55 protein-coding genes, 1 tRNA gene, 1 pseudogene and 2 riboswitches (1 of these 59 only partly in view) are annotated in these 56,310 nt (G+C 56.6%); of the genes and pseudogenes, 24 read left to right on the forward strand and 33 right to left on the reverse strand.

Annotated elements, in window-relative coordinates; genetic code table 11:
* Positions 1-369 (forward strand): IS30 family transposase (locus ACOSDM_RS03650; RefSeq protein WP_420723131.1); only part of this gene is annotated, 369 nt, incomplete at its 5' end.
* Between the two features lie 950 nt (positions 370-1,319).
* On the opposite strand, the gene fdhF is transcribed toward ACOSDM_RS03650, so the two are convergent.
* The 9 genes and pseudogenes from fdhF to ACOSDM_RS03695 form a co-directional block, all read right to left on the reverse strand.
* Positions 1,320-4,103: a formate dehydrogenase subunit alpha gene (gene fdhF, locus ACOSDM_RS03655; protein ID WP_420723132.1), complete on the reverse strand. Its 2,784-nt coding sequence runs from the start codon at positions 4,101-4,103 to the stop codon at positions 1,320-1,322.
* A gap of 127 nt (positions 4,104-4,230) precedes the next feature.
* Positions 4,231-4,920: a phosphate regulon transcriptional regulator PhoB gene (gene phoB / locus ACOSDM_RS03660; RefSeq protein WP_420723633.1), complete on the reverse strand. Its 690-nt coding sequence runs from the start codon at positions 4,918-4,920 to the stop codon at positions 4,231-4,233.
* A gap of 37 nt (positions 4,921-4,957) precedes the next feature.
* Positions 4,958-5,731, reverse strand: a complete 774-nt coding sequence (phoU, locus tag ACOSDM_RS03665; protein WP_420723133.1) for a phosphate signaling complex protein PhoU — start codon at positions 5,729-5,731, stop codon at positions 4,958-4,960.
* Between the two features lie 72 nt (positions 5,732-5,803).
* The gene (pstB, locus tag ACOSDM_RS03670) at positions 5,804-6,550 is read right to left on the reverse strand and encodes a phosphate ABC transporter ATP-binding protein PstB (RefSeq protein ID WP_420723634.1); all 747 of its coding nucleotides are present in this window, start codon (positions 6,548-6,550) and stop codon (positions 5,804-5,806) included.
* 107 nt (positions 6,551-6,657) lie between these two features.
* Positions 6,658-7,935: a phosphate ABC transporter permease PstA gene (gene pstA, locus ACOSDM_RS03675; RefSeq protein WP_420723134.1), complete on the reverse strand. Its 1,278-nt coding sequence runs from the start codon at positions 7,933-7,935 to the stop codon at positions 6,658-6,660.
* 14 nt (positions 7,936-7,949) lie between these two features.
* Entirely contained in the window at positions 7,950-9,329 is a 1,380-nt protein-coding gene (pstC, locus tag ACOSDM_RS03680; protein WP_420723135.1) for a phosphate ABC transporter permease subunit PstC, read from the reverse strand.
* Positions 9,330-9,450: 121 nt separating this feature from the next.
* Positions 9,451-10,485 (reverse strand): substrate-binding domain-containing protein, encoded by a 1,035-nt coding sequence (locus tag ACOSDM_RS03685; RefSeq protein WP_420723136.1) that lies wholly within the window; start codon positions 10,483-10,485, stop codon positions 9,451-9,453.
* A gap of 280 nt (positions 10,486-10,765) precedes the next feature.
* Positions 10,766-11,548 (reverse strand): annotated as a pseudogene (locus tag ACOSDM_RS03690) (sensor histidine kinase); the annotation flags it as partial.
* A 575-nt stretch (positions 11,549-12,123) separates the two neighbouring features.
* The gene (locus ACOSDM_RS03695) at positions 12,124-14,385 is read right to left on the reverse strand and encodes an NADP-dependent malic enzyme (protein ID WP_420723137.1); all 2,262 of its coding nucleotides are present in this window, start codon (positions 14,383-14,385) and stop codon (positions 12,124-12,126) included.
* Between the two features lie 232 nt (positions 14,386-14,617).
* Here ACOSDM_RS03695 and ACOSDM_RS03700 point away from each other — a divergent pair, with 232 nt between their 5' ends.
* Entirely contained in the window at positions 14,618-15,877 is a 1,260-nt protein-coding gene (locus tag ACOSDM_RS03700; protein ID WP_420723138.1) for an EAL domain-containing protein, read from the forward strand.
* A 12-nt stretch (positions 15,878-15,889) separates the two neighbouring features.
* Positions 15,890-16,933 (forward strand): adenosylcobinamide-phosphate synthase CbiB, encoded by a 1,044-nt coding sequence (gene cbiB, locus ACOSDM_RS03705; RefSeq protein ID WP_420723139.1) that lies wholly within the window; start codon positions 15,890-15,892, stop codon positions 16,931-16,933.
* Here the strand turns inward: cbiB and ACOSDM_RS03710 are convergent.
* The 3 genes from ACOSDM_RS03710 to ACOSDM_RS03720 all read right to left on the reverse strand — a co-directional run bounded on the left by ACOSDM_RS03710 (position 16,917) and on the right by ACOSDM_RS03720 (position 18,916).
* A complete protein-coding gene (locus ACOSDM_RS03710; protein ID WP_420723140.1) occupies positions 16,917-17,819 on the reverse strand; it encodes a polysaccharide deacetylase family protein in 903 nt (300 codons plus the stop codon). The two genes, cbiB and ACOSDM_RS03710, sit on opposite strands and share 17 nt — an antisense overlap.
* Entirely contained in the window at positions 17,816-18,517 is a 702-nt protein-coding gene (locus ACOSDM_RS03715; protein WP_420723141.1) for a GntR family transcriptional regulator, read from the reverse strand. Before ACOSDM_RS03715 ends, ACOSDM_RS03710 begins: the two co-directional genes overlap by 4 nt.
* A 114-nt stretch (positions 18,518-18,631) precedes the next feature.
* Positions 18,632-18,916, reverse strand: a complete 285-nt coding sequence (locus ACOSDM_RS03720; RefSeq protein ID WP_420723142.1) for a hypothetical protein — start codon at positions 18,914-18,916, stop codon at positions 18,632-18,634.
* A gap of 219 nt (positions 18,917-19,135) precedes the next feature.
* On the opposite strand from ACOSDM_RS03720, the gene lpdA reads away from it, so the two are divergent.
* A complete protein-coding gene (lpdA, locus tag ACOSDM_RS03725; RefSeq protein WP_420723143.1) occupies positions 19,136-20,539 on the forward strand; it encodes a dihydrolipoyl dehydrogenase in 1,404 nt (467 codons plus the stop codon).
* 25 nt (positions 20,540-20,564) lie between these two features.
* Entirely contained in the window at positions 20,565-21,470 is a 906-nt protein-coding gene (locus ACOSDM_RS03730; protein WP_420723144.1) for a DMT family transporter, read from the forward strand.
* Positions 21,471-21,726: 256 nt separating this feature from the next.
* On the opposite strand, the gene ACOSDM_RS03735 is transcribed toward ACOSDM_RS03730, so the two are convergent.
* From ACOSDM_RS03735 to ACOSDM_RS03760, 6 genes are all read right to left on the reverse strand, one after another.
* Positions 21,727-22,497 carry a CbtA family protein gene (locus ACOSDM_RS03735; RefSeq protein ID WP_420723145.1) on the reverse strand — a complete coding sequence of 257 codons (771 nt, stop codon included), beginning with the start codon at positions 22,495-22,497 and terminating at the stop codon, positions 21,727-21,729.
* A gap of 122 nt (positions 22,498-22,619) precedes the next feature.
* Positions 22,620-22,811, reverse strand: coding sequence for a CbtB domain-containing protein (locus ACOSDM_RS03740; protein WP_420723146.1), 192 nt, complete (start codon positions 22,809-22,811; stop codon positions 22,620-22,622).
* A gap of 35 nt (positions 22,812-22,846) precedes the next feature.
* A riboswitch (cobalamin riboswitch) is annotated at positions 22,847-23,069 on the reverse strand.
* Positions 23,070-23,152: 83 nt separating this feature from the next.
* Positions 23,153-23,809, reverse strand: coding sequence for an SCO family protein (locus ACOSDM_RS03745; RefSeq protein WP_420723147.1), 657 nt, complete (start codon positions 23,807-23,809; stop codon positions 23,153-23,155).
* Between the two features lie 107 nt (positions 23,810-23,916).
* Positions 23,917-25,695: a stimulus-sensing domain-containing protein gene (locus tag ACOSDM_RS03750; RefSeq protein WP_420723148.1), complete on the reverse strand. Its 1,779-nt coding sequence runs from the start codon at positions 25,693-25,695 to the stop codon at positions 23,917-23,919.
* 28 nt (positions 25,696-25,723) lie between these two features.
* The gene (locus tag ACOSDM_RS03755; protein ID WP_420723149.1) at positions 25,724-26,434 is read right to left on the reverse strand and encodes a response regulator transcription factor; all 711 of its coding nucleotides are present in this window, start codon (positions 26,432-26,434) and stop codon (positions 25,724-25,726) included.
* Positions 26,435-26,633: 199 nt separating this feature from the next.
* Positions 26,634-27,206, reverse strand: coding sequence for an RNA methyltransferase (locus ACOSDM_RS03760; protein ID WP_420723150.1), 573 nt, complete (start codon positions 27,204-27,206; stop codon positions 26,634-26,636).
* 105 nt (positions 27,207-27,311) lie between these two features.
* Here ACOSDM_RS03760 and ACOSDM_RS03765 point away from each other — a divergent pair, with 105 nt between their 5' ends.
* Positions 27,312-28,370 carry an asparaginase gene (locus ACOSDM_RS03765; RefSeq protein ID WP_420723151.1) on the forward strand — a complete coding sequence of 353 codons (1,059 nt, stop codon included), beginning with the start codon at positions 27,312-27,314 and terminating at the stop codon, positions 28,368-28,370.
* A gap of 42 nt (positions 28,371-28,412) precedes the next feature.
* Here the strand turns inward: ACOSDM_RS03765 and ACOSDM_RS03770 are convergent, their stop codons facing one another.
* From ACOSDM_RS03770 to ACOSDM_RS03780, 3 genes are all read right to left on the reverse strand, one after another.
* Positions 28,413-28,961 carry a type II toxin-antitoxin system YhaV family toxin gene (locus ACOSDM_RS03770; RefSeq protein ID WP_420723152.1) on the reverse strand — a complete coding sequence of 183 codons (549 nt, stop codon included), beginning with the start codon at positions 28,959-28,961 and terminating at the stop codon, positions 28,413-28,415.
* A complete protein-coding gene (locus ACOSDM_RS03775; RefSeq protein ID WP_420723153.1) occupies positions 28,958-29,284 on the reverse strand; it encodes a type II toxin-antitoxin system PrlF family antitoxin in 327 nt (108 codons plus the stop codon). Before ACOSDM_RS03775 ends, ACOSDM_RS03770 begins: the two co-directional genes overlap by 4 nt.
* Positions 29,285-29,502: 218 nt before the next feature.
* Positions 29,503-29,760 carry a DUF1127 domain-containing protein gene (locus ACOSDM_RS03780; protein WP_420723154.1) on the reverse strand — a complete coding sequence of 86 codons (258 nt, stop codon included), beginning with the start codon at positions 29,758-29,760 and terminating at the stop codon, positions 29,503-29,505.
* 190 nt (positions 29,761-29,950) lie between these two features.
* Here ACOSDM_RS03780 and ACOSDM_RS03785 point away from each other — a divergent pair, with 190 nt between their 5' ends.
* Entirely contained in the window at positions 29,951-30,841 is an 891-nt protein-coding gene (locus tag ACOSDM_RS03785; RefSeq protein WP_420723155.1) for a transcriptional regulator GcvA, read from the forward strand.
* 2 nt (positions 30,842-30,843) lie between these two features.
* Here the strand turns inward: ACOSDM_RS03785 and ACOSDM_RS03790 are convergent, their stop codons facing one another.
* Together ACOSDM_RS03790 and ACOSDM_RS03795 are read right to left on the reverse strand one after the other, a co-directional pair.
* Positions 30,844-31,359 (reverse strand): helix-turn-helix domain-containing protein, encoded by a 516-nt coding sequence (locus tag ACOSDM_RS03790; protein ID WP_420723156.1) that lies wholly within the window; start codon positions 31,357-31,359, stop codon positions 30,844-30,846.
* Positions 31,271-31,591 (reverse strand): hypothetical protein, encoded by a 321-nt coding sequence (locus tag ACOSDM_RS03795; RefSeq protein WP_420723157.1) that lies wholly within the window; start codon positions 31,589-31,591, stop codon positions 31,271-31,273. Before ACOSDM_RS03795 ends, ACOSDM_RS03790 begins: the two co-directional genes overlap by 89 nt.
* Before the next feature lie 163 nt (positions 31,592-31,754).
* Between ACOSDM_RS03795 and pyrF the strand changes: the two genes are divergently transcribed.
* On the forward strand, positions 31,755-32,501 hold the full coding sequence (pyrF, locus tag ACOSDM_RS03800) for an orotidine-5'-phosphate decarboxylase (RefSeq protein WP_420723158.1): 747 nt from the start codon (positions 31,755-31,757) through the stop codon (positions 32,499-32,501).
* 49 nt (positions 32,502-32,550) lie between these two features.
* Positions 32,551-33,192, forward strand: a complete 642-nt coding sequence (locus tag ACOSDM_RS03805) for a phosphoribosylanthranilate isomerase (RefSeq protein ID WP_420723159.1) — start codon at positions 32,551-32,553, stop codon at positions 33,190-33,192.
* A 170-nt stretch (positions 33,193-33,362) separates the two neighbouring features.
* Here ACOSDM_RS03805 and ACOSDM_RS03810 read toward each other — a convergent pair whose 3' ends face one another.
* Positions 33,363-34,271, reverse strand: a complete 909-nt coding sequence (locus ACOSDM_RS03810; RefSeq protein ID WP_420723160.1) for a LysR family transcriptional regulator — start codon at positions 34,269-34,271, stop codon at positions 33,363-33,365.
* Between the two features lie 207 nt (positions 34,272-34,478).
* Here ACOSDM_RS03810 and ACOSDM_RS03815 point away from each other — a divergent pair, with 207 nt between their 5' ends.
* The gene (locus ACOSDM_RS03815) at positions 34,479-34,688 is read left to right on the forward strand and encodes a hypothetical protein (RefSeq protein ID WP_420723161.1); all 210 of its coding nucleotides are present in this window, start codon (positions 34,479-34,481) and stop codon (positions 34,686-34,688) included.
* A gap of 130 nt (positions 34,689-34,818) precedes the next feature.
* Here ACOSDM_RS03815 and ACOSDM_RS03820 read toward each other — a convergent pair whose 3' ends face one another.
* The gene (locus ACOSDM_RS03820; RefSeq protein WP_420723162.1) at positions 34,819-35,244 is read right to left on the reverse strand and encodes a DUF4864 domain-containing protein; all 426 of its coding nucleotides are present in this window, start codon (positions 35,242-35,244) and stop codon (positions 34,819-34,821) included.
* Positions 35,245-35,335: 91 nt separating this feature from the next.
* Positions 35,336-36,490 (reverse strand): hypothetical protein, encoded by a 1,155-nt coding sequence (locus ACOSDM_RS03825; protein ID WP_420723163.1) that lies wholly within the window; start codon positions 36,488-36,490, stop codon positions 35,336-35,338.
* A gap of 747 nt (positions 36,491-37,237) precedes the next feature.
* Between ACOSDM_RS03825 and ACOSDM_RS03830 the strand changes: the two genes are divergently transcribed.
* Together ACOSDM_RS03830 and ACOSDM_RS03835 are read left to right on the forward strand one after the other, a co-directional pair.
* Positions 37,238-37,314, forward strand: a tRNA-Arg gene (locus ACOSDM_RS03830).
* A gap of 391 nt (positions 37,315-37,705) precedes the next feature.
* Positions 37,706-38,041, forward strand: coding sequence for a peptidoglycan-binding protein (locus ACOSDM_RS03835; protein WP_420723164.1), 336 nt, complete (start codon positions 37,706-37,708; stop codon positions 38,039-38,041).
* A gap of 2 nt (positions 38,042-38,043) precedes the next feature.
* Here the strand turns inward: ACOSDM_RS03835 and ACOSDM_RS03840 are convergent, their stop codons facing one another.
* The gene (locus ACOSDM_RS03840) at positions 38,044-38,490 is read right to left on the reverse strand and encodes a hypothetical protein (protein ID WP_420723165.1); all 447 of its coding nucleotides are present in this window, start codon (positions 38,488-38,490) and stop codon (positions 38,044-38,046) included.
* A gap of 370 nt (positions 38,491-38,860) precedes the next feature.
* Between ACOSDM_RS03840 and ACOSDM_RS03845 the strand changes: the two genes are divergently transcribed.
* The 9 genes from ACOSDM_RS03845 (at position 38,861) to ACOSDM_RS03885 (ending at position 47,877) form a co-directional block, all read left to right on the forward strand.
* Complete coding sequence (locus ACOSDM_RS03845) at positions 38,861-40,120, forward strand: MFS transporter (protein WP_420723166.1); 1,260 nt, start codon at positions 38,861-38,863, stop codon at positions 40,118-40,120.
* A gap of 78 nt (positions 40,121-40,198) precedes the next feature.
* Entirely contained in the window at positions 40,199-41,287 is a 1,089-nt protein-coding gene (locus tag ACOSDM_RS03850) for a carbohydrate kinase family protein (protein WP_420723167.1), read from the forward strand.
* A gap of 70 nt (positions 41,288-41,357) precedes the next feature.
* The gene (locus tag ACOSDM_RS03855; RefSeq protein ID WP_420723168.1) at positions 41,358-41,993 is read left to right on the forward strand and encodes a helix-turn-helix domain-containing protein; all 636 of its coding nucleotides are present in this window, start codon (positions 41,358-41,360) and stop codon (positions 41,991-41,993) included.
* A gap of 72 nt (positions 41,994-42,065) precedes the next feature.
* Complete coding sequence (locus ACOSDM_RS03860; RefSeq protein ID WP_420723169.1) at positions 42,066-42,977, forward strand: class II glutamine amidotransferase; 912 nt, start codon at positions 42,066-42,068, stop codon at positions 42,975-42,977.
* 156 nt (positions 42,978-43,133) lie between these two features.
* Entirely contained in the window at positions 43,134-43,817 is a 684-nt protein-coding gene (locus ACOSDM_RS03865) for a protein glxC (protein ID WP_420723170.1), read from the forward strand.
* 9 nt (positions 43,818-43,826) lie between these two features.
* The gene (locus ACOSDM_RS03870) at positions 43,827-45,149 is read left to right on the forward strand and encodes an FMN-binding glutamate synthase family protein (protein ID WP_420723171.1); all 1,323 of its coding nucleotides are present in this window, start codon (positions 43,827-43,829) and stop codon (positions 45,147-45,149) included.
* 42 nt (positions 45,150-45,191) lie between these two features.
* Positions 45,192-46,496 carry a type III glutamate--ammonia ligase gene (glnT, locus tag ACOSDM_RS03875; protein WP_420723172.1) on the forward strand — a complete coding sequence of 435 codons (1,305 nt, stop codon included), beginning with the start codon at positions 45,192-45,194 and terminating at the stop codon, positions 46,494-46,496.
* Positions 46,497-46,582: 86 nt separating this feature from the next.
* Positions 46,583-46,675: riboswitch (cyclic di-GMP riboswitch) on the forward strand.
* A 38-nt stretch (positions 46,676-46,713) separates the two neighbouring features.
* Positions 46,714-47,232 carry a hypothetical protein gene (locus ACOSDM_RS03880; protein WP_420723173.1) on the forward strand — a complete coding sequence of 173 codons (519 nt, stop codon included), beginning with the start codon at positions 46,714-46,716 and terminating at the stop codon, positions 47,230-47,232.
* Positions 47,233-47,400: 168 nt separating this feature from the next.
* Positions 47,401-47,877, forward strand: coding sequence for an MmcB family DNA repair protein (locus ACOSDM_RS03885; RefSeq protein WP_420723174.1), 477 nt, complete (start codon positions 47,401-47,403; stop codon positions 47,875-47,877).
* Here the strand turns inward: ACOSDM_RS03885 and pip are convergent.
* Positions 47,874-48,827 (reverse strand): prolyl aminopeptidase, encoded by a 954-nt coding sequence (gene pip, locus ACOSDM_RS03890; RefSeq protein WP_420723175.1) that lies wholly within the window; start codon positions 48,825-48,827, stop codon positions 47,874-47,876. The genes ACOSDM_RS03885 and pip overlap by 4 nt on opposite strands.
* Before the next feature lie 39 nt (positions 48,828-48,866).
* Between pip and ACOSDM_RS03895 the strand changes: the two genes are divergently transcribed.
* Positions 48,867-49,676, forward strand: coding sequence for a thermonuclease family protein (locus tag ACOSDM_RS03895; protein ID WP_420723176.1), 810 nt, complete (start codon positions 48,867-48,869; stop codon positions 49,674-49,676).
* On the opposite strand, the gene ACOSDM_RS03900 is transcribed toward ACOSDM_RS03895, so the two are convergent.
* The 4 genes from ACOSDM_RS03900 to fdxA form a co-directional block, all read right to left on the reverse strand.
* On the reverse strand, positions 49,671-50,567 hold the full coding sequence (locus tag ACOSDM_RS03900; protein WP_420723177.1) for an RNA polymerase factor sigma-32: 897 nt from the start codon (positions 50,565-50,567) through the stop codon (positions 49,671-49,673). The genes ACOSDM_RS03895 and ACOSDM_RS03900 overlap by 6 nt on opposite strands.
* 346 nt (positions 50,568-50,913) lie before the next feature.
* Complete coding sequence (locus tag ACOSDM_RS03905) at positions 50,914-51,717, reverse strand: hypothetical protein (RefSeq protein ID WP_420723178.1); 804 nt, start codon at positions 51,715-51,717, stop codon at positions 50,914-50,916.
* Positions 51,718-51,919: 202 nt separating this feature from the next.
* Entirely contained in the window at positions 51,920-52,423 is a 504-nt protein-coding gene (locus ACOSDM_RS03910; RefSeq protein WP_420723179.1) for a CarD family transcriptional regulator, read from the reverse strand.
* Positions 52,424-52,958: 535 nt separating this feature from the next.
* Positions 52,959-53,297 carry a ferredoxin FdxA gene (gene fdxA / locus ACOSDM_RS03915; protein WP_420723180.1) on the reverse strand — a complete coding sequence of 113 codons (339 nt, stop codon included), beginning with the start codon at positions 53,295-53,297 and terminating at the stop codon, positions 52,959-52,961.
* 109 nt (positions 53,298-53,406) lie between these two features.
* On the opposite strand from fdxA, the gene ACOSDM_RS03920 reads away from it, so the two are divergent.
* Positions 53,407-54,078: a DUF938 domain-containing protein gene (locus ACOSDM_RS03920; protein WP_420723181.1), complete on the forward strand. Its 672-nt coding sequence runs from the start codon at positions 53,407-53,409 to the stop codon at positions 54,076-54,078.
* 4 nt (positions 54,079-54,082) lie between these two features.
* Positions 54,083-55,252 carry a benzoate/H(+) symporter BenE family transporter gene (locus ACOSDM_RS03925; protein ID WP_420723182.1) on the forward strand — a complete coding sequence of 390 codons (1,170 nt, stop codon included), beginning with the start codon at positions 54,083-54,085 and terminating at the stop codon, positions 55,250-55,252.
* A gap of 133 nt (positions 55,253-55,385) precedes the next feature.
* On the opposite strand, the gene ACOSDM_RS03930 is transcribed toward ACOSDM_RS03925, so the two are convergent.
* Positions 55,386-56,310 carry the 3' portion of a pentapeptide repeat-containing protein gene (locus tag ACOSDM_RS03930; RefSeq protein ID WP_420723183.1) on the reverse strand. 887 nt of this gene lie beyond the right edge of the window, so 925 of the gene's 1,812 nt are visible here — the last part of the coding sequence; its start codon lies beyond the right edge, outside the window; its stop codon occupies positions 55,386-55,388.

Here is a 56,310-nt window from a genome sequence, read left to right on the forward strand (position 1 = left end):
GGCAAGGCATCCGGCGCTGTCCTCAAGCGGATGACCGATTGGTTCCAGAGCCTCCACAGCGACATGCGCCGCTCCGTCACATTCGACAACGGCACCGAGTTCGCCCAGCACCATCGCCTGAACGAGACGCTCGGCATCGAAACCTTCTTCTGCGACACGCATTCGCCATGGCAAAAAGGCGGCGTCGAAAACGCCATCCTACGGCTCAGACGCCACCTCGCCCGAAAAACCGATATCACCAAAATTACGCAATCAGATATCGCCGATATCCAAAACGCCCAAAACCAAACGCCCCGAAAATGTCTTGGGTTCAAAACCCCCTTCGAGGTATTTAACGAAGGATCAATAACCGTTGCACTTCAAACGTGACTCCACCTACCCGCCTGCGCGGGTAAGACGTACAGAGATTGTCTTTGCGCCCTCCGCGTCTCCTCCTTTTGGAAGATTAACTGCAAAGAACGCAGAGAAGGCGCAAAGGGCGCGGAGCGGCCTGACACATAAAATTCCAAACCGCCCCATTCTCATCCTGAGGAGGCGCGATAGCGCCGTCTCGAAGGAGGGGCTGTAAGTCCGGTGCTTCCAGCGGGCTCCCCCTTCGAGACGCACCGCTCCTCAGGGTGAGGGTGCGTTCGTCACCCCGGACTTGATCCGGGGTCCAGGGCGGCAGGCAAAATAGGAACGGGCTGCCCTGGATACCGGCCTTCGCGGGTAAGACGAGACAGAGATTGTCTTTGCGCCCTCCGCGTCTCCTCCTTTGAAGAGTAATCGCAAAGAACGCAGAGAAGGCGCAAAGGACGCGGAGCGGCCTGGCACACACAATTCCACCGCCCCATTCTCATCCTGAGGAGGCGCGTAGCGCCGTCTCGAAGGAGGGGCTGTAAGCGCAGTGCTTCCCCCTTCGAGACGCTCCGCTTCTCAGGGTGAGGGTGCGTATTTATGAGAATTTCGTCACCCCGGACTTGATCCGGGGTCCAGAGCGGCAGGCAAAATAGGAACGGGCTGCCCTGGATACCCGCCTTCGCGGGTAAGACGTACAGAGATTGTCTTCGCGTCCTCAGCGTTCCCTCCTTTGAAGATTAATCGCAAAGAGCGCAGAGAAGGCGCAAAGGACGCAGAGGGGCCTGACACATAAAATTCCAAACCGCCCCACTCTCATCCTGAGGAGGCGCGATAGCGCCGTCTCGAAGGAGGGGCTGTAAGCGCGGTGCTTACAGAAGGCTCCCCCGCTCCTCAGGGTGAGGGTGCGTATTTGCGGGAATTTCGTCACCCCGGACTTGATCCGGGGTCCAGGGCGGCAGGTGAATTTGGTGCCTGTGGCCCTATTCTGCTGCCTCTGACACTTGAACCAGGGGGGCGACACGGGCGGCGCAGAATTTGAATTCTGGAATTTTACCAAACGGATCCAATTGCGGGTTTGTCAGCATATTGGCCGGCCCTTCGGCAAAACAGAACGGCATGAAGACCATGTCTTCTGTGACGTCGCGATCCGCCCGCGCCTTTACCTTGACCGCGCCGCGTCTGGTGTGAACGGCGACCATATCACCGGGTTTCACGCCATGCTTCGCCAGCCATCTGGGATGCAGATGGGCGACGGCTTCCGGCTCAAGAATATCCAGCACCGTGGCGCGTCTTGTCATCGCACCCGTATGCCAATGTTCCAGCAATCGTCCCGTAGTCAGCACCATCGGATAGTCCACATCCGGCAATTCTGATGGTGGCACCAGATCAGTTGGGGTCAATTTCACGCGACCATTCGCTGTGGGGAAGGATTCTGCGAAAATAATCTCGTGTCCGGGTGTCGTTTCATCGTCACAGGGATAGGTGACCGCCCCTTCATTTTCCAACCGGTCCCAGGTAATGCCGTTAAAGGACTGCATAATCCGCCCCATTTCCGCAAAGACCTCTTTCGGATGGCTGTAGTTCCAGTTCAGCCCCAATCCCTGGGCAATGGCCTGAATCAATTCCCAGTCCTGACGCGCGTCCCCCGGCGGGGTCAGGGCGGGCCGACCGATTTGAACCTGTCGATTGGTATTGGTGAAGGTACCCCATTTTTCAGCCAGGGCAGAGGCGGGGAAAATCACATCCGCATGATAACAGGTTTCGGTCAGGAAGATGTCCTGCACGACCAGATGGTCCAATTCCGCCAGGGCCTGACGGGCATGACGGGTATCAGGGTCCGACATGGCCGGATTTTCGCCCATGATATACATGCCGTTAATGCTGCCAGCCAGAATCGCGTCGACGATTTCAACCACGGTCAGGCCGCGATTGGGGTCCAGGCTCTGGCCCCAGAATTTTTCGTACATTTCCCGAATTTCGGGGTTTTCGACAGATTTATAGTCGGGGAATACCATGGGAATCAGGCCGGCATCGGACGCGCCTTGAACATTATTCTGACCGCGCAGCGGGTGCAGCCCGGTACCGGGCCGACCGATCTGGCCGGTAATGGCAGCCAGGGTGATCAGGCAGCGGGCATTGTCGGTACCATGCACATGCTGGGAAACACCCATCCCCCAGAAAATGATCGATTTTTCCGACCGCGCATAGACGCGCGCAACCTCCCGAATGGTTTCAGCATCAATGCCACAAATCGGCGCCATTTCTTCTGGCGAGAATGGCCGCACATTCTCTTTCACGGCCTGATAGTTTTCCACCCGCGCCTGAATGAACTGCTCGTCCACCAGATTTTCGTAGATGATGGTATGGATCATCGCATTCAACAGCGGCACATCGCGGCCTGGCGTGAATTGCAGATGCTTCCAGGCGTGGCGCGCCAAATCCTGACCCCGTGGGTCCAGTACAATCATTTTGGCACCGCGCTTTACCGCTTGCTTCAAAAATGTCGCCGCAACGGGGTGATTCTGGGCAGGACGTGCGCCAATCACGATCATGCAATCGGCATCTTTCGCGGCGGTAAAGGGTGCCGTCACAGCGCCGGAATTCACCCCTTCCATCAGGGCCGCGACAGAGGATGCATGACACAGACGGGTGCAGTGATCGACATTGTTGGTTTCAAACCCGGTCCGCACCAGCTTCTGGAACAGATAGGCCTCTTCATTCGATCCTTTTGCAGAGCCAAATCCGGCCAGGGCATCACCGCCCTTGTCATCGCGGATCTTGCGCAGGCCCGAAACCGCGACTTCGATTGCTTCTTCCCAGGTGGCTTCCCGGAAATGCGTCAGCGGATTCATTGGATCGATTTCAATGTCCCACCGCTTTTCCGCATCCTTTTTGCGGATCAAGGGCTTGGTCAGGCGTCCGGCATGGCTGGAATAATCCATCCCAAACCGCCCCTTGACGCACAGGCGCTGTTCATTGGCTGGCCCATTCTTGCCGCGTACTTCAACGATTTTATTGTCTTTAACATGGATTTCCGTCTGACAGCCGACGCCACAGAAGGGGCAGACAGAGTCTACAATCGAGTCCGCTGCACCGACATAGACCTGACTTTCATCGACCTTAGTGGCGGGCATCAACGCCCCGGTCGGGCAGGCCTGAACACATTCACCACAGGCGACACAGGTCGATTGGCCCATCGGATCATCAAAATCAAACACGATCTTGGCCCCGTGCCCGCGATAGGCCATGCCGATCACATCATTGATCTGAACTTCCCGACAGGCGCGAACACACAGATTGCAATGGATACAGGCATCAAGATTGACCCGCATTGCCGCATGACTGGCATCCGTTTCAGGCGTCGCGCGCTGAGGAAAACGGGATGTTTCGACATCCATTTTGTCCATCCATGTCCAGAACTTGCTGTCTGTTTCATGGGCGACTTCCCGCGCGGGCTGATCGGCCAATAACAGTTCGAACACCATATCCCGGGACGCCTTGGCGCGATCAGAGGCGGATTTAACGACCATGCCTTCACTGGGCGTGCGGATACAGGAGGCCGCCAGGGTCCGTTCGCCCTCAATCTCCACCATACAAGCACGACAATTGCCATCAGCACGATAGCCTGGTTCCGGCTGCCAGCACAGATGCGGAATTGTTGTGCCTTCACGTTTGGCGACCTGCCAAATGCTTTCGCCAGGAAACGCGGTCACATCGCGTCCATCAAGAGAAAAGGTGATGGTTTTCAAGGCTGTGTCGGGCATCGCAAATCCTTTTACCCTCTGTATCACAGAGGACAGGCTGGTTCCAGGGTCGGGAGGCACAATGCCTTATACCGCCCTGGAATTATAGCCAATTTGCGCCGTTCAGCGAGAAAAGAGCGTCAAGTTGTCAGCTTTGCAGTTCCAAAGCATAGCCGGCGGACCGCACGGTGCGGATCACATCGGTCTCCCCACCTTCATTCAGGGCCTTGCGCAGGCGACGGATATGCACATCAACAGTGCGCAATTCGACATAGACATCACGACCCCAAACCGCGTCCAGCAGTTGTTCACGGCTGAAGACCCGACCCGGATGCTCCATGAAATGACGCAGCAGGCGGTACTCCGTCGGGCCCAGCTTGATTTCGCGGCCATTGCGATGAACGCGGTGGGCTGCCAGATCCATCTGAACATCCGCAGCATTCAAGGCCTCATCCGACAAGGCCGGGCGAGAACGGCGCAGCAAGGCATGCACCCGGGCCGTCAATTCCGCGGGGGAGAACGGCTTGGTGACATAATCATCCGCACCAGAATCCAGGCCGCGCACGGTATCGGCTTCCTCGCCCCGCGCCGTCAACAGGATGATCGGCAGGGTCTTGGTGGCCGGACGGCGACGCAGCTGGCGGCATACTTCAATGCCGGACAATTGCGGCAGCATCCAGTCCAACAGCACGATATCGGGTGGATTTTCCTCAATCGCGACCAGGGCCTCTTCGCCATCGGAAACGGCATCGACCTCAAAGCCTTGATATTCCAGGTTATAGCGCAGCAGCGTCACCACTGCGGTTTCGTCTTCGACAATCAATACTTTGGGCTTCATACCGCCCATTGATTTCACCGAGACTTGATCGCGCACATCAGACATTGCCCGTTGGCCCGTCGTTATCGTCTTCATCGTCGTCATCTGAGTCATCCTCTGGCTGCATGACTTCATAGTTAGAGGCATCCGCCTTCGGGCGGCGATCGCCCAGGGACACACCTTCCACCTGGAAATGGATGATTTCAGCGATATTGGTCGCGTGATCGCCAATTCGCTCCAGATTCTTTGCGATAAACAGCAAGTGGGTGCAGGGCGTGATATGCCGAGGGTCTTCCATCATATAGGTCAGCAATTCACGAAACAGGCTGGTGTATAGGGCATCAACCTCTTCATCGGCCTCCCACACTTCAATGGCTTTGGCCGTGTCGCCTTGCAGATGGGCGTCCATAACGTCTTTCAACATGGCTTGAACCGGGCGACCGATGCGCAGCACGCCCCGCAACAAGGGCTCTGCCGGAAGCTGGTTCAGGGCCATGGCACGTTTGGCGATGTTCTTTGCGTAATCGCCGATCCGTTCAATGTCCGAAGACGTGCGCAGGGTGGATACAACATAGCGCAGATCATTGGCCATCGGCTGGCGCAGGGCCAACATCCGCACGACCAGACTTTCGATCTCGTGCTCCAGCGCATCGATTTCCTTATCCCCGTCCTTCACGGCCATCGCCAGCTTATTGTCGCGTTTTTCAATCGCGATCAGGGCGTTGGCCAACTGACTTTCCGCAAGTCCACCCATCCGGGCCAACAGCTTGGTCAGTTTTTTAAATTCATTGTCATATTCTGCATGAATATGACCTTCGGAGACATTCGACATGATACATCACTCTTTCTATCAGGTGCCGGGCGAGCCCCGCAGGAGACCCAGTATATCAGGATTCGGAAAAAATCAGCCAAACCGTCCGGTGATATAACCTTGCGTCCGCTCTTCCTTGGGATTGGTGAAAATCTGTTCTGTTTCACCATATTCCACAAGATTCCCCAAATGGAAGAACGCTGTCTTTTGTGACACGCGTGCCGCCTGCTGCATGGAATGGGTCACAATGGCGATGGTGTAGTTTTCGCGCAATTCGTGAATCAGATCCTCGATCTTTGCAGTCGCAATCGGATCCAGCGCCGAACAGGGTTCATCCATCAGAATGACTTCCGGGGCGACGGCGATTGCACGGGCAATACACAGACGCTGCTGCTGACCACCAGAAAGTCCGGTGCCCGGCTGGTTCAGGCGATCCTTTGCCTCACTCCAAAGGCCTGCCTTCTGCAACGAGGTTTCAACAATCTCGTCCAGTTCCGACTTGTTGCGAGTCAGGCCATGAATGCGCGGCCCATAAGCCACGTTCTCATAGATCGACTTGGGGAAAGGATTGGGCTTCTGGAACACCATGCCGACGCGGGCGCGAAGATGCACGACATCAACATCCCGATCATAGATATCCTTGCCATCCATGATGATCTCACCATGGACGCGACAAATATCGACGACATCGTTCATCCGGTTCAGGCAGCGCAGGAAAGTCGACTTACCGCAACCGGACGGGCCGATCAGGGCAGTTACTTCGTTTTCCATGATGTCGATATCAACATCAAACAGCGCCTGCTTTTCACCATAGAAAACGGTGACCTTGCGGCCCTTCATTTTCGCATTGCCCGTGCCTGTGCTGGGGGATGCCGAGACGGTCACCTTGCTTGAATCCTTGGCATGGTCGAAGGCTGTTGGTTCAATTGATTCTGAAGACATGGATCCTACCACTTACGTTGGAAGCGTTGACGAAGAACGACGGCGATTAGGTTCATAACGACCAGAAACCCGATCAGAACCAGAATGGCTGCCGATGTGCGGGCAACAAACCCCCGCTCAGGGCTGTCTGCCCAGATAAATATCTGTGTTGGAAGCGCTGTTGCCGAGTCCATTATTCCACCCGGCGCAGAGGTAATGAAGGCGTTCATGCCAATCAGCAGCAATGGCGCGGTTTCGCCCAAGGCCTGGGCCAGACCGATAATCGTCCCGGTCAGGATACCTGGCATGGCTAAAGGCAAAACATGATGCATGACCACTTGCTGGTGCGAGGCGCCAATCCCAAAACCGCCTTCACGGATCGAGGGAGGCACCGCCTTCAGCGCCGCCCGCGTGGTAATAATGATCGTAGGCAGTGTCATTAGCGACAAAACCATCCCACCGACCAGAGGCGCAGAGCGCGGCAGACCAAAGAACTGAAGGAATACCGCAAGACCCAACAAACCGAACACGACAGATGGTACGGCAGCAAGATTGTTGATGTTCACTTCAATCAGATCAGTCCAGCGGTTTTTCGGGGCAAACTCCTCCAGATAGACCGCTGCTGCAATCCCAACCGGGAAACTGATCAGGAAACAAACCAGCAGGGCATAGAAGGACCCTACAATCGCACCGGACAACCCAGCCAATTCGGGAAAGCGGCTGTCGGCAGAAAACAGCAGGGTCCAGTTGAATGGCTTGGAGACTTGCCCGTTATCTACCAGTTGATCCCACCACACGATTTGCTTGTTGGAGACCTTGCGCTGATCTTCTGGCACATCACGGGGGATAACACCCTTATAGAATTGGTCAAAGGCATCTGACACCGGGACCGTGATTGAAACAGTCTGACCGATCAAGCTGGGATCTTCGACAACCCTGTCTCGCAACGTGAATTGCGCCCCGTTTGAAGGAATATCCCCCAATTGACGCTGATCCCGGGGATTCGTTACTTCTGGAAACAGGCTGTAAAGACCCGAGCGAACGATACCCCGGAAATTACTGCCGAAGATGTCATCTTCCTTAACAAGATTAGGATCAATTTTCACATCAAATGTCAGATGCGTCTGAGTAAAAGCCGAAGCCCCCGTGTAAAGCAGTGAACTGAATAAGATTCCCAGCAAAAGAACAGCGGTTCCAATGGCTGACAGGCCATAAATTTGAAGCCGGATATTCTTCGACTTGCGCCGCTGGATATTCTTCTTTGCCTGATCCTCAGGCAATGGTTGGACGGTCGTCACGGACATAATGTCGCTCCTGATCAATCGTATTTTTCACGGTATTTTTGAACGATCCGCAGCGCCACCACATTCAGGCACAGGGTCGCGACGAACAGCACAAGGCCCAGCGCAAAGGCTGCTAGTGTCTTCGGGCTGTCAAATTCGGTATCGCCGATCAACAGAGTGACAATCTGCACCGTTACGGTCGTCACTGCCTCGAAAGGATTGACGGTCAGCGACGCAATCAGGCCTGCCGCCATCACAACGATCATCGTTTCACCAATGGCGCGACTGACCGCCAGCAAAATACCCCCGACAATCCCAGGCAACGCGGCCGGGATCAATACGGCGGTAATTGTTTCCGCCTTTGTGGCGCCCAGTCCATAGGAGCCCTCGCGCATGCTTTGAGGCACCGCACGCAAGGCATCATCAGACAAGGAGGATACGAACGGGATAATCATGACACCCATGACCGCACCGGCAGCCAAGGCGCTGTTGGGTGCGATATCCATGCCCAACATGGCCCCGAACTGACGCATTGCCGGGGCGACCGTCAGCACCGCAAAGAAGCCATAAACAACCGTCGGAATACCCGCCAGAATTTCCAGGATCGGCTTAACCACATCCCGAAATTTCGGAGAGGCATATTCCGCCATATAGATCGCACTTAAAAGACCGACCGGTACAGCCACGACCATTGCCAGGGCAGAAATCAGGATCGTTCCGACAAAAACGGGCACTGCACCAAATGCACCGGCACCGGCAACCTGGTCTTCTCGCATGGCGATCTGCGGTTCCCAGCTTAACCCGAAGAAAAAGTCATACCATGGAACCAGCTGAAAGAAGCGAAAGCTTTCAAACAACAGGGAGAAAACGATGCCGAGCGTCACCAGAATGGCAAAGACCGAACAGGCGATCATTGTCACGGACATAAAGCTTTCGACCCGTGTGCGCGCCCGGAAATCTGCCGACAACTGAGACCGCGTATAGCCCAGGCCCAGGGCGGCCAGCGCACAGCCGACCACTACCATTGACCAATTCGCCATTGACTGCCAGGCAATCAAACGATCTGCGGCGGCCAGTGTTTCGGGCGCAGGCGTGCCAAAAACGCGCCCGGATGCGATAGAGCGAACTTCGCTTATCAGCAATTGGCGCGCCCCTTCCGTCAAATCATTCAGCATTGCCGCCGGGAAACTGGACATAACCAGACTATCCAGCACAGTGTCCTGAACCGCGACCCAGACCAGGATCAGCAGAAAGGCCGGGACGCCGGTCCAAAGAGCGACGTAAACACCATAATAGGATGGAAGTGAGTTCAGCCTGACCCCTTCGACAGAAGCCTTTCGCGTCGCGAAGCTTCTGGCAAGGACATAGCCAAGAATTGCTAATACCAGGATAGCAAGTGCAGACGTCCCAAACATGGAGAAATCCTCTTAAAGCCCGGCCAGGTTGGCCGGAAAGGTCACAAAGAAATTAGGTTTAATCCAGCAAAGATCCGCCGTGCCACAAAGTATGCGACACGGCGGAGTCCTTCAGACGGTCTTAGGAACCGTAACGGGTCATCATCCCGCCTTCTTTAACAGTCTTGACGAGCTTCGCGCGCTCATCATCAGACAGGGCAACCAGGCCACGCTCGTGCAGGTAACCACCTGGGCCCATAGCGGAGTCACTGACATACTCTGCAAGGAATTCATTCAGGCCGGGGATTACACCACGGTGATCGTTCTTGACATAGAAGAACAACGGACGTGACAGCGGGTAGCTGCCATCACCGATGGTGTCAAAACCAGGGCTTACATTGTTAATCTGAACGCCTTTCAGCTTATCCAGGTTTTCATACAGGAACGAGTAACCGAAAATGCCCAATGCGTTCGGATCGGCTTCCAGACGCTGAACGATCAGGTTGTCGTTTTCACCAGCTTCGATGAACGGGCCATCCTGACGCATGCGGGCGCATTTCTGCTTGGCATCATCCTTGGACAGGGCGTCATGTTCCGGCAGAGCTTCACAGCCAACTTCCATTGCCAGTTCAACGAAGGCGTCGCGGGTGCCAGAGGTCGGTGGCGGGCCCAGAACCTGGATTTCAACAGCCGGGAAGTCCGGGTTGATTTCGTTCCACATTTTGTAAGGATTGGCGACCCATTTGCCGTCAACTGGTACTTCTGCGGCCAACGCCAGGAAGATTTCTTTCTGGCTGAAGGACAGGTCGGCACCGCTGCGAGACGTCGCAATGGACAGACCGTCATAACCGATCAGAGCTTCAGTGATGTTGGTGACGCCATTCTCGACGCACAGCTTGTATTCAGACTCTTTCATCGCACGGGATGCACCGGTGATATCCGGATGGTCAACGCCAACGCCGCCACAGAAAATCTTCATGCCGCCGCCGGTTCCGGTCGATTCTACGACAGGAGCGGTGTTACCGGTCTTTGAAGAATATTCTTCAGAAACAGCCTGGGTGTATGGGAAAACCGTGGACGACCCGACGATGCGGATCTGGTCGCGTGCCTGGGCGGCACCGGCGAAGGCCATGGACCCTACGGCTACAGCCGCAAGCGTCAGTGAAAGTCTGCTCATTATTTCGCTCCATTTTGGAAAGTCGAAGTTTTAGTGGATAAGTCCGTCTTCAGATGCATGTCTTTTGTGGATGGCCGGCCCGGAAGGAATTCCCCCAACGGGGATCAGACCCCAACCCAAAAATTTCCACCTTCAATCAGGCGCTCCATGATCGCACAGTACGAACATAGCGCGCCCTAGAAGACGTTGAGGAGACTTCTAGGGGTTTCTGCTTTCCGTTTTGTGATGGTGACGAGACAGTTTTGTGACTCAAACGAAAATTTGTATAGATGATTATGTGTCAAATCGTATCAGGAGTCCCGGCCTTACTATCTGAGATAAAGGCATTCTTGGGGCGCGTCGTAGCGCCTTGCGTTGTTGCAGCAACCGGCAAGATCACGCCAAACGTGCTGCCCTTTCCAACTTTACTTGTCACAGTCAATCGGCCCCGATGACGGTTCAAAATATGTTTTACGATAGCAAGGCCCAGGCCGGTGCCGCCAAGCTCTCGTGATCGCGCGGCATCCACGCGGTAAAACCGTTCGGTCAGGCGCGGCAGGTGTTCTGGCGGGATCCCGGCGCCCTGGTCCGTGATTTCCACAACCAGGCGCCGCCGTTCATTCAGCTTTGCCGTAATCGTGACCGCATCGCCCTTCGCGCCATATTTAAGGGCGTTATCCAGCAGGTTCTGGAAAACCTGAAACAACTGATCGGAATCGCCACGCACCGGGGGCAGGTCATCCGGCCAGTCGGTGATGATCTTTACAGAAACCTTTTCCGCCTTTTGTGACAATAGCTCGATCAGCCGCCTCAACAGATCGGGAATATTGACCTGCTCCTGCGGGCGGCTGTGTTCTTCCAGTTCAATTCGCGACAGGCTCAGAAGATCTGAAATCAACCGGAACATCCGCTCTGACTGTTCCTGCATGATGGCCAGAAAGTGATCCCGTGCCACGGCATCGTCGCGGGCGGGGCCACGCAATGTTTCGATAAACCCGGTCAGGCTGGTCAGCGGCGTTCTGAGTTCATGACTGACATTGGCGACGAAATCGACGCGCATCCGCTCTGACCGGCGCAGGGCGGTGATATCCTGCATATCGATCAGAACGACCGGGGCATCCCGACCGGGCGGTGTGCCGGGTGGAGGGTCCACAGGTTCCACCCGTACGATAAATTCCGTCTCCACCGGAACCGGCAATACCAATTCGACAGTCTGAGAGCCCTGTCCATCGATCACCCGATCAATCGCCGACAACAGGGTCGGATCCCGCAGGCCATCCGCAATATCGCGCCCAATCAGATCGCTGTCCACCAAGACACGCGCAACCGTATTGGCCCGCACCACCCTGCGTTCCCGATCCAGAAAGAAAATCGGGTGCGGCAGCGATGCGATGATGCGATCGGCCACGGCGGCCTTGTAACTGAGGGCGTCCAACTGAGTCTGGGCCTCTGCCGTCAGCCGGTTCAGCCGCCGCATCACCACTTCTTCCGCAGAAAGCCGACGCCGAACGGCAATGGATGCACCAAACAAAACGGCCAGAACCAACAGCAGCACGATCCCGGTCGACAGGGATTCCTGATAATGAAGGATCGCCAGAATCAACAGCGCCGGCGCCGACGCCAGGAATATTGATCTGAGCCAGGATCCCGACATCACCGTCACACAATCGCATCATGGGCGGCCAGAGCGGCCAGGGAGACGATATCACTGACACTGGCCCCCATCTGGGCGATTTGTACCGGATGCTGTAACCCGATCAACAGCGGTCCGATCATGGTGCCGCCACCCAGGCTTTGCAGCATGCGGGTTGCCACATGGGCGGAATTGATCCCTGGCATGACCAGAACATTGGCCGCGCCGGTCAAACGGCTGAACGGATACAGCCGCTTCATAAGGTCATAATCCAGGGCGACATTGGGGGACAATTCCCCTTCAAACTCAAAATCCGGACTCTGCTGGTTTAGAATGGCCACTGCATCCCGGACGCGCTGACCGCCAGGGCGTTCCGGATTGCCGAAGTTAGAGGCATACAGCATGCCTACCCGGGGCTCGTGCCCCAATCGGCGGGCATAGGCCGCAGCCTCTTTCGCGATCTCGGCCAAGATCTTTCCATCGGGTAATTCATTAACCGCTGTATCTGCAATAAAAATCGTCCGACCGCGAGAGATCATGATCGTCAATCCCATCGCAATCGCACCCGGTGCCGTATCAATGACCTGGCGGATACCATCATAGGCGACATTATAAGCACGCGTTGCGCCGGTCACCACGGCATCCACTGCCCCATTTGCCAACATACAGGCTGCAAACACATTGCGATCCTGATTCACCAAACGCTGACAGTCGCGATACAACATCCCTTTGCGCTGAACCTTTTGATACAAGTGGTCGGTATAGAGTTCATTGTCTAAGCTGATCCGGGCATTGTGGATTTCAAATTCAATAGAGGAATCCAGCCCGACTTCCCGCGCCGTTTCCCGAATACGATCTTCGCGCCCAATCAGGACGGGAATACCATAGCCCGCACTCCGGAACAGGGCGGCGGCACGAATGACCCGAGGATCTTCCCCTTCGGCGAAACAGACCCGGCGCTGATTTTGTTTCACCCGTTCGAAAATGAAATGCAGCATATTCGCCGTTGGATCCAGCCGCGCCTTCAGGTCCCGCCGATAGGTTTCCATATCCATGATCGGATGTCGGGCGACACCAGAGGCCATCGCCGCTTCGGCCACAGCCATTGGCACCGCAACGATCAATCTGGGGTCAAAGGGAACGGGAATGATATATTCCGACCCATATTGCAGCGCCTGCCCACCATAAGCATTGGCAACCTCGTCGGGCACATCTTCCCGGGCCAATTCAGCAATCGCCTGGGCAGCAGCGATTTTCATATCGTCATTGATGGTTGACGCCCGCACATCCAGGGCCCCGCGAAAGATATAGGGAAAGCCCAGAACATTGTTCACCTGATTGGGATAGTCGGATCGACCGGTCGCCATGATTGCATCGGACCGCACGGATTTCACCTCGTCCGGAGTGATTTCAGGATCCGGGTTGGCCATAGCAAAAATAATCGGCTTTTCGGCCATTCGGGCGACCATCTGGGGTGTAACCGCGCCTTTCACCGACAGGCCGAAGAATACATCCGCCCCATCCAGGGCGTCTTCCAGCGTGCGGGCGTCGGTAATCGCAGCATGAGCAGATTTCCACTGATTCATACCAGCCTCGCGGCCCTGATAAATCACGCCTTTGGAATCACACAGGATGACATTGTTCGGGGCAACCCCCATCGCCTTAACCAGTTCCGTGCAGGCAATCGCCGCCGCACCGGCACCGTTCACGACCAGACGGATATCCGCAATCGACCGACCGGTCAGATGCAGGGCGTTGATCAGCCCCGCCGCCGCGATGATTGCCGTGCCATGCTGGTCATCATGAAAGACGGGAATATCCATCAATTCGCGCAGGCGCTGTTCGATGATGAAACATTCCGGCGCCTTGATGTCTTCAAGATTAATGCCGCCAAATGTTGCCCCTAAGAACCGGACGCAGTTGACGAATTCATCCACATCCTCGGTAGAGACTTCCAGATCAATAGAATCCACATCGGCAAAGCGCTTGAACAGGACGGCCTTGCCTTCCATCACCGGCTTGGAGGCCAGCGCGCCGATATTGCCAAGGCCCAACACGGCGGTGCCATTGGATATCACGGCAACCAGATTTCCCTTCGCTGTGTAATCATAAGCCAGGTTTGGATCCGCTTCGATGCGCAAACAGGGCACAGCCACGCCCGGCGAATAGGCCAGTGACAAATCACGCTGTGTTGTCAGTGGTTTGGTTGGTGTTAGCTCTATTTTACCGGGGCGCCCCTGAGCATGAAATTGCAGCGCTTCCTCTTCTGTTATTTTACTGTCAGCCATTATGTCCTCATAGCCTTCCTCTATACCGCCATCTCGGCACTCCTGATTCTGTCGATCCTAGAGTTAGCATATGGTTCAGGATATGACAGTTTTTCCGTTCTCTGCTTTTCTTGACATAATTATGTGCATAATCTATCGCCCATGCGGTTCTATTCGGTTAATTTATTGTGACCTGGATACAAAATTCAGTGTTTCTGTAAATAACTGATAACGAAAAGGGGTGAGACGACCAATGGCACAGCAGCCGAATACGGCCAGCCAGGAATATCTGCTTCTCGATTATGCTCAGCGACTGGAACGTCATCGCGACGGTCGCCGGGGCGTGCATGTCCATTTGTCGCGGCTGAAGCCCCAGAACCGGCGCGAGCATCATATTCGCATCGCAATGAACACTCTGGATGACTTTGTCCAGACCTTTGAGGGTCAGTCCTTCCTGTTGGGCAATGGTGACCTGATTTTCGTTGTGAAGGGCGCAAACCTGCAACAGATGGATGATGCCGTCATGCGCATGCGCTATCTGTTCAGCGAAGACCCATTGACCCAGGCTGATTCCGATGGGGAAGGCCATGGCCGCTTTGCCACGCTGTATAATATTGAAGGGCAATATGCCAAATTCATGGAATTGTGCGAACGTGTCTTCGAAGAAGAACGCGCCCGCCAGAAACGCCTGCAGCAGATGGCGGAACAGACAGGCGAAACCTTTGAAGATGCACGTCGCCCGCTAAAGCCGGAGCAGTTGGGTCGCCTGGAAGAATTTCTGGAACGCGCAGACCTGTCCAGCGTGTTTCGGCGCCAAGCGGTCAGTGTCGTCCACAAAGAATCCCCACCAAAACCCATTTTCAATGAATTGTTCATTTCCATTTTCGATCTGGCAAAAACTGTTCTGCCCGACGTGAACCTGTCTTCAAACCGGTGGCTTTTCCAGCATCTGACCCAGACATTGGATCGTCGGGTTCTGAAGATGCTGGCGCGGGCCGATGACAGTTCGCTGCATTCGTCCTTTTCCATCAACGTCAATGTCGGCACGCTTCTGGCCCCGGAATTCCTGGAATTTGATTCCAGCCTGCGCATGGGCAGCCGAGGGACATTGGTGGTTGAATTGCAATTGCTGGATATTTTGTCGGACTATTCCGCCTTTGTCTTTGCCCGGGATTTCGTGCGTGAAAAGGGATACCGTATCTGCCTGGATGGCATCACCCCCGACCTGATCCGCTTTATTGATCGCCAATATATGGAAGTGGATCTGGTGAAACTGTCGTCAGACAGCGTATTCGACTCCGGTGGCAATCCAGACATACGCGCGGCCATCGCACAACAGGTGGAGCGTGTCGGCAAAGGCCGGGTCATCCTGTCACGCTGTGACAACGAGGCGATGATCCGAACCGGGCAGTCCATGGGCATAACCATGTTCCAGGGGCGCTATCTGGATGCGGTGCTGCAACAAATCGCACGCACCAGAAATCCGCCATCACCGCGCGCCGTCCGTCGATAGGGACCGCGTTACATGGAGACGATACTGCCCACGATTGGGGCCACCATTTCGGATGGGGCCGACACTTTCTTTGGTGCCCTGCCCGCAAGTCCACCGCTGGCCCTGATCCTGGCGCTGGCCCTGTTGATAGACGCCATTGTCGGAGATCCCCGCTGGCTGTATCGCCGTATCCCTCATCCCGTCGTCTTGATCGGCAAACCGATTGCTTTCCTGGATCGTCGCCTGAACCGCCCCGACCGGGGGGAAAAGGACCGGCTGGCCCGCGGGGCGGTGACGGTTCTATTGGTTGTTGGGGGCTGCACCGCCATCGGCTTTGGCTTGGATCGATTGCTGGGCAGTGTCCATTGGGGCTGGATAGTCGAGGCCCTGGTGGTTTCCATCCTGTTGGCCGCGCGCAGCCTGCACGACCATGTGCGACGGGTTGGCACCGGCCTGCGCGTTGATGGGCTGGAAGGCGGCCGCCGCGCCATCGCCCATATTGTCAGCCGCGACCCCAAAAGCCTGGACCGACATGGCGTCGCCCGGTCTGCGATTGAATCCCTGTCGGAGAATTTCAGCGATGGGGTTGTCGCGCCGATCTTCTTTTATCTGATATTCGGCCTGCCCGGCCTGTTTGCCTATAAGGCGATCAATACCCTAGACAGCATGATCGCCTATAAGACCACGAAATACCGATCCTTTGGCTTTACCGCCGCCAAACTGGACGATCTGGCCAATTGGCTGCCCGCCCGGATCAGTGGCGCGCTGGTCTGTCTGGCCGCTTGTTTCACGCCGACCAGCTATCCCATCAGCGCGGTAAAAACCATGCTGCGCGATGCCAAAAAGCACAAATCCCCCAATGGCGGCTGGCCCGAAGGCGCTTTCGCCGGGGCGCTGAATATCGCATTGGGGGGCCCGCGCACCTATCCGGGCGGTGAAGTCGTCGGGGTCTGGATCGGGGATGGCCGCGCCCGGCTGGAACCCCGCGATATCGATAGGTCTCGGGCGCTTTATATTGTCGCCAACCTGCTGCTGTGGTTTGCGATCCTGTGCGGCGGTATTATCGCCCTGCTTTAGGAGGGTGTGTGGCGATCCAGTGCCGGGCGATGTCTTCCCGCCGTGCGATCCAGACATCGTCTTTCGCCATCATATGATCCAGCAATCGCATTAATCCACCAATCCGCCCCGGACGCCCGATCAACCGGGCATGCAGTCCGATGGTCAGCATCCGCCCCCCTTCCGCATACAGCACATCGAAAGCATCACGGTTATACTGAAAGAAATCATCCCCGGTCACAAAGCCGCTGGTGCGGAAAAACCGGCTGTCATTGGTATCAATGCTGTAGGGCAGGATCAGATGCGGCCGCCCATAGTCATAGCACCAATAGGGCAAATCATCTGAATAGGAATCGGAATCATACAAAAACCCACCTGCTTCGACTACCAGACGGCGGGTGTTCAGACTGGGCCGCCCGGTATACCACCCCACCGGGGGGCGCCCTGTCAGCCGTTCAATTTCCGCAACAGTCTGTCGGATATGGCTGCGTTCCTGATCTTCCGGCATATCGGCATAATCGATCCAGCGCCAGCCATGGGCATGAATATCAGCCCCACTGTCAGCAATCGCCTGGGCCGCATCCGGGTTTAGTGTCAGGGCTTGGCCCACCGCATTGATGGTGAAATTCAGCCCGCGATCCTCAAGACATCTCATCACCCGCCAGAATCCAGCCCTGGACCCATATTCATACATGCTTTCCGAATTCAGATCGCGATCCCCGATGCGGGCATCCCCGCCGACTTCATGCAGAATGCTCTCAGATTGGCCATCGCCATGGTCGATATGCCGCTCCGCCCCTTCCTCATAATTCAGGCAGAAATTAACGGCGATGCGGGCATCCTTAGGCCATTTTGCCTCAGGGGGGGTGCGGCCATAGCCGACCAGATCGCGCTTGGCTTGGGTCATTCTGGCCCCCCTGACGGTGGGGGAACCCGGTTTGCCAACAGGGCGGGCAATCCGCCCATCCCGTCCCGGATATCCTGTTCAATCGCCAGGGCAAGACCATTCTCGTCCCGGTCCTTAATCGCGGTGATCGCCTCTTCATGACGGTCGTCCAGATAGGTCGTGCCCAGGCTTTCCCGCGTCAGATACAGAAATGGGCCGATCTGAAGCCACAGGCTTTCGATCAGGGGCATCAAAACCTGCGCCGGCGCACAGGCATAAAGGGCAAAATGAAAAGCGCGATTGCGTTCCTGGTATCCGGCCCAATCCCCGGCGGCAATCGCCTCATCCTGCTGGGTATTGATCGCCGCCAGACGGTCTGCCAGCGCATGATCCGTGGCGGGAAAGGCCCGCCGGGCCGCCAGAACTTCCAGCGCGACACGCGCCTCTGTCAATTCCCGAAAAGTTTCCGGCGTCATACGAGGCACGGCAACCCGTCGATTGGGCAGCAAGGTCAGTGCCCGTTCCGCCACCAGTCGGCGCAAAGCCTCTCTTGCGGGCATCATGCTGGTCCCCAGCTTTTCCGCCAGCCCCCGGATCGTCATCGCATCGCCTGGATGAAACTGACCCAGCATAATGGCTTCACGCAATTCGCGATAGACCCGCTCTTGCAAGGTTGCCGTTGGGATCGTGTCCGGGGGAAATGGGTCGTCTGATGCCATGCGCGCGCCTGTCAGGCTGTAATCCATGAATGTGATCACAGTGTGCGAGCGACGCCCCCGCATCGCAACAGAATTTACAGGATTTTTCGCCTTAAGGGGCCACAGCCACGATCTTTAGATATCCTTGATCGTGCTGTCGTCCTGTTTCTGCGTATCCTTTCCCTGCGGCTCGTCATCGGGCTGAACCCGCCGGATGATGATATCGCCATTGGGAAGAACTTCCGGTGCTTCGTAGAGTGGGATGTTCGAGATGAACATTTCCATCGCCCGCATGACCTGTTGCAATCCCTCAGCGGCCAGGGATTCCGGACTTTTATTTTCCTCTGCCCAGGCGACGCCCGACACAGCCGTTCCCCCAACCAGGGCGGCCACAGCAGAAGCGAGAATGAGACGGCGCATAAGCGTTTCCTTTCAACAAGTCACACAGTTTGATCAAAGCCCGAGTTCATAAGGGATATGTGGGGCTGAATTATGGCGGTGTCAAAAGCCAGTCGACTGATTTTGCACACACCCCGTCATATCGGGCCCTCATAAATGCCCGCCACACTTGCCCAGCGCGTGTCTTTGGGGCACTGTCCGCACGATGATTAGACAACGACAGATATGAGGGTTTAGACGATGGCTGATACATATGATCTGGTGGTGATTGGCGGCGGGCCGGGCGGCTATGTGGCGGCTATTCGTGCGGCGCAGCTGGGCCTGAAGGTTGCCTGTGTGGAAATGCGCGGCAGCCTGGGTGGTACCTGCCTGAATGTCGGCTGCATCCCCTCAAAGGCCATGCTGCAATCGTCCGAATTTTATCATGAAGCCCAGCATTCCTTTGCCAATCATGGCATCGTGGTCAGCCCCAAGCTGGACCTGAAGGCGATGATGGCGCGCAAATCCAAGATCGTGGGCGACCTGACCAAGGGCATTGAGTTTCTGTTCAAGAAAAACAAGGTCGACTATATCAAGGGGCGCGGTCATATCGACGAGCCGGGTAGGGTCTCTGTCACCGAAGGCGACGATAAGGGCAAGACGCTTTCCACAAAAAACATCCTGATCGCCACCGGGTCGGAATCCACCCCCCTTCCGGGGATTGAGGTGGATGAGAAATCCATCGTGACCTCCACTGGCGCCCTGGAGTTTGAGGCAGTGCCCAAGCATCTGGTCGTGATCGGCGGCGGTGTCATTGGGCTGGAGCTGGGCTCTGTCTGGAAGCGCCTGGGGGCAGATGTCACGGTAATTGAATTCTTGGACCGCATCACACCAACCATGGATGGCGAGGTCTCGAAAAACTTCCAGCGCATCCTTAAAAAGCAGGGTCTGGATTTTAAGATGAAGACCAAAGTCACCGGCGCGAAAAAGGTGAAATCCGGCGTTGAACTAACCATGGAACCCGCCGATGGCGGCGACGCTGAGAAAATGACCTGCGACAAGGTTCTGCTGTGCATCGGTCGCCGGCCCTATACGGATGGGCTGGGCCTGGACGAATTGGGGGTCGAGCGCGATAAGCGCGGCGTCATTCAGGTCGATGCGCATTACAAGACCAATGTCGATGGCATCTATGCAATCGGCGACTGTATCCCCGGCCAGATGCTGGCCCATAAGGCCGAAGATGAAGGCGTTGTCGTGGCGGAAATGCTGGTTGGGCAAAAACCCCATATCAATTACGACGCCATTCCAGGCGTGATTTATACCTGGCCGGAAGTCGCCGATGTCGGGGCCAGCGAGGAACGCCTGAAAAAAGAAGGGCGTGCCTATAAGGTCGGGAAATTCCCCTTCTCCGCCAATTCACGGGGCAAGGCGAATGATGCAACGGAAGGGTTTGTTAAAATCCTGGCCGATGCGGAAACCGATAAGGTTCTGGGTGCCCATATCATCGGGCCGGGTGCCGGCGATATCATCCACGAGATCGTGACCATCATCGAATTTGGTGGCTCAGCAGAAGATATCGCGCGGACCTGCCACGCCCATCCAACCTATTCGGAGGCTGTGAAAGAGGCCGCCATGGCCGTGGATAACCGCCCGATCCACATGTAATGCGCCATCACTTAGGGTCACAATAATGGTAACCGTGCCAGGCCCCCGCCTGTCCTTAGCGTTTTTGATCGCTGGGATGGGCTTCTTGATGCTGCCCCTGGCGGACGCATTGGGTAAAATGATGGGAGCGGAAGGCCTTTCGCCCCTGCAGATCGGATGGGGCCGTTGGGTCGCCCATGCCGCCATCATGACACCGCTGGTGCTGATTTTGTATGGACGCGCCGCCCTGCGACCCAAGCAATTTTGGGGTCAGGTGATTCGGGCGTTGCTGCTGGTCACGGCGACAATGTTCTTCTTCACCGGGCTGCTGACCATCCCCCTGCCGACCATGACGGCCACCCTGTTTGTTGCGCCCCTATTGGTCACCGCCCTGTCCGGACTGGTGCTGAAAGAACGTGTCGGGATCTGGCGATGGTCCGGCGTGGTGGTTGGCTTTCTGGGCATGCTGCTGATCGTGCGGCCCGGCGCGGACTCATTTCAAACCGGATCCCTGTATGCGCTGGCGACGGCTGCCTGCTTTGCCGGTTATCTGCTGGTGACGCGCAAAATCGCTGGGCAGAATCCCCCGATGGTCACAATGATGTGGATGGGGTTCATCGGCGTTCTGGTGATGTCTGTGGTGGTGATCCCCGTCTATCAGCCCTTCACACCCCGCCAATGGGGCATGATCGGCATTATGGGGGCGATCCTGACGCTGGGCCATGGCCTGATCGTCTGGGCGGCGGATCGGCTGGAAGCATCCGCGATGGCCCCAATGCCCTATCTGGAAATGGTGACATCCACCATTGTGGGCTATTACGTTTTTCAGGATTTCCCGACCCTGACCACCTGGATCGGCTGTGGCATGGTCACTGCCAGCGGGATCTTCATTGCCTGGCGCGAAAACCGCCTGAACAAACAGATAGACCCCGCTGAACAGAACCTGCTTTAGACATCATTTTACGCAAACGCGTCGTCGCAGACTTTCGTCTGCTCGGGGTTTGCGCCAGCGCATCATGCGTCCGCATGAGCGCACACAAAATGCACTGGCTTCTTATTTTTATAGCAAACGCGTCGTCGCAGACTTTCGTCTGCTCGGGGTTTGCGCCAGCGCATCATGCGTCCGCATGAGCGCACACAAAATGCGCCGGCTTCTTGCTTTTATAGCAAACGCGTCGTCGCAGACTTTCGTCTGCTCGGGATTTGCCTTAAGCCTCAAACCGCTTGTAGAACGTGCCGCTGAGCCAGCCCAGCATGGCCCAGAAAACGGCCGCAACCACGATGGACGCGGCGGCAAAATGACCTGCCAGTTCCGGCGGCACCCCACCCCCGATTTCCTCTGGATGCGGCGCACCAATGACATGCGGCGCAATCAGGATCAGTATGCCCAGCACAACAAAACCAATCTTGCGCCCGAACACCATCAGGCACAGTCCGATCCCGGTCGCCGCGGCGCAACCCAGCCACCACATCTGGCGGGCCCCCAGTTCAGCGGCCATGCTGCCCGGGACCTCTGGCGGCAATCCCAAATTCGGGCCCAATGTGAACATGGCAAAACCGCCCATCGCCCACAGGACGCCGCGACGGCCCGACATTTCCCCGCCATGCACAGCAAAGGCGGCCGTCAGCATCAGGGCAAAGGCGATTCCCATCGTAATATTTGCACCCAATGTAAAGACGGTCCGTTCCAGGCCATCCTCTGGTGCCCATGCCTCGTCCTCATGATCATGACCTTCTGTCCCACTGTTGCTGTGGGCCAGGAACAGCGTCTCTGACCCGGCAGACGGGCGGGTTGAAAACAGTTTGGTCTGAATAATCACATAATCCGACTTAAGGCTGGCAGCATGATCATGCCCGCCATTTTCATATTCTTCCGCATGCAGAATAAGCGGCGTTGTGGTGACTTCCTGAATGCCGGTGATCAACAGACCAGCAACGATACCGGCGGCAAAGGCCGCCCCGAAAAGCTTTTTGAACATGGACATATCCCCAAATGCGCGGCGCGCCGTCGCGTCACGACAGGTCAATAGAGATGAAATGAGTACAATAGGCCATCGGGCCGGGAAGGCCCCCGACCCAAATCCCCATCATTTCACTGCGATTAATGGCAGGGCAGCGCGAATGCGTGCCGGGCATCATGGGTCGCATTATGGACCGTTGCGGAATGGGCAAAACCAACCGCCAGGAACAGAAATGACCCAAATACAGCGGCCGTAAGCGCCGCAGCCAGGGTCTGTGTCCGATTTGCAAGATGGGCCTGATCGGCCGTTGTCGTCGTGTTACGCGTCTTCATACTTTTTCTCCCCCCGTCACACCCGACGGTTTCTTGAGATCCTGTGGTCACTCGGCAGGTCTCCCGGCTCACGGATCATCGTATCTTTCTGCCTTCCCAAGGCGCGAAGCCCCAGTGGCAAATCGAAAAATACTCACCGCTCACGGTCGCGGGGGCGGCCCAGGCGCAGGTCCCCTGATGGGTAGACCCTTCCTGTGTTCCCTCTTCGCTCCAAGACCTTAAGGCCCTTAAAGGAGCACCGATCCACATTTCATTAAGCAGTATCGCGGACGCATCAGCATCGTCAAGCGTGAACGCGACACCCAGTATCCTTTTTGGCGCTATGGATTTTGTAAAATACCCTAACTGGTCTCGCCAGAGACATAACGGGTGATCGCTTCGGCCATTGTTTCGGGGGATGTGCCGCCGTGAAACATGGTGACGAAAGATCCATCCGGGGCCATGAAATAGACATAGCCGGAATGGTTCATCAAATAGAACCCACCCTCAATTTCGGTGCCTTTGGAATAGAAAACGCGAAATTTGCGGGCGATATCGGCAATTGCTGCATCCGAACCGGTCAAGCCGACCATGCGGGGATGAAAGGCCGTTACATAGTCTTTCATCAACGCCGGCGTATCACGTGCCGGGTCGATGGTGATGAAAACCGGCGTCACTTGTTGCGCCAAATCAGGCGTGTCTTCTGCAACGATATCAAGAGCAGCCGCCATACTGGACAATTCCGTCGGGCACACATCCGGGCAACTGCTATAGCCGAAATAAATCAACTTGAACTGCCCAGAAAAACTGTCCTGTGTGACGGTCTGTCCATCCTGATTGGTCAGTTCAAAGCTGCCCCCAACAGTGATACCGGGCGCAACCAGCGCCTCCCCCGACCGGCTGACGCCTTGTTCATGACCCGTGCCGGCCAATTGATTCCAGGCAACCAATGCCGCCAGGCCGATCGCGGCCAGGGCCGCCAGCATGACGCCAAGTATGGGGAGAGCTTTGCGATTCATTGATCCTGCGCTTTTGTTACATCCTAAAAATCCAGGGCCGGACACTAGACGAAGCAACCGGTCCCGCTCAAGACGCCAAAACGTCGCGCATCCTAAAGGAAGGGGTGTTACGATGCGGCGGGCAACCGAACGACAAAGCGCGCACCCGATGGTTTACCCTGAGAACCCGTGCGATTTTCTGCGTGAATGGCACCGCCATGGGCCTCCACAATCTGCTTACAGATCGACAGGCCCAAACCGGAATGACCCCCAAATTTTTCATGTTCAGGGCGTTCTGTATAGAAGCGATTGAATATCGCCTCCAGCTTGCCTTCTGGCAGGCCTGGCCCTTCGTCCTCACACATCGCGACGACCCATCGATCATCGCGCAATACGGACAGAGTGATCGTCCCGCCATTCGGGCTGAAGCTTTCCGCATTCGAGATAATGTTCTGAAAAACCTGTACCAATCGACTTTCCATGCCCGCGACAATGAATGGGCCATTATTCTGACGGGTGAAGGACAGGATTGGTCCGGTTGTGGCCTGCATACCGGGGTCCTGCTCCGCCTCGTCGCTGCTATGGGCCCCCCCGCGCGTGGTTCTATGAACGCTGACAAGCATGTCCAGCATTTCAGAAATATCGACCTCTTCCGTCTGAATACGGCCCAGTTCCGCATCCAGGCGCGAGGAGTCTGAAATATCGGTGATCAACCGGTCCAGCCGCTCGACATCCTCCTTCACAATGCGCAGCAATTCGCGCTGATGGTCTGGATTCTGTACCCGTTGAACGGTTTCAATTGCACTTTTCAGCGAGGTCAGGGGATTCTTGATTTCATGACTGACATCTGCGGCAAACCGTTCAATAGCCGTGATGCGGCTGGTCAAGGCATCCGTCATTTCCCGCAAGACGCCCGACAGGTCACCAATTTCATCATGCCGTCCGGTCAGGTCCGGAATCGCCATGGCATCCCGGCCAACCGAATGACGGACCTTTTCTGCAGCCTCTGCCAATCGATGCAGGGGGCGCGCGATGGTTCCGGCGAAATACAGCGACAGCAATGTCGTTATGACCAGCGCCCCGGCAAAAACCGCCAGCACCGTCAAGCGCACATCCCGCATGGCAGAATCGATTCGCGCACCATCCCGCGACAGCATCAAACTGCCAAACACATGGACATAGCGTGCCACCGGCAAGGCGACCGACAGCACCAATTCGCGATTGGCGTCCTGCCGGACATAGCCCACCGTCTCGCCAGACAGGGCCCGGATGGCTTCTGGATAATCACCGACCGTGGAATCGCGCCGATCCCGATAGGTATCGTAATCCCGGTTGTCAACCCAATGGGCCAAGTCATCCAGCCAACGAACAATCGGATTGACCACCGGGGCCAATGTCTGTTCATCGTCAATTGGATCCTGCAACTCTTCGACCATGATATCCTGGCCGGTCACACCAAGGCGGCGGCTGTCCACTGCCAGCGTCCCATCGGCCAGATAGAAGCGGGCACGGACATCGCTGGCTTCTGACAGGCGGCGCACCAGATCGCGCGCAGGCACAATATTCAGGACCTCCTGCCCATTTGCCAACAGGCCGATGGCACCTTCCCCTAAAGCGCCGGAGAAAATCTCCCCCTGTTCTTTCAGGGCAAAAAGTTCCTGTTCCACCAAACGGTCGCGATAGGGGCCCAGATACAGCATGCCCAATACCGGAATGATCAGGGCCAGCAAGTTGACGGCCAGTATTTTACGGGTCAGGGGGGACAGCCGCTGGCGGCGACGCAAGCGGCGCATCGCCTTCGCACGGGGGGGCGATGATGTATCCCCTTTATGCGCGCGATCGGACTGCCCCTGCCCGCGATAGGAAGACTGGGTCGTCGCATCCGTATCTGTGCGTGAAGATTTCAACGCGCCACCATCCCTTTAAAGCCTGATATCAGGCCTCATCCTTATAGCGGTAGCCAACCCCATACAGGGTTTCGATATTATCGAATGTATCGTCCACCTGGCGCAGTTTTTTGCGCAGGCGTTTGATGTGGCTGTCAATGGTCCGATCATCGACATAGATATTTTCGCCATACGCGGAATCCATCAGCTGATCGCGATTTTTCACATGGCCGGGACGATGCGCCAGGGCTTTCAGCAACAGAAATTCTGTCACGGTCAGCTTCACCGGCTCTCCCTTCCAGGTGCACAGATGACGGTCCCCATCCATCACCAGATCGCCCCGGGAAAACGCGCCCTGACCCTTGGTCAGTGTGCCATCCGCATTGCGCTGTTCCAATTCCGCCCGACGCAGCAGGGCGCGAATACGCTCAATCAGCAAACGCTGGGAAAATGGCTTTTTGATATAGTCATCCGCGCCCATGCGCAGGCCCATCAATTCGTCAACTTCATCATCCTTGGATGTCAGAAAAATCACCGGCACTTCCGATGTCTGGCGCAGCTTACCCAGCAATTCCATGCCATCCATACGGGGCATCTTGATATCCAAAATCGCCAGGTCAACCGGACGGGTTGTCAGGCCGCGCAGCGCAGTTTCGCCATCGGTATAAGTGCTGACGGCAAAACCTTCCGCTTCCAGGGCAATAGAGACAGAGGTCAAAATATTGCGATCATCATCTACCAGTGCAATTTGCTGCGCCATTTGGTTTTACATCCTCACCAAAACGGGTTGACCGTCATCCATCACGACCAATCCACCCAAGCCAAAATCACAGGGATACTCCCCCAACGAACCGGCATGAAGCCCCGACCACCGTAGCCTTCAATACCATAGAATGCCACAAAAGCCCTGCTATCGGGGCGGAAATAAGGCAAGGCTGGGGCAGTTCTGGGAATTCGTATCATTGGGGCTTTGCAACAGCGGGTTTCTTTGCCGCTCGCTTGGTTCGGAAAACCTGTTCCCCATGGACATGCGGCGGCAATGCCATATCAGGTCCCCCGGCCTTTACCGGGCGTTCGGCATAGCGGCCCCGGCTGATCATGCGATCATACAGAACAATGGCACCGGCAATGCCGACATTCACGCAAAAGGCGATTGGGATGCGCACGACAAATTCACACCGGTCAATCATCGCCTGCGACAGCGATCCACGTTCCGGGCCCAGAACATAGGCCGCCCGTTCCGGATGTCGGAAAGAGGGCAGCATGATCGACTGTTCCACCAGTTCAACGCCAACAAGGGCGCAGCCCTTGGGCAGAACGATGTCGCCGGGCGTATCCCATTGGTAATAGGGGACCTGATCGGCGGTGCGCGATGTATCGGCGTGCCGGATGCCCCGCATATCGACATAGGGCGAAACCGCAAAGGTAAAGCTGGCCCCAAAGGAATGAGCGGTCCGCATCAGGCTGCCAGCATTCATTGGCTTGGACAGGCCTTCTACACCCAATCCGAAATATCCCCGTTGTTGCGCCATCGTCGCATGCCTGTCCTGTACTGGTGTTCTGGAATTGCGCGACCTTGCACAAACCTGCGGGGCAAGGCAAGTTTTCCCCCCATATCAGCAACAGGGTTGACCGCCATGCCCCACGATCATGTCACCATTTCCAACAGCAATGCCTATCATGGCGATGTTCATCCCCTGACCGTCGAAGTCACCCGGAACGGGATCGTGGAAAGTCGGCATCGCGGCAGCGCGGTCATCGTCGATGTCTCCGGGTCGGTCCAGGATGCCTGGGGCGACAGTCGCCAACCCACCTATCCCCGCTCTGCGATCAAGGCAATTCAGGCCCTGCCCATGGTGGAAAGTGGCGCGGCGGCAGCTGCAGGCTTTAGCGATGCGGAAATCGCGCTTGCCTGCTCGTCTCATAATGGAGAGGTCGGGCACACCGAAACCGCTTCATCAATGTTGCACAAATTAGGCCTGGGTGAGGCGGATCTGGAATGTGGCAGCCACTGGCCCTACCATGAAGACACAGCGCGCAAAATGGCCAAATATGATGTTGCCCCGTCGCAATTGCATAACAATTGTTCGGGCAAGCATTGTGGCATGTTGGCCCTGGCCAAGCATTTGGGCGGGCCGACGAAAGGCTATGTCAACCAGACACATGGCGTGCAACAGAGCATTCTGGGGGCGATGGAACAAATGTGCGGGGTCGATCTGTCGGGTGTCCAGCCGGGCATTGACGGCTGTTCCGCCCCGAACTGGCCAATCCCGCTGGAAAACCTGGCCTATGGCTTTGCCCGTATCGCCGACCCGAAGGACCTGCCGCAAACCCGCGCGGACGCCATCGGCTGGATCAAGCGTGCGGTTTTTGCCAATCCCTTCATGGTCGCAGGCACCGGGCGCTTTTGTACCGAAGTCGTGAAAATTCTGGGCGATAAGGCCTTCATCAAGACCGGCGCGGAAGGGGTCTTCTGCGCGTCCCTGCCGGAATACGGTCTGGGGATCGCGCTGAAATGTGATGATGGCGCAACCCGTGGATCCGAAACCATGATGGCGGCCCTGCTGCGCCATGTCGGTGTTCTGGACGACGCGCATTTGGACGCAATGGCCCCCTGGCTGAACCCGCAACTGAAGAACCGGGCCAACAAAACCGTCGGCGACATCCGCCCCGCGTCAAGCTGGCTGTCCTTTTGAGCATTCCGGTATTGTCCGTATGGGTTGCGCAATAGTCCCCTTTTATAGGGATGGCTCAACACTCTGCCACCCATCAGCGACCCGGTGTCCCACTAAGGCGTCCCTGAAGCGTTGTGCCGATGTAAGGGCGTCCTTCAGCAGCGCATCAAAAGTTTCGGGCGGATACCCTGTATCCAGAAGACGCCGGAATGTGGCATAGGCATCTGTCCTGGCACCATATGCGCGTAACGTCTGTTCGTCATTTACCCAAGTCAGAACAATCACTTTGGCCGTGCTGTCGAAACGATAGAACAGCCGATATTGTTGCAAGAATTTCGCCCGGAACCAGTGCTTTCTGGTGTCGCCCAAAGTATCGCCCTGCCGGAACACCGGGGCACCAGGATCAACGGGGATCATTTCGCCCACCAGCTTAAAGATCGCGGCAAGCCGCTTTGTACAGTTCTTCTTCTGCCAGGTCTTGGGATCGCGTGCTTTGCGTGTCTCTACCTCTTGGATCAGATCTTCAAGCTGATCCAGGAACAGGGGGTGGGCATAAATCGACCACCCGTTTACGCATAAGGGCGCTTCTGCTGACACGGGCGTGTCTGTCATTCGTCGTCGGGAGAGAGAGAATCGTCAATATTAACGTCCACACCACCGACCAACCCATTCAGGCGATCATACAGCCTGCCAGAGAAAGCCTGAAGACGCGCAGGATTTGCGTGAATGTCGGCCTCCAGGAAATCAAGAAACGCACCCAATGCGGGATCATCCCCTGCCTCACGGACAGGTTCTATATACACCCGACCATTGGGATCGGTGCAGTAACGTATCTGATCACCCTTTTGGAGTTTCAGTTGTTTGCGAACGCCGCTGGGCACCGTCGTCTGATAGCGAGCGGTTAGCTTTGAGATATCATTTGAAAGCGCGACCATGGCGAACTCCTGATGAGCAAATCTAACGTCCATACAAAAGGTAATGCAAATGCATTACTTGGTCAAGGTCTGGGTCATGAAACACTGGCCCCTGGCTGGTACTGGCCTCGCCCCAAAAGGAAAAGCCCCCATGCTTTGCACGGGGGCTTCTCTTTGTGAGGCGGCGAACAGGGGGGAAGGCCGCCTCTCAGGGGACTGGTTGTCCTAACGGGCGGCGATTATGCCATCCAGAAAGGCTTGTTTGCTTCTTTGTCTGCGGCTTTACGGGTCAGGCCGATATCAGCCAACATGCGGTCGTCCAGGCCTTTCAGCTGACGGCGCTGTTGCGCACGGGCCTGAAACCGGACCAGGGTATTGATCGGGTTGATCGTTACGGTGCGCAGGCCGTCCAAGGCCGCTGCAGTTGCATCGACCATCAGAGCTGCCAACGGCGCGACCGGGCTTGAATTCCCGTAAACTTGATAAACATTCGCCATGACTGTCACTCCTACTTCTCAGGTTTCACAAGACAGTTCCGGGATTTCTCAGTGTCTGAGGGGTATCCGACCGGCTGTTCTTGTCGGGCATCTTTGCCTTACAAAGCTGAAATAGGCTCTTTTGACAAAACCGACAAAGGATATATTTTCATCCCTCAGATTAACTTTCTGAATGCGAAGGGATTGGGCCATGGTATCGCGTTTACCGCCGTTAAAGCCGCTTCCAGCCTTTGAAGCCGCCGCCAGATTGCTGTCCTTTACCGAAGCTGCGGATGAACTTTTTGTGACCCAAGCAGCGATCAGCCATCAGATCAAACAGTTGGAAGATGCGCTGGGCGTGCGCCTGTTTCGACGCCTGAATCGCGCGCTTCTGTTGACGGAGGAAGGCCAGGCCTTTGCCGGGGCAGTGCGTCAGGCCCTAGGCCAGATTGCCACCGCAGCCGATCGTGTGAAACGCCAGGACGCCACCGGGGCGCTGAATGTCAGTTGTTTGCCGTCTTTTGCCTCTGCCTGGCTGGTGCCCCGCCTGGCGCGATTCCGGGCACGCCACCCAGAGATTGATGTGCGTCTGGCGGCAGATTATGAACTGACCGATTTTACGGTTGAGGATATTGATCTGGCGATCCGCTGGGGAACCGGCGGCTATGATGATTTGTTTGAAATCCGCATGATGACGGAGGAAGTCTTTCCCGTGTGCAGCCCGCGCCTGCTGCAAGATCCCGAAAAACCGCTGGAGCGGTTGGAAGACCTGCGCCACCACACGCTGTTGCATGACGATATTCGAACCGATTGGCGGGTCTGGCTGACGGCTGCCGGGGTGACCGGCGTCAATCCGGACAAGGGCCCGCGCTATAACTATTCAAACCTGGTGCTGCAGGCGGCCATGGCGGGCGAAGGCATCGCATTGGGCCGCAGCGCGATTGCCCATGATGCGCTGGAACAGGGCCTGCTGGTCAAACCCTTCGATTTCTCCATCCCCAGCGACTATGCCTATTGGGTCGTCTGCCCCAAAGACCGCGCCGACCATCCCAAAATCAAGGCCTTCACCGAATGGCTGCTGGAAGAAGCCCGGTTGGATTAAGCCTATTTCAGAGGGTCAGTGGCCAGTAATGCCGCTGTGACAAGGTCTGGTTCTCTATCGATCACGTGCAATAGAGTGCGAGCGGTTTTATTGGGCGAAGATCTGTGTTGCTCCCAAGATTCAAGCGTTCGTTCATCAATACCAAACCGTCGGCTAAAATCCGCGCGCGTCAAATTCAGGCGAGATCGAATGGCGATCACATCTTTCTCAGGAACGGACTCGAAAACATTCGCGTCGATCCCTAGTTCTTTCAATTCACGGCACACCAACACCGCATCTTGCCGTGTTGTTTGCAGATCGATCGTCGCATCGGCACCCGTCGCCAATTTATCAATCGTTTGCTTTGCAGATTTAGGCGTTGCGCCCTTTTGAATCAAAAGTCGTGCAACAGAAACTAACTGACTTCCACCCACCATCTTCATTAAAAAGCTAACGGTCAAATGGGAATGGTTTCGGCCTTCGTCCGGGATTCGCGCCGCTGGTTCGAACTGCGCCTTGAATTTCGATTGTATTGACATCCAATTCCTCCATCACGACGGCCGCCATAACATTCAACTTTTTTCTATTCATTGGCGATGCGCCAACGCTCTCTATATGGACCTGCTCCACAAGCAACACACCACGCCCAAATCGTGTAACATTTCCCATTAAAATCAAGGATCCTTCGGGCGTTTGGAGTTCGAGCGTGACGACATCGCCTGCGCTCATGTCCTCACTATACTTAACAATGATATCCTTTTCTGTAAACATTTATACGTAATCTCCGTAGCAAAGAAGCGAATCATTTCACTTCCCGTGTGACTATTTATAAATTTGCAAAACGCAGCATGGAGGTTTAGTTGACGTATCGGATATGATTGCAAATATATGTTAGACTTCAGTGCTACGGTGCTCAAAGGAAACTCAATCGACGATGGCAATTCTTTCAAAAACAAAACCCCACGACCGAATTCTTGTGGCTTTGGACACGCCGGATGTGGATCGGGCGGTCGCCTTGTCTCAGGCGCTGGCCGGGCAAGTGGGCGGAATCAAACTGGGGCTAGAATTTTTCAATGCCAATGGGCCGCAGGGGGTTCGCGACGTTGCACAGGCCGCATCCGAAAGCGCACCGACACCGCTGTTCCTGGATCTGAAGTTTCACGACATCCCCAATACCGTGGCAGGCGCGGTGCGATCCGTCATGCCGCTGGCGCCCGCCATTCTGAATGTTCATGCATCGGGCGGTTCGACGATGATGGCCGCAGCGCTGGATACGGCAACAACAGAGGCAGCGCGTTTAGGCATTGTCCGCCCGATGTTGATCGCGGTCACGGTCCTGACCAGCCTGGACGATGGCGATCTGGCAGCGGTGGGCCAGGCAACGCCAGCCCGCGATCAGGTTCTGCGCCTGGCCGCCCTGACCCAGAAGGCAGGATTGGACGGGGTTGTCTGTTCTTCTCAGGAAATCGCAGCCATCCGCGCGGAATGCGGCCCCGACTTCAAACTGATCGTGCCGGGCATCCGCCCCGCAGGAGCGGCACTGGGCGATCAGAAGCGGGTGATGACACCAAAACAGGCGATTGCACAGGGCGCGGACTATCTGGTCATTGGACGCCCAATCACCGGGGCCGATGATCCCGCAGCCGCCGCCGCAGCCATCGCCGCCGAGGTGGATGCCTGATCAGTGACTCCTTGTTCCTGCCGTCCAGGCCTTCTATATACGGGCGGTTATGACCATTGACGCAAAAATCTGCGGGATTACCGATCCCATCGCGATGGAGGCCGCCGTTCGATATGGCGCGTCCATGGTCGGGCTTGTGTTTTTTCCGCCCAGCCCGCGTGCCCTGTCCCCGGAAGAGGCGGCCATGTTGCTGCGGCCTGTTCCAGGTCAGGTGACCAGCGTTGGATTATTCGTCGATCCCGATGACAGCCTGATCGACCGGGTTCTGGCGCAGGTGCCGCTGGATGTGATCCAGTTGCATGGCAATGAGCCGCTGGATCGATGCGCTGGCTTGCGGGAGCGCACCGGGAAACAGATCTTTAAGGCCATCAAAGTGCGGGACGCAGAAGACCTGGTCAGCGCCAGCCAGTATGCCAAGGTCTGTGACCGCCTGTTATTTGATGCGAAACCGCCGGAGAATGCGACGCGCCCTGGCGGCAATGCGGAAGTATTCGATTGGACTGTGCTGGAAGGGCATCGCTGGTCCGTGCCGTGGCTGTTGGCCGGTGGCCTGACCCCGAACAATGTGAAAAATGCCATCCGCGTGACGGGCTGTCCGGGCGTGGACGCATCTTCAGGGATTGAATCCGCCCCTGGCAAGAAGGACCCGGCCAAGATTCAGGCTTTCCTGAAGGCCGTTGCCGAGGCTTAACCCAGCGCCACAAAAAATCTCAAACCTTTGATCTAGATCAAAGTATGCCCCGGCGCCGCCCCTTACTGTGGGGTCACGTCCTTCGGGGCGCGGTAGTGTCAGGCTGGGCTGCAATCCTGCCTGTCCTTCTATCCCATCCAAACTTGCAACCCTGTTCCGCTAGAGTCTTATCAAGCTTCCCACGGCGGAACGGGGTTGAATTTTTCCACCAGAAAATCGACGAAGGCCCGAACCTTGGGCGACAAGTGACGCCGCGTTGGGTAGACCGCGTTGATCGGCACTTCGATATCCCGATAGAACGGGCGCAGAATCCGCACCAGCTTGCCTTCCTGGACCTCCGGCGCGACAAGAAATTCTGCCAGACGCGCAATACCCAGTCCCGCCAGAACCATTTCGTGGATCGTTTCGCCATTATTGGCCGTGAAATTGCCTTCGGCCTTTACAGGATAGTCACTGCCATCCTGAAGCTTGAAGACCCATTCATTCAAATGAATCGCTGTGGAAAACGCCAGCCGGTTGTGATTGATCAGCTCCATCGGTTCCTTGGGTTCGCCATGCTGGGCCAGATAAGCGGGGGAACAACAGATCGCACGCCGACTGACCGCCAATTGCCGTGCCACCATGGAAGAATCCTGCAATTTGCCGAACCGGATGGCGATGTCCTGACCTTCTTCCACCAGATCCGACAGCGCATCGGTCAGGGTCATTTCCACATTCACATCGGGATAGCGGCTCAGAAACTCCGGAATTAATGGACTGATCTGGTGTTTACCAAAGGCAACGCCACAATTGACCCGCAAAGTGCCACGCGGCGTCGAATGGCGCTGACTGACGGACAATTCCGCCTCTTCCATATCCATCAGAATACGGGTGCAGCGTTGATAAAAGGCATCCCCCTCTTCCGTCGCAGAAAGTTGCCGCGTGGTCCTGTTCAACAGCCGCACACCCAGCCGATCTTCCAACCGCCCGATCTGTTTGCTGACAGCAGACGGGGTCAGTTTTAGCGCCCGCGCGGCGCTGGAAAAGCTGCCCTCTTCCACAACTTTGGTGAAAACAGCCATTTCTCCGGCTCTATCCATTCTCTTTTCCACTCCCAACCCGGTTATAGTCTTATGGTCACGTATCGCGACAAATTCGGTGATATTTATTCCTGATGCGCACAGATCATTGGATCATTCTCACGATTATTATGCAATGACGCAATTGCTAAGTATATGCCAACGAAAACGCGAGTCGCCCAAGATTTCCAGGATTGACCCTGACCGGCTCGCCCAAGGAGCAAAATTATGAATGCGGACTATCACAACACGCGCACAGACTATCTGGGATCCGCTGGATTTCCGACAGAAATCGAGGTGAAGCAGGCACTGGACCGTGCGGCAAAGGCCCGTAATGAAGCTTTGTGGGCTGGTGTTTCTGCAATTGGTCGCTTCTTCACAACCGGGTTTGCCCTGCGGGAAATCGGACGCCACAGCGCCAGCCCTTGCAGATCCTAGAGCCCCCCTCCGACAGTCCGTTAAAATGGGGTGGTCCCCCTTCCACCGCATTGGACTTCGGTCAGAAAAACCCCGTCTTTTCAGGATGGGGTTTTTTTGTATGCCAGCGTCAATTTCGCCCTGCGTCCGGCTAAACAGATCCGCCCGGCAGCTTTTCCAGCCAACAACCGGATATCCGCCAGAGGCCGTCATCCATCTGCTGTAAGGAATAATGCGCCATCCAGGCCGATCCATCGCTGGCGATGATCATCACGTCCTGTTCGACCCGCCCGCCCCGTATTTCATAGTCTTTGAAATCAACAATCTTTGGGCTGATCAGCGCTGGATACCCGGACGTGACCATCTGCATGAAAATATCAGGATTGGAAAAGCGCTGTTGAATGACCGGTGCGGCATAGGAATAGGCGCCGGTCTTGTCGCCCTGGGCAAAGGCAGAGAGTTGTTCCTGAATGACACGCTTGACCGTGGCCTGTGCCGGATCACCCTGTGCGCCCGCTGTGGTCGCCCACAACCCCATCAACAGACCAACAGCAACCCACCGAAACATGTGTTTCATGACCCAATTCTCCCGAATGACACAACAGCCCCTCCCATAGGGAAGATACGCAGTGCCGCCGCGATAGGATCATCGTTTCGAAGATCAGGCCTTATCGAACGTATAGATGCACTTCGTTCTGGGCGGTATTGCGGGTATCGGCCAACAGGTTAATCCGGCCTGGCTGAACCCCCATATCGGTCAATGTGCGCAGCACGTCTTCCGCATTGCGCCGTGCGGCAGACCCGTTCAGCGCCACCTGGGCGGCATTGCCCCCATTCGGGCTGACCGCCACCAGATCGAACACGGCATCAGGCTTGGCGGTCAGCGCCTGGCTGACGGCGTTATACAGCGCCTGCTGATAGGGCACGTTATCGCGGTCAAAGCGAATGATTACCAGCGGCTCTGCATTCGGAGAAATGCCCGCACTTGACGAGGCTTGGCTGGCCGCCGCAGCCTCAACCAGCGCAAAGGAGCGGCTGGCGATATTGGTGCCGTACAATTCCCCGTTCTTGATGCCCAGCGCCAGGGTCGTCATATTCTGACGCTCGTTCGAGACATACAGATTATGGCGATTGATTTCCTGGGTCACGCTGGTCAGCATCCGGTCCAGATCGACCAGCGATTGATAGACCGAATCTTCCAGGATGCGCAGGCGGGCATGATCCTCGTCCACGGCGCCGCTCAGGCCATAGGTTGCCTGAACCGTGCTCAACAGGAATTTCCCGAAAGCGGCCTCGTCAGAAGCTTTGCTGTGCAGTGACGACAAGGCGGGGATGGTCTGTTCCACCGTCGCCAGAGAGGTCTGCGCCTGGTTCCATTGATCCACCAGAATGGGATTGCCCGGCGTTGTGCCCAATTGCAGACGCGATGTGATATCCGCCTTGGCCGTATGATAGGCCGTCGCACTGGCCGCGCTGTTGCCACGAATAGCATTCAGTTGGGATTTCAGCTCGGACACATTGGCGGTCAACTGGTTCAGGTCGCGCTCCATCTGCGCGATACGCTCACCCACCGCCGTGGTGCCATTATAGACAGCCGTGCGCTCGGCAGAGACCGTTCCGGCATCGCTAAGGGTCATCGCGGTCGGGGCCGTGGTTTGATTGGTGCCTTGAGCAGCCGAGCCGGTCGGGCTGGCCGCCGTGGTCGGGGTCGAAGAACCGCCAGCCGGGTCTTGCGAGTCCAGTGACGGCCACAGGGAGTCACATCCCGTCAGCATCACGCAGGTCGCGCCGATCAAGCCTAGCATTTTAAAAGAAGTGGTCATGCCCTGCACCGCCCTATCTTTAATCAGGTCGCCGTGACGCCCGAAATCCTCCGAAATCAAAACCCCCGCCAAAGACCCCCATCATCAGAAGCCTGTCTGCGGTTGCTTTCCACACTTACCGTCAAACGCACCCGGATTTTAACAGGATATTTGATCCGGTTCACCCAACAATCGGTGTCCCCATGATCCCGTGATCCAGCGTTTGTCCGGCACTCCCCCAATTCTTCCACCCGCCGCGTTCCGCAAATCCAATTGATCTGACCAATCCGCCCGACCAATCCCTCAAAACGCGCGACCGTCTCCGCCAGGCCCTGGCTCCCAAAATCCGCATCGGAACCCGGACCCTAAATCCACTGTCAGACACGCCCCATCAGGGCGGCTTAAACGCCAGCTAAGTGCTTATCCTAAAGGACAAACCGCACCCGTCGCCAGGCCCCAAAGCAATCCGACTGAGCGGATACTACTTTACCCTTTGCGCGGGGACAACCCGCATTCTGATAGACAATAGCGCGAATCCCATTGGACTCACGCGGTTTTTCCCATCCAACGGCGCTCTTGGCCGGGACTGTGCCCTCCCTGCAACACAGCCGCGATGCACGCCGGACCCACGCCCCCCATATTATCTCCAGCACCGCACCCATCCATCCGATACCACCCGGATTTTACATTTTTGCGAAAATCACCCTTGCCAACCCGTCCCACATCGCCTATCAACCGCGCCGCGTCACCGCACCAGCGGACGCCTGCGCGCCCCTAGCTCAACTGGATAGAGCACCTGACTACGGATCAGGAGGTTGGGAGTTCGAACCTCTCGGGGCGCGCCATTTTTTCTCAATAATATAATTCCAATCCCGTCTTTGCCGGTGCCCAGCTTCAGCGTGCTCACCGTCGAGCATGATTAATTCTCAGCACCAGAACAGATTAATTTTCTTTTTGTTCTTTTTAAATTGAACTTTTGAGGTTTTTGCCCATAATAAGACCGGGCCCTTTTAGGATAACCCCTCTCTGGCGACCGCGCAGTCAACGGATCGAAGAAATGTGCCCGAAAGGCCGGGGCTGTCTCTCAGAGGCCCTGATAACCGGACGGACAACGCGTTACTCCAGCGCAAATTGAGCGCTCTTCCCGGTGCCCCACGGGTGTTGGTGAAGAGCAAGGCAATCGGGATCCCGCTGAACACACCAATCGGCGGAGGATGTTCAATATGGAGTACGGAAATGGCAACGAAGTACTGGCTTCAACAAACGCTGGGTGGCGGGTATCCCGCTGATCCTGGAGATGTTGTGCAAACCAAACTCAGGCTTCAGGCGCAAGGCTACTATCGTGAACCAGACTATGGGATCACAGAATACCCTGATACCCCGATGTTTGACGGAATCAAGCGATTCCAGAGTGACAATGGCCTTCAAGTTGATGGCTTGATGCGCCCAGGTGGACCAACGGAAACAGGGCTTGCGGCAAGGTCGCCACGATACACTTGCTCAGAGTGCGGAGCAAAGCACGGTGGTGTGTATTCTCCAACTGTATGCGCAGACTGTTGGCTAAAATCATAGTTCTAAGTGGTCGAACGCGACGGGGTCCAATCCCCGTCGCGTCTTGCTTTTTTTATTCGAGCCCTCCAGCTTATGAAACAATCGATTTCGTGCTTGGTATAACCAAGCAGCTCACCCATCTCGCGAGAGTCATGCTCTGTTTCTTTGCGGGTCTGATAACCCCGCAAGCGGTTCGCATGGGCCTTGTCGATTCGCCATTCCTCGCCTGGCAACGCATAGTAGAGAGAGCGAATTTCCTCATCCTGACCAAACATTTTCTGAATGTGCAGGATATCCCGTTTGATAATCCGGCCCGCTTGCACATGGGGTTCAAACTCCGCGTCGGGGAATTCAAATTCGGCGCGTGTCAACTCCGAGAAATAGGCCAGCGGCTTGACGCCCGCCAACATCAACTCAAGTTCTCGCTCTTCATGAGGGCCAATTTCTGGCGGCGGTTTATCGAAACCCAATGTTTACACACCTTTTTGTTTTCTTGTTCGCGTTTAAGCTTAACAAACTGACCCTAGTCTAAAGCGGAGTTTAAATGAATTCCATCTTCTGTAGCGATTGGAATGTTTTTCAGAATCTTACTCCAATCGCTGGGTCCTTTTTCTTTTGCAGAAAGCCTATAGGACGCACCAAGGTGGATGTGGTCTTGATTGGTCACCTGTGGCCAAATCAATAGCCATATGAGTTTCTACGATGGGTGCCCTTTAGTGGCGCAGCGTTCTCTATTGTTCTTTGTCGTAAACCTGCACGCATACGGCGCTGCAACAAAAGCAGCAATGAAGAAACTGAACTGTATTTTGAGAAAGACCGCCTGATACAGAGAGGTGACTCATGATTAAAGTGTTATCCGGGGTCTGGCCCCTTCTCATTGGTATCGTGTTCATCATGCTGGGCAACGGCATGCATTTCACCCTTATTGGTCTTCGTGGCGGGATTGAGAGCTTTTCGTCCCTGGAACTGGCTATTGTCACCTCTGGCTATTTTATCGGCTTTCTTTCCGGTGCGCGTCTTAGCCCCTTGTTGATCCGGCGGGTTGGGCATGTGCGCGTCTTTGCGGCACTTGGCAGTTTTATGTCGGCGGCGCTGATCACATTTCCCTTACTGGCCGAACCCTGGACCTGGACGCTCCTGCGGATACTTATTGGTTTTTGTATGTCTGGTGTTTATGTCACGGCTGAGAGTTGGCTGAACAATGCTGCCACCAACGAAACACGCGGCAAGGTTCTTTCGGCTTATATGATCGCGCAGACACTTGGCATCATCGGGGCGCAGGGACTCCTGACGCTGGGAGATGCCGGGACCTCTGTACTCTTCATCGGCGCCTCCATTTTGGTATCTATTTCTTTCGCGCCGATTTTGTTATCTGTTGCCTCCGCCCCAACGGTTGAGGTTGCGCGCCCAATGCCGTTGCGTACCCTTTTTTCGAGTTCTCCGCTGGGCACAGTTGGGATCTTCCTATTAGGGACAGTCTATGCGACGCAATCAGGTATGGGGGCGGTTTTTGGCACTCAGATTGGAATGCCGGTCGCCCAGATATCGTTGTTTGTCGCGATGTTGTTCGCGGGCGCGCTGGTATTTCAATATCCCATCGGCTGGCTTTCAGACCGGGTAGACCGGCGTAAGCTGATTTTTGGCGCGGCCTGTCTTGGCGCGGTGGCGTGCATATTGGGGTGGGTTACCGACGGCGGTCTTTGGCCCTTAATGGCAGCAGCCTTTTTGGCTGGAGGGATGACAACACCTCTTTATGCCCTGTTTCTGGCCTATACCAATGATTCCCTTTCACCCGAAGATATGCCGGCAGCATCCGGGGGGCTTGTCTTCATCTTCGGGCTGGGTGCCATCGCTGGTCCAATGGCTACTGGTTGGGCGATGGAGGGGCTTGGCCCTTTCGCATTCTGGGTCGTGCTGGGGGCGACTTTTGGGGCAATTGCGCTCTATGCCCTATATCGCATGACACAGCGCGCCGCCGTTCCAGTGGATCAGACAGAAAGCTATATCGGTGTTATACCAACTTCATCGCTGGTCGCGGTAGAAGCAGCGGGAACCTGGGCCGCAGAGCAAGCAGACTCAGAACGCGAAGCAAACGCTTAAAGGTGCCACTAATATGCAGTCAGCAACACGCCACAAAGACGCACTGCAATGTCCTTTCCCCCATCCCAAGGTCCGCCCATGACCGCCTTGCCCCGCCTGAAAGCCATTACCGTTGGGTCGGCGACGGTGGATATTATTGCGACGGTGGCCAGTGATGATATTGAGCGGATGACGCTGCATAACAGCACGACGTCCTTCCTGTTGCTGGAGCCAGGCCGCAAGGTGGATGCGTCTTCGGTGATTACCCAGACCGGCGGCGGGGCGGTGAATGCGGCGGTGTCGCTGGCGCGCCTGGGGCTGGATGTGTCGGCGCTGGTGAAGCTGGGCGAAGATCATAATGCAGAGAAGATCATCGACCGGCTGAGCCAGGAAGGGATTGGGACCAACCTGGTGCGGACCTGTCGGGGGGATGGCCCCGATGAAGCGGGCGGCGAGACCACCGCCGTATCGGTGATGATTGCGTCCCATGATCGCAATGCGGCGATTTTCACCCATCGCGGGGCCAATGGTTTCCTGACGGAGGCGGATGTCGCCCCCCAGGCCTTTGCGGGGGCCGATCTGGTCTATGTCACCAATCTGAGCAATGACTCGGCAAATCGGTTTCCCAGTATTGTCTCCCACGCCAAGGCGGCAGGGGCCTTTGTGGCGGTCAATCCGGGCATTCGGCAATTGACGCGCAAGACCGATCCGTTCTTTGACAGTCTGCGCCATGTCGACCTGCTGGTCTGTAATTATGAGGAAGCCCGCGCCCTGGTCCCGGCCCTGGTCAATCGCACCGGATGGGAGCGCCAGTCTGCGCCATTGCTGGAGGGAGAAACCGGGCCCTGCCTGGAGATTGAAGGGTTCCGGCTGAGCCTGGCCGACTATACCCGCCGCCTTATGGATCTGGGGCCGCGCTATGTCGCGGTCACCCATGGCGCGAACGGGTCCTATCTGGCCGATGATACCGGCCTGCACCACCAATCTGCGATCCAGACACAGGTTTTGGGAACCGTCGGGGCGGGTGATGCCTTCGCCTCCACCCTTGCAGCGGCGTTGGTGCGGGGCGAAGACAGCCCCCGGGCAACCCTGTTGGCGGCGCATAATGCCGCATCGGTCGTGCGCCATGTCGATGCCCAGGGCGGATTGATGACCCTGGACGCGCTGAAGAAGGCGGCGTTTGAATGAGCCTGCGGATAGGGACAGTGTCGCACAAGCCCATGTGACATTTCTTTTCAAAAAGAGTAGACAGGTCGCCATGACACAGGATGCGACTGATAATCCGACCGAGGATCCCGGTGAGGCTACCCCGCCCCAGAAGCTGGAGGCGGCGATTGGGGCTGAGATCCGACGGCAGCGGAAGCGCCAGGATATGACCATGGCGATGCTGGCCGATGCGGCGGGCCTGTCGCAGGGCATGCTGTCGAAAATTGAGACCGGCCAGACCAGCCCGTCGCTGGCGACCCTGGCCAGCGTGGCAGAGGCGCTGGCGGTGCCGCTGTCGTCCTTCTTCAGCGCCACGGAACAGAGCCGCGATGTATCCTATGTGCCCAAGGGTCAGGGGATCGGCATTGATCGGCGGGGCACACGGGCGGGTCACTTGTATCACCTGCTGGGTCATTCCGTGCGCGGCGCGCTGGAAATGGAACCCTATCTGATCAAGCTGGATGAAGGATCCGAGCCCTATGATGAATTCCGCCATGAAGGGATGGAGTTCATCCATATGCTGTCGGGCAAGGTCAATTATCGCCATGGGGACAGATATTATACGCTCAATCCCGGCGACTCCCTGTTCTTCGATTCCATGTCGCCCCATGGCCCGTCAGAGCTGTTGGAGCTGCCGGCCATCTATCTGTCGGTGATCGCTGCGCGCACCAAATCGGATGATGACTAAATATTCCTTGTAAGATTATCTGTTTCCTATTAGTAATATCGCCCATCCGCTAATAACAGGAGCAGCGCGGCGATGTGTGGCATTGTAGGACTGTATTTAAAAAACCCGGATCTGCGATCCAAGCTGGGCCATCTTTTCGCGCCGATGCTGATGGAAATGACCGATCGTGGCCCGGATAGTGCGGGTTTCGCGGTCTATCGCGATGGAACGGACAGCGCCAAGGCAACCGTCTATGACCCGGACGAGGCATTCGATTGGGCGATGATCGCGTCTGAAATGACCAATGATCTAGGCTTTGCGGTTTCTGTCACGCGCAGTTCCACCCATGCGATCCTCAGCGCACACAGCGATCCCGACACGATGCGCCGCTGGCTGGTGACCCATCATCCGGAAATCCGCATCATGAGTACCGGCAGTTCGCTGGAAATCTATAAGGAAATCGGCCTGCCGGTTGATGTCATGGACAGGTTTGGTGTCACCCAGATGAGTGGCAGTCACATGATTGGCCATACCCGCATGGCAACCGAAAGCGCGGTGACGACCGAAGGGGCCCATCCGTTCAATACCGGGGCGGATCTGTGCCTGGTGCATAACGGCTCGCTGTCCAATCACAACGGGCTGAAGCGCTGGCTATCGCGCGACAAGGGGCTGGTGTTCCAGACCCAGAATGATTCAGAGGTCGCAGCGGGGTATCTGTCCTGGCGCCTGTCCGAAGGGGCCAGCCTGGCCGAAGCGCTGGAAGCCGCCCTGAAAGATCTGGACGGATTTTACACCTTCACCGTCGGGACCAAGGATGGATTCGCCGTTTTGCGCGATCCGGTTGCCTGCAAGCCTGCCGTGATGGCTGAAACCGACGATTGGGTGGCCATGTCATCCGAATTTCGCGCCCTGGCCCGCCTGCCCGGTGTGGAGAAAGCCACAGTCTGGGAACCAAAACCCGCAACTGTTTATAGCTGGGGTCACGAGCATCATGCGGCAGCATGAGCTCAGACAAACAAGCATCATGCAGCCGCATGAGCGCACACAAACAAGCATCATGCGGCAGCATGAGCGTGAACTAGAGATTCGGACCCTTTGTAATTTCCGCAAATCCAACATGGCAAACATCCCCGTTTGCTGAAGATTTGCCCAAGGATGAGTATGATGAGAGAGATTGATCTGACCGATGGCGATATCCGCCAGTTAAACCGCATCCTGCAGCGCCGCGATGGCAATCAGGATGCCCTTTTCACCGTCACCAACCCGATGGGTCGCCATTCCCTGGCGGCGGGCCTGATGGATGACATAGAAGTCCAGATCAAAGGTCATGTTGGCTATTACTGTGCGGGCATGAACAAACACGCCCAGATCACCGTTGACGGCAATGCAGGCGTTGGCGTGGCCGAGAATATGATGAGCGGCTGTGTCCGGGTGAAGGGCGATGCCAGTCAGTCTGCTGGCGCGACCGGGCATGGCGGGTTGCTGGTGGTGGAAGGCAATGCGTCGTCCCGCTGTGGCATATCCATGAAGGGGATCGACATCGTTGTGCAAGGCTCTGTCGGGCATAACTCCGCCTTTATGGCACAGTCCGGACATCTGGTGATCTGTGGCGATGCCGATGATGGGCTGGGCGATTCCATCTATGAGGCGGTGATCTATCTGCGCGGCGAGGCACGGGGACTGGGCGCCGATTGCATCGAAAAAGAGATGACCGACGAACACCGTGCGACTTTGCAGGGCCTTTTAGACACAGCAGGGATCGTCGCGGATGCGAATGACTTCCGGCGCTACGGCTCGGCCCGTCAGCTTTATAATTTCAAGATCGACAATGTCAGCGCGTATTAAGGACCCATCATGAGCCAAGATCACCCAGATTTACGGGAATCCTATCTATTTGACCGGCCCACTATCCGCGATATCCAGCGGGCGGCGGAAAAGGGGATTTATCACATCCGTGGCGGTGGGGCGAAACGCCGGCTGCCGCATTTTGATGACCTGGTCTTTCTGGGGGCCAGCGTGTCGCGCTATCCGCTGGAAGGATATCGCGAATCCTGCGGCACCGATGTGACATTGGGCGCGCGCCATGCACAAAAGCCGCTGAAAATCGATATCCCCATCACCATTGCGGGCATGAGTTTTGGCTCCCTGTCGGCCAATGCGAAGGAAGCCCTGGGGCGCGGGGCCTCTGAAGTTGGCACCAGCACCACGACCGGTGACGGCGGCATGACCCAGGAAGAACGCGGCCATTCGACCAAGCTGGTCTATCAATATCTGCCGTCACGTTATGGTATGAATCCCGATGATCTGCGCAAGGCGGACGCGATTGAAGTTGTCATCGGTCAGGGCGCAAAGCCCGGCGGGGGCGGCATGCTGCTGGGTCAGAAAATCTCCGACCGCGTGGCGGAAATGCGCGACCTGCCCAAGAATATCGACCAGCGCAGCGCCTGTCGCCATCCCGATTGGACCGGGCCCGACGATCTGGAAATCAAGATCCGGGAATTGCGGGAAATCACCGACTGGCAGGTGCCGATTTATGTGAAGGTTGGGGCAACGCGGACCTATTACGACACCATGCTGGCGGTCAAATCTGGCGCGGATGTCATCGTGGTCGATGGCATGCAGGGCGGGACAGGTGCCACCCAGGACTGTTTCATCGAACATGTCGGAATCCCAACCCTACCTGCGGTGCGGATGGCGGCAGAAGCCCTGCAGGAGTTGGGCATGCATCGCACCGGCGTTCAGCTGATCGTATCAGGCGGAATTCGCTGTGGGGCGGACGTGGCAAAGGCGATTGCGCTGGGCGCTGACGCAGTTTCCATCGGAACGGCGGCCCTGATCGCGCTGGGGGACAATCGCCCGGATCTGGCAGAAGAATACGCAAAACTGGGCTCTGCACCCGGCTTTTATGATGATTGGCAGGCAGGGCGCGATCCGGCCGGGATCACCACCCAGGACCCGGACCTGTCCAGCCGCCTGGATCCGATCAAAGCGGGCCATCGCCTGGCGAATTATCTGCGGGTGCTAACCTTGGAAGCGCAAACTCTGGCCCGGGCCTGTGGTAAGAGCCATGTCCATAATCTAGAGCCGGAAGATTTGAACGCGCTGACAATCGAAGCCGCCGCTATGGCAAAGGTGCCGCTGGCCGGGACAAATTGGATACCGGGACAGGGTTTCTGATACAATAATGGAATAGGTTGAAGCAAAGGGGATTTGGGGATCATGAGCAAACTGGAAGCTTTCGCAAAAAAGAACGGCGTTAAATACTTTCTGGTCAATTTCACTGACCTGTCAGGCATTCAGCGGTCCAAGCTGGTCCCGACGCCTGCTATCGCCGGGATGGAAAAGAATGGCGCAGGCTTTGCCGGATTTGCCACCTATCTGGATATGACGCCCGCCTTTCCCGACCTGTTTGCTGTTCCCGATCCTGACAGCGTTATTCAATTACCCTGGAAACCTGACGTCGCTTGGGTCGCCAGCGATCTGGTGATGGAAGGGAAACTGGTTGAACAGGGGCCCCGAAACGTCCTGAAACGCCAGGTCGAAAAGGCTGATGCCGCCGGATACAGGCTAAAAACCGGGGTGGAGGCTGAATTCCACCTGATCACCCCGGAAGGCGATGCAATTTCCGACGGTCTGGATACCGCCGCCAAGCCTTGTTATGACCAACAGGCGGTCATGCGGCGCTATGATGTGATCGCGGAAATCTGTGATGCCATGATCGGGCTGGGCTGGGGTCCGTATCAGAACGACCATGAAGATGCCAATGGTCAGTTTGAAATGAACTGGGACTATGACGATGCCCTGATCACCGCTGACCGTCAGGCGTTTTTCAAGTTCATGGTGCGATCGATTGCGGAAAAGCACGGTCTGCGCGCGACCTTCATGCCCAAGCCGTTTATGAACCTGACGGGCAATGGCTGTCACATGCATCTGTCGCTGTGGGACAAGACCGGCAAGAAGAACCTGTTTTCCGACAACAAGGGCGAATTGGGCCTGTCGGACCTGGCCTATACCTTCCTGGGCGGGCTGATGCGCCATGCATCTGGCATGTGTGCGCTGACCAACCCCACCGTGAACAGCTATAAGCGATTGAACGCACCGGTTACTTTGTCAGGTTCCACCTGGTCACCCAACACGATCAGCTATGGTGGCAACAATCGCACCCATATGGTCCGCATCCCCGATCCGGGCCGGTTTGAATTGCGCCTGGCCGATGGGGCAGCCAACCCCTATCTGCTGGCCGCTGCAGTTCTGGCCGCAGGCATGATCGGCATGGAGACCAAGGCGGATCCCGGTAAGCGTCTGGATATCGACATGTACACCCAGGCCCATCTGGCAAAGGGGGCCAAGAAGCTACCGATCTATCTGATCGACGCGATCCGGGAATTTTCCAAGGACAAAATCCTAGGGGCCGCGCTGGGCCCAGATTTTGCCAAATCCTATATCACCATCAAAACCCGGGAATGGAATGACTATGCGCGCCATCTGACCGAGTGGGAACGAGCCAATACCCTGGATTGTTAAAATATCGATAGCCCTGTGACCATAGTCACTTTCTATTCTGTACTAACAGCACTACCTTAATACCCATCGGTAGGGACGATCTATTGTCCCGAAAAAGGCAAACCGTCGGTAACGGCGGGACGCAAAGTTACCGGTCCCAAAGCGATTTTAGACACCTTTGGGACAGCGGGACCGCCGGGAAATGTGTTGATCTGTTCAAACCGAAAGTCTGTGCTGAATGTCCAGTCGCCAAATTGTGGCCTATACCGTTATCCTGCTGTTTCTGGCGCTGCCGATGATCGCGCTGCCCTTTGTCGGCCGGCAAATTCTTGAGCGGCTGGAATTTTCCGGCACCACGACCGCGCAAGGCACCCCGATTACAGATCCCAGCCTGATGATCCGCCTGATCACAAACCCCCTGATTGGCCTGATTGACGATGCTTCAAGACCGCTGGTTGCCGCGATTGACCTGCCAACACGCGAAGTGGCCGCCCAGCTTTGTGCCAAATCGGCCTATGTGAATGATGCCATCCAAATTTATGCCGCCAATAATCCAAACCGCGCTGATCCGGTTCGAGATATGATGGATAATGATCCCAGGCTTGTGCGTTACTTAAATCAGGAATTCCCCACCTTCTTTATCATCAAGGCCCGGATCACACCGCAAATGGCATATCAAGGGGAGGCCCTTCGCATGGACATTTATGAATGTTCTGGAAACAGCTTTCGCCGGGTCGCCGCCAAAACAGAGCGATAACGCCTGATAAGAGCATCATGCGCTCGCATGAGCTCAGACATAATGCTTTTATCCCTATTTTTCAGCAAATACGTCGTCGCAAACCATTCCGCTTGCGAAGGCTTTGCTTTAGTTCCTTGTTTGTTTCAATATCCTCCCCTAGAGTTCCAGGCATAGGAGATCCCCCCAATGGCAGAATCATACCCTGACCCGGTTGTTTTCGACACGCGCCCGGATGCGACGCTGGCCGTCACCCGCGGCACGGTTCGTCTGTTGCGGAATATGGGCATGGCCTGCCTGACGGAGGTTTCCCTGAATACTGGCCGTCGGGTCGATGTGCTGGCGCTGGATAAAAAGGGACAGGCAACGGTGGTGGAGGTTAAATCCTCACTTGAAGATTATGCCGTAGACTCGAAATGGACCGAATATCTGCCCTTCTGCGACCGGTTTTACTTCGCCGTGCCGGTCACATTTCCTGTCGAAATTCTGCCAGACTCTGTGGGCCTGATCATCGCAGATGCCTATGGCGCATCCATCGAACGGCCCGCCGCAGAGGGGACCATGAATGGCACCCGTCGAAAGGCGCTGACGCTGCGTTTTGCCCGGTTGGCCGCAGATCGTTTTGCTGATCTGATGGATCCAAAGCTTACGGCAAAACGGATTTAAGGCAAAACGGATTTAAGGCTGTCCATCGCCTCGATCAATGCCCGCATGATGCCGGGTTCAGTGGCAGAATGGCCCGCATCATCAATGATTTTCAACCGTGCATCTGGCCAGGCTGATACCAGGTCATAAGCAGAAGTCGGCGGGCAGACCACGTCATAGCGTCCCTGTATGATGATGCCCGGAATGCCATGCAGGCGATGGACATTCTCAAGCAATTTATTTTCACCCAGGAACAGCCCGTTGGCGAAATAATGGGCCTCTAACCTTGCCAGGGGCAGGGCGGCATCCCGAAATCCAACAGATCGCAGACTGTCGGCATTTGGGCGCAAGGTTGAACAGACCGCCTCATAACGGCTCCAGATTTCAGCAGCGATGCCGTGCACGGCCTCATTGGGATCATTCAGACGCCGCAAATACGCCGCCAGGGGATCGGTGCGCTCTTCTGCGGATAAATGCCCAATAAAGCGGGCATGTTCTTCTGGAAAGAATGTCCCCATACCCTGCAGGAACCAGGACACTTCCTTGGGCCGACACAGAAAGATGCCGCGCAAAACCAGTGCCTGTATGCGATCAGGATGGGTTTGCGCATAAGCCAGGGCCAGGCTGGACCCCCAGGACCCGCCAAAGACGACCCAGGAGTCAATTCCCAGCATTTCACGCAGCGATTCAATATCTTTGATCAATCGGCCGGTATCATTATTGCGCGTTTCCGCCGCCGGGCGCGATCGGCCTGCGCCGCGCTGATCATGCAGAATGATGCGATAGAATTCCGGATCGAAAAACCGTCGATGGCCAGGCGTAGTTCCGGCCCCAGGTCCCCCATGCAGGAAACAGACGGGCACGCCCTCAGGGTTGCCGCTCTCCTCCCAATAGATACTATGGGGCGGTTCCACGTCTAAGTGGCCGCTGCGGATGGGTTCAATGGCTGGGTACAGCCGATCTCGGGACATAATGGGTCCTGTCGATGGGATTAAAAAGGAGCAACTGCAGTGCAGTATGGCCTGTACACGTCGGGGGTGCAAAGCCGATTATCAAGGCGAAAGGCATTGCGGATCGGACTGGGCGGCGGGGCACTTCTGAGCCTGGGGCACCAGACAGGCCTGGCGGCACCAGATGGCCCCTTGTCGTTTCTTGCGACCATTATCGCTGTTGATGACGGACGATCTGTCCGACTGGCCGATGGGCGCCGGGTGGTTTTGCCTCATATTCTGCCCCCCGGACCGGACCGCCACGCCCCGATGACCGACACAACCCCGATCCGTCAAGCCGCTCAAGGGCTGGCGGATTTGGTGCTGGGGCAACAGGTTCGCGTCGACCTGGATGCCACCGCCCAGGATCGCTATGGCCGCTTACGAGCAAAACTGTCCCTGAAGGGTCAGGATGTCGCCGCCCTGCAAGCCGGAAACGGATGGGTGCGGGTCTTCCCGGAGCCCGGCGCTGACCTTCAGGATATCAAGCCCCTGCTTGCAGCAGAAACAGCCGGTCGGACGGCGATGACAGGATTCTGGAAGACGGCCCTGTTTCAAATCCACCCCGCCGGATCTTATGAAAGCGGGTCTGACCGCTTTGAAATTCTTTCGGGTCGCCCCCGGAATGTGACCCAAATTGGCAACCGCGATCATCTGGAATTCGGCGCGGACTGGAGAACTGATTTCACCGCTGGATTGGATCGATCGCTGCGAAAGGTCATTGATCCCGAAACACTGATTAACACGCCAGTCGAACTGCGCGGATGGATCCGGGAGTGGAATGGTCCGTTTATGGAAATCACGGAGCCAGGCCAGATCGCCCTGTTATAGGGGTTCCGCCGCATCCATCAGCAGGTCGGAGGGCAGATCAACCCGGCGTTCGATGGAAACCTTCAGCTTTTGCAGCGCGCGGGATTCCAATTGCCGCACCCGTTCCTTGCTGACGCCCAGAACCTTGCCCAATTCTTCCAGCGTCGCACCGTCTTCGACCATGCGGCGGCGATGGATAATGGTCTGTTCCCGCTCCGTCAGTTCACCGATCGCTTCCGCCAACCAGCGGGATCGGCTTTCAGCATCTTTCAGCCCGGTCACAACCTCTTCCGGGTTGGGTCCTTCATCCTGCAGGAAGCCGATCCATTCCTCTTCACCCTCCTCACCGACATGGGCGTTCAGGGATTGGTCGCCCGCAGACATGCGACCTTCCATCTGTTCCACATCGCCGACATTCACATTCAATTCCTTGGCGATCTTAAGGCGCTGGGCAGGGGTCATTTGTGTGGCAGAGGCATCTGATATCTTGGCCCGCAGCCGACGCAGATTGAAGAACAAAGATTTCTGAGCAGCCGTGGTGCCGGTGCGCACAATGGACCAGTTGCGCAGAACATAATCCTGCATGGCGGAGCGGATCCACCAACTGGCATAGGTCGAAAACCGTACATCCCGTTCCGGTTCAAACCGCGCTGCGGCCTGCATCAGACCGACATTGCCTTCCTGCACCAGATCACCCATCGGCAGACCATAATTGCGGAAGCGCGACGCCATGCTGATCACCAGACGGGTATAGCAATTAACCAGCTCATGCAGGGCCTTTTCGTCCTGTTCGTCCCGCCACAGGCGCGCCAAATCCATTTCATGATCGCGCGATAACAGCGGTTGTTTCATCGATTGGCGGATATAGCGAACATTCGCGCGCTGGGTTGCTGGATCGTCGAGATGTGCCATCTTACCTGCTCCTGCTGTGATCTGTCTGTTTTGACACTGCGGGCGATGTTTTAGATCTTTTACCCGCGCACACCCGGATCAATCCCGCGATCATGAAATGGATCGAGCGCTTTGGCCTACCTTGGCGATACGCCGTGGCACGCCGCCTGGATCATATTGCGGTGCAACAATAGCATAGATTCTTGTGAATCGATTGACACGATGCTGTGATGACTTGGAACAACAGACCAATCCGGTCGCGGATGCGGTCAAAGCCTGTGAACGCACACGATGCTAAATTATCCACCAAAGCTCATGCTGCGCAGGGTGTTTTTATCCTCTTCAAGCTCATGCTGCGCATGATGCTTTAAATTTCCACCCGCTGTTCAATCTCTCCGGTCACCGCCAGACGAACAGCGGCAAGACGGCCGCCGCGCCCGGCCCCGCTGTCGACAGAGATTGTATACTCTCCCTCAACAATGCCGCTGGCATCGGGATCATAACCCCGCACGATGCGCTGGAATCCTCGATAGGGTCGATTAATTTCAGCAAAGCTGCGGGCCGCCCACCAGAAGGAATCCGCCTGTCGGGCCAGGGGTTTGTCGATATCCAGCCCCGCATGGACAAACAACAGCGCCCCATCATCCGTATAGGCCGCACGCTTCAAGGCGTTCTGCAATGCATCATGACCAGGCAAGGCGCGCGCCGCCTGGCGCAGTCGATTGGTCCAATAGGTCAGGGCCAGAGTCCCTTCCTTTGCCTGAAGCGCACCTTCTTCCGGGTTAAAGCCCAGGGCCTGCATCATCGACCCCATGCCGCGCTGAAGCATCCAGGTCAGAACCTCGGCAGGGTTTGGGGCGAATTGCAGTTGCATCAGCTTCCACCACATCTCCTCCTGCGCGCCCCGCAGATAGACCAGATCATCGACATGCCGGAAGGGATCAAAGGACAGAAACCAATTGCGAAACCGCAGCAATTCCTCCAGCACACCCGGACCATCGGTGCCATAGCCCCAGTAATTGCCCAGATACACGACCCGATCGCCAAAGCGGATGTCTTCGGCGATGGTGTCATGCAGCGCCATCAGTTTATTTGAATCGCCATGAATCGCGCCAATCGCCCAGACCCTGTCAGTGGCGCGCAACACGGTAAATCGCTCGGATTGGCTCATGGATCAGCTGAGGATGTTGTTATCAGGACGGCACCTGCCCTGTCGTACCCGACCATGGCACAGACAACGCACGCGCAGCCTATCATTCCGAAACCGGGGGGGACAGAAAATTCAGGCCCGCCCCCAGATCGGGAACGGGCCTTTATCTTCTTTTGCACAGCCAACAACACGTTGCCTTGGCATGTGCCAAAAACTGCCGAATTTACGCGGCGGCTTTTTCCATCATTTCTTCCAGCTTCAGCGCCGCTTCTTCTTCGCCCAGCTCTTCAACTGCGGCGAATTCACGGGCCAAACGGTCCAGCGCCGCCTGATACAATTGGCGTTCGCTATAGGACTGGTCCGGCTGGTTTGCGTTGCGGAACAGGTCGCGCACGACTTCTGCAATCGCGACCGGATCGCCGGAATTGATTTTTGCTTCATATTCCTGGGCCCGGCGGGACCACATGGTACGGCGAACCCGGCTTTTGCCCTTCAGGGTTTTCAGCGCGGCCTTCATCATGTCAGGCGACGACAATTTGCGCAGGCCGGACATATCCGCCTTCGCAACCGGCACCCGCAAGGTCATGCGGTCCTTGTCGAATTCAATGATGATCAATTCAATCTTCTGGCCCGCGATCTCCTGATCTTCGACGCCCAGTACCTTGCCAACCCCGTGGGTCGGATACACAACGAAATCACCTTTGGTATACGCACTTTTCTGTGACATTTTTGGTTCCTTGTACCCATCCATCGTGTGTCGCACCGGTCGTCCGTCGGGGGTGGTCTGATTTGGCACCCGTCCCCATGGACTCCGTCGATATCACGCCTCTGCCCGATCTTTCCATTAGGATGCCGGCGGGACTGCCAGCACCCATCCGTTCATGATCGTCCGCCTACCACTTCAGCCATCTCCCCTGGATCCGATGGGCTGACTCAGGGTCGAAGACTAAAAATACAGACCGAAAAAACCACCGCCGAAACCGTATGATTTCAGACAACTGGCCGCACATTTGTCGGAAAGAGTTGCCAGACCAGCAACCATTCAGCCCATCTTTCCTCTCTGTGATTTACACAGGGACCGTTGAGAGATTGGACCGAAAACTCTCCATATCTACCTCTATAATAGCACAAAAATTAGGGTGTTCCGAGTCCCTAATGACGTTATGTCGCGCTTTTTTTGTGCACCGCACGCTAAAAAGCCGATCCTAACAGTCCTTAATCAGGGTTGGGCAGGGTCAATTGCCTGAGCCACAGGCCCAGTCTCAGCTGCCTTCGCCCGGCTCGGAGGAGAAGTAATTCTTGAACTTATCGGGCACGCCCTGCCATTCCTCGGCATCCGCCGGCGCGACACCCTTTTGGGTAATCACCGGCCATTGTTCGGAATAGGTCTTGTTCAGCTCCAACCACTTATCCGCTTCGGACTCGGTATCGGGCAGGATCGCTTCGGCGGGGCATTCCGGTTCACAGACGCCGCAATCGATGCATTCATCGGGATGGATGACCAGCATGTTCTCGCCTTCATAGAAGCAGTCCACAGGACAAACTTCCACGCAGTCCATATGTTTGCATTTGATGCAATCTTCGGTGACGACATAGGTCATTTCGGTCCCTCTCATTCCATGATACGGCCTTGGTGCGGAGCCTTGCCCCGCGAGACCCCTGTCTGATATTAGACTTCACCCTGTCTTCGCAACTGATTTCGTAAGGTCCATGTCACAATCTCCCCCCGATCCCCGTCGCCATGCGCCCGCCACCCTGCGCAATCGCGATGCCATTCTTGCCATTCTGCCCCAGGCTTTTGGGCAGGCCCGCCGTATTCTGGAGATCGCATCGGGCACCGGGGAACATGCCGCCCATTGCGCACCCGCTCTGGCGAAAGCGGCCAAGGGCGGCTTTATCTGGTATCCCAGCGATTGGGATGCGGAAAACCTGCCCGGCATCGACGCCCATGCGAAGGCGGCGATGGCTGACAGTGGCCAGCCCGGCTGTATCGCGCCCGCCCAGCGCATCGATGTGTCGCAGGCTAACTGGACCCCCCAATGGACCCAACCGGGACAGGCCGGCCCCCTTGAGGCGATGTTTTGTGCCAACATGATCCACATTGCCCCCTGGGCCGCGGCGGAAGGTCTGTTTTCCGGCGCGGGTCGGCTGCTGCCACAGGGTGGCACATTAACCCTGTATGGCCCGTATCGCCGCAATGGGCAGCATACCGCGCCCAGCAATGCAGGTTTCGATGCCTCCCTGCAATCGCGCGATCCAAGCTGGGGTGTGCGCGATCTGGAGGGGGAGGTTGCGCCCCTGGCCCAGCGCAATGGCCTGTCTCTGCATAGAATAGAAACCATGCCCGCCAACAACCTGATCGTCATCTTCCGGAAGGACTAGGACCATGCGGCTTTCCCTGTTCAGCAATGCCCTGGTCGCGGTCCTGGTTGGCTTTGGCGGCAGCGTCGCCATCGTGCTGGCAGGCGTTCAGGCCGTCGGCGCGACCCCGGCGCAAAGTGCCTCCTGGATCAGCGCGCTGTGTCTGGCGATGTTTGTCACCAGCACCACCCTGTCGGTCCTGCACCGGATGCCCATCGTCACCGCCTGGTCGACGCCCGGTGCCGCGCTGATCGCCGCCACAGCGATTGGCGGGGTGCCAACCTATTCCATTGAGGTCGCGGTCGGGGCCTTCCTGTTCGCCGCCGCCCTGATCCTGCTGAGTGCCGCCGTGAAGCCGCTGGCAACCCTGATCGCCAAAATCCCCAGCGCCCTTGCCTCTGCGATGCTGGCAGGCGTGCTGATCGGCTTTTCCATCGCGGTCTTTGATCAGGCGGCACAGGACCCGCTGCTGGTGCTGCCTCTGGTCGCGGTCTTCCTGATCGTGCGCATGGTCAGCGCCACCTGGGCGGTGATCGCCATGCTGGGTGCCGGGGTCGCCTGGGCCGCGATCCTGGGCAAGATTGCGCCGATGACGGGCGGGATTGAATTGACCAGCCTGGAACTGATCACTCCCGTCTTTGATCCTGCCGCCCTGATCGGGCTGGGCCTGCCGCTGTTTCTGGTGTCCATGGCGTCGCAGAACCTGCCGGGCTTTGCCGTGCTGCGGGCGGCGGGCTATGAACCCCCCACGCGGTCCGCCCTGGCGGTGACGGGCCTTGCCTCCCTGCTGACAGCCCCCTTTGGCGCCCATACCACGACGCTGGCGGCGATCACCGCCAGCCTGTGTACCGGGCCAGACACCCATCCAGACCCGAACAAGCGCTGGATCAGCGGCATTTTCTATGGCCTGGGCTATCTGATCCTGGCCGGCGTTGGGGTGTCCGTCGTGGCGGGCTTTGCGGCCCTGCCCACCGGTGTCATCGTCACCGTCGCAGGCCTCGCCCTGATCGGCCCCCTGATGGGCAGCCTCAGCGCTGCACTCGCCCCCGAAACCACCCGCTTCCCCGCCGTCCTAACCCTGACCGCCACCGCCTCGGGCCTCGCCCTATTCGGCATCGGCAGCGCCTTCTGGGGCCTTGTGCTGGGGTTACTGGCGCTGGGGTTGGATAAGCTGGCGAAGAAGATGCGGGGCTGACGCAGGAAGATTTACCGCGGAGAGCGCGAAGGAGGCGCGGAGGACGCAAAGACATCCCCTGTATCGTCTTACCCGCGAAGGCGGGTATCCAGGGCCACAGGCACCAAATTCACCTACCGCCCTGGTCTCCGGATCACGTCCAGGATGGCTGGTCGGGCGGCACGTATGTATCCGGGTTCGCCTTCCATTTTTCCCATTCTTCATGAAAATCGGGCCAATCAAGGTCGAATTTAGGCCAATGAACTGGGGAATTCAGTCCTTCTGGCAAGCGTATGCTAGAATCGCCAAACATATCATTCAGATGAATCCTGATTTGAGGTAAGGTCGAAAAATCCACGCCCTTGACAGTTGCCATTGCCCAATCCACATCCGTCATTTCAGTGGCTTGGTCAAACTGTGTTTTAATAAGCCTCACGCCACGTAGCATCGCAGTTATAAGAAACGCACCCTGTAACTGCGCTTTGCTGAGATCAGCGTCCTGCATATGCACAAGAATGAGACGCGCGCCTCTGAATTGTACATCTACAAGATTTGCATGCTGCAACCCTGCTAAAGTAAAGCTAACACATTCCGCCTGAGCGCCTCTGAGATAGGCCGACTGCAGCTGAGCACCGCTAAGATTTGCGCACTGCAACTGCGCCTTTGCAAGATTCACTCCTTGTAAATTTGCGTTTGAAAAAATGACGCCTTGCAGCTGCGCCTCGGCTAGGGATGCACCATGAAAAAAGGAGTTCCCAAGGTTGGCGCCCTGCAATTGCGTTTTGCTGAGATTTGACCCTTGCAAAAATACACCTTCCATTAACGCACCGTTAAGATTGAGGTTACTTAAATTTGCCCCTTGCAAATCGGTGTATCGCAAGTCCAGGCGATACCCTTGATAATTTTCGCGCTTGGCTTTCCAATCTTCTAATTCAGCTTGATCAATCAAGCCATTCTTAAGGCGTGGCAGCGACTCAAAGCCTGGTCCATCAAAAATAAATTCTGCCGTAAGAACAGGATTGTTGTGTCGCGCCTCTTGCAAGCGTCCTTGGGCATTGCGGCGACCAAGGACAGTCAGG

It is taken from the genome of Hwanghaeella sp. LZ110 (assembly GCF_048892525.1).
GTDB lineage: Bacteria > Pseudomonadota > Alphaproteobacteria > UBA8366 > Aestuariispiraceae > Pacificispira.

Excerpts from the sequence above, each read along its gene's own strand:
- fdhF (WP_420723132.1), bottom strand. The coding sequence starts at position 4,103 with ATGCCCGACACAGCCTTGAAAACCATCACCTTTTCTCTTGATGGACGC.
- phoB (WP_420723633.1), bottom strand. The coding sequence starts at position 4,920 with ATGAAGCCCAAAGTATTGATTGTCGAAGACGAAACCGCAGTGGTGACG.
- phoU (WP_420723133.1), bottom strand. The coding sequence starts at position 5,731 with ATGTCGAATGTCTCCGAAGGTCATATTCATGCAGAATATGACAATGAA.
- pstB (WP_420723634.1), bottom strand. The coding sequence starts at position 6,550 with ATGAAGGGCCGCAAGGTCACCGTTTTCTATGGTGAAAAGCAGGCGCTG.
- pstA (WP_420723134.1), bottom strand. The coding sequence starts at position 7,935 with ATGTCCGTGACGACCGTCCAACCATTGCCTGAGGATCAGGCAAAGAAG.
- pstC (WP_420723135.1), bottom strand. The coding sequence starts at position 9,329 with ATGTTTGGGACGTCTGCACTTGCTATCCTGGTATTAGCAATTCTTGGC.
- ACOSDM_RS03685 (WP_420723136.1), bottom strand. The coding sequence starts at position 10,485 with ATGAGCAGACTTTCACTGACGCTTGCGGCTGTAGCCGTAGGGTCCATG.
- ACOSDM_RS03695 (WP_420723137.1), bottom strand. The coding sequence starts at position 14,385 with ATGGCTGACAGTAAAATAACAGAAGAGGAAGCGCTGCAATTTCATGCT.
- ACOSDM_RS03700 (WP_420723138.1), top strand. The coding sequence starts at position 14,618 with ATGGCACAGCAGCCGAATACGGCCAGCCAGGAATATCTGCTTCTCGAT.
- cbiB (WP_420723139.1), top strand. The coding sequence starts at position 15,890 with ATGGAGACGATACTGCCCACGATTGGGGCCACCATTTCGGATGGGGCC.
- ACOSDM_RS03710 (WP_420723140.1), bottom strand. The coding sequence starts at position 17,819 with ATGACCCAAGCCAAGCGCGATCTGGTCGGCTATGGCCGCACCCCCCCT.
- ACOSDM_RS03715 (WP_420723141.1), bottom strand. The coding sequence starts at position 18,517 with ATGGCATCAGACGACCCATTTCCCCCGGACACGATCCCAACGGCAACC.
- ACOSDM_RS03720 (WP_420723142.1), bottom strand. The coding sequence starts at position 18,916 with ATGCGCCGTCTCATTCTCGCTTCTGCTGTGGCCGCCCTGGTTGGGGGA.
- lpdA (WP_420723143.1), top strand. The coding sequence starts at position 19,136 with ATGGCTGATACATATGATCTGGTGGTGATTGGCGGCGGGCCGGGCGGC.
- ACOSDM_RS03730 (WP_420723144.1), top strand. The coding sequence starts at position 20,565 with ATGGTAACCGTGCCAGGCCCCCGCCTGTCCTTAGCGTTTTTGATCGCT.
- ACOSDM_RS03735 (WP_420723145.1), bottom strand. The coding sequence starts at position 22,497 with ATGTTCAAAAAGCTTTTCGGGGCGGCCTTTGCCGCCGGTATCGTTGCT.
- ACOSDM_RS03740 (WP_420723146.1), bottom strand. The coding sequence starts at position 22,811 with ATGAAGACGCGTAACACGACGACAACGGCCGATCAGGCCCATCTTGCA.
- ACOSDM_RS03745 (WP_420723147.1), bottom strand. The coding sequence starts at position 23,809 with ATGAATCGCAAAGCTCTCCCCATACTTGGCGTCATGCTGGCGGCCCTG.
- ACOSDM_RS03755 (WP_420723149.1), bottom strand. The coding sequence starts at position 26,434 with ATGGCGCAGCAAATTGCACTGGTAGATGATGATCGCAATATTTTGACC.
- ACOSDM_RS03760 (WP_420723150.1), bottom strand. The coding sequence starts at position 27,206 with ATGGCGCAACAACGGGGATATTTCGGATTGGGTGTAGAAGGCCTGTCC.
- ACOSDM_RS03765 (WP_420723151.1), top strand. The coding sequence starts at position 27,312 with ATGCCCCACGATCATGTCACCATTTCCAACAGCAATGCCTATCATGGC.
- ACOSDM_RS03770 (WP_420723152.1), bottom strand. The coding sequence starts at position 28,961 with ATGACAGACACGCCCGTGTCAGCAGAAGCGCCCTTATGCGTAAACGGG.
- ACOSDM_RS03775 (WP_420723153.1), bottom strand. The coding sequence starts at position 29,284 with ATGGTCGCGCTTTCAAATGATATCTCAAAGCTAACCGCTCGCTATCAG.
- ACOSDM_RS03780 (WP_420723154.1), bottom strand. The coding sequence starts at position 29,760 with ATGGCGAATGTTTATCAAGTTTACGGGAATTCAAGCCCGGTCGCGCCG.
- ACOSDM_RS03785 (WP_420723155.1), top strand. The coding sequence starts at position 29,951 with ATGGTATCGCGTTTACCGCCGTTAAAGCCGCTTCCAGCCTTTGAAGCC.
- ACOSDM_RS03790 (WP_420723156.1), bottom strand. The coding sequence starts at position 31,359 with ATGTCAATACAATCGAAATTCAAGGCGCAGTTCGAACCAGCGGCGCGA.
- ACOSDM_RS03795 (WP_420723157.1), bottom strand. The coding sequence starts at position 31,591 with ATGTTTACAGAAAAGGATATCATTGTTAAGTATAGTGAGGACATGAGC.
- pyrF (WP_420723158.1), top strand. The coding sequence starts at position 31,755 with ATGGCAATTCTTTCAAAAACAAAACCCCACGACCGAATTCTTGTGGCT.
- ACOSDM_RS03805 (WP_420723159.1), top strand. The coding sequence starts at position 32,551 with ATGACCATTGACGCAAAAATCTGCGGGATTACCGATCCCATCGCGATG.
- ACOSDM_RS03810 (WP_420723160.1), bottom strand. The coding sequence starts at position 34,271 with ATGGATAGAGCCGGAGAAATGGCTGTTTTCACCAAAGTTGTGGAAGAG.
- ACOSDM_RS03815 (WP_420723161.1), top strand. The coding sequence starts at position 34,479 with ATGAATGCGGACTATCACAACACGCGCACAGACTATCTGGGATCCGCT.
- ACOSDM_RS03820 (WP_420723162.1), bottom strand. The coding sequence starts at position 35,244 with ATGAAACACATGTTTCGGTGGGTTGCTGTTGGTCTGTTGATGGGGTTG.
- ACOSDM_RS03825 (WP_420723163.1), bottom strand. The coding sequence starts at position 36,490 with ATGACCACTTCTTTTAAAATGCTAGGCTTGATCGGCGCGACCTGCGTG.
- ACOSDM_RS03835 (WP_420723164.1), top strand. The coding sequence starts at position 37,706 with ATGGCAACGAAGTACTGGCTTCAACAAACGCTGGGTGGCGGGTATCCC.
- ACOSDM_RS03845 (WP_420723166.1), top strand. The coding sequence starts at position 38,861 with ATGATTAAAGTGTTATCCGGGGTCTGGCCCCTTCTCATTGGTATCGTG.
- ACOSDM_RS03850 (WP_420723167.1), top strand. The coding sequence starts at position 40,199 with ATGACCGCCTTGCCCCGCCTGAAAGCCATTACCGTTGGGTCGGCGACG.
- ACOSDM_RS03855 (WP_420723168.1), top strand. The coding sequence starts at position 41,358 with ATGACACAGGATGCGACTGATAATCCGACCGAGGATCCCGGTGAGGCT.
- ACOSDM_RS03860 (WP_420723169.1), top strand. The coding sequence starts at position 42,066 with ATGTGTGGCATTGTAGGACTGTATTTAAAAAACCCGGATCTGCGATCC.
- ACOSDM_RS03865 (WP_420723170.1), top strand. The coding sequence starts at position 43,134 with ATGATGAGAGAGATTGATCTGACCGATGGCGATATCCGCCAGTTAAAC.
- ACOSDM_RS03870 (WP_420723171.1), top strand. The coding sequence starts at position 43,827 with ATGAGCCAAGATCACCCAGATTTACGGGAATCCTATCTATTTGACCGG.
- glnT (WP_420723172.1), top strand. The coding sequence starts at position 45,192 with ATGAGCAAACTGGAAGCTTTCGCAAAAAAGAACGGCGTTAAATACTTT.
- ACOSDM_RS03880 (WP_420723173.1), top strand. The coding sequence starts at position 46,714 with ATGTCCAGTCGCCAAATTGTGGCCTATACCGTTATCCTGCTGTTTCTG.
- ACOSDM_RS03885 (WP_420723174.1), top strand. The coding sequence starts at position 47,401 with ATGGCAGAATCATACCCTGACCCGGTTGTTTTCGACACGCGCCCGGAT.
- pip (WP_420723175.1), bottom strand. The coding sequence starts at position 48,827 with ATGTCCCGAGATCGGCTGTACCCAGCCATTGAACCCATCCGCAGCGGC.
- ACOSDM_RS03900 (WP_420723177.1), bottom strand. The coding sequence starts at position 50,567 with ATGGCACATCTCGACGATCCAGCAACCCAGCGCGCGAATGTTCGCTAT.
- ACOSDM_RS03905 (WP_420723178.1), bottom strand. The coding sequence starts at position 51,717 with ATGAGCCAATCCGAGCGATTTACCGTGTTGCGCGCCACTGACAGGGTC.
- ACOSDM_RS03910 (WP_420723179.1), bottom strand. The coding sequence starts at position 52,423 with ATGTCACAGAAAAGTGCGTATACCAAAGGTGATTTCGTTGTGTATCCG.
- fdxA (WP_420723180.1), bottom strand. The coding sequence starts at position 53,297 with ATGACCTATGTCGTCACCGAAGATTGCATCAAATGCAAACATATGGAC.
- ACOSDM_RS03920 (WP_420723181.1), top strand. The coding sequence starts at position 53,407 with ATGTCACAATCTCCCCCCGATCCCCGTCGCCATGCGCCCGCCACCCTG.
- ACOSDM_RS03925 (WP_420723182.1), top strand. The coding sequence starts at position 54,083 with ATGCGGCTTTCCCTGTTCAGCAATGCCCTGGTCGCGGTCCTGGTTGGC.